The sequence below is a fragment of the Silvimonas sp. genome, assembly GCF_031291215.1.
GTDB lineage: Bacteria > Pseudomonadota > Gammaproteobacteria > Burkholderiales > Chitinibacteraceae > Silvimonas > Silvimonas soli.
Genome location: NZ_JARLJK010000142.1, coordinates 1 through 57,671, shown reverse-complemented (window position 1 = coordinate 57,671; position 57,671 = coordinate 1). Strand labels below are relative to the sequence as shown.

Annotated in this window: 42 protein-coding genes and 1 tRNA gene (1 of these 43 running past the window's edge); 34 read left to right on the top strand and 9 right to left on the bottom strand. The window is 57.3% G+C overall.

The genetic code is table 11. From position 1 onward, the window contains the following. Positions 1-765 carry the final stretch of a fatty acid--CoA ligase gene (locus P4L78_RS18380; RefSeq protein ID WP_309329704.1) on the top strand. 873 nt of this gene lie to the left of the window's left edge, so only the last 765 of its 1,638 coding nucleotides appear in the window; the start codon falls outside the window, past its left edge; it ends in the stop codon at positions 763-765. 136 nt (positions 766-901) lie between these two features. Here P4L78_RS18380 and P4L78_RS18375 read toward each other — a convergent pair whose 3' ends face one another. After that, positions 902-3,598, bottom strand: a complete 2,697-nt coding sequence (locus P4L78_RS18375; protein WP_309329702.1) for a LuxR C-terminal-related transcriptional regulator — start codon at positions 3,596-3,598, stop codon at positions 902-904. A 219-nt stretch (positions 3,599-3,817) separates the two neighbouring features. Here P4L78_RS18375 and P4L78_RS18370 point away from each other — a divergent pair, with 219 nt between their 5' ends. The 20 genes from P4L78_RS18370 (at position 3,818) to P4L78_RS18275 (ending at position 35,092) form a co-directional block, all read left to right on the top strand. Next, positions 3,818-4,123 (top strand): Rieske (2Fe-2S) protein, encoded by a 306-nt coding sequence (locus tag P4L78_RS18370; RefSeq protein ID WP_309329700.1) that lies wholly within the window; start codon positions 3,818-3,820, stop codon positions 4,121-4,123. Between the two features lie 13 nt (positions 4,124-4,136). Then, on the top strand, positions 4,137-5,144 hold the full coding sequence (locus P4L78_RS18365; RefSeq protein WP_283151003.1) for a universal stress protein: 1,008 nt from the start codon (positions 4,137-4,139) through the stop codon (positions 5,142-5,144). A gap of 125 nt (positions 5,145-5,269) precedes the next feature. Beyond that, on the top strand, positions 5,270-6,250 hold the full coding sequence (locus P4L78_RS18360) for a quinone oxidoreductase (RefSeq protein WP_283151002.1): 981 nt from the start codon (positions 5,270-5,272) through the stop codon (positions 6,248-6,250). Positions 6,251-6,272: 22 nt separating this feature from the next. After that, entirely contained in the window at positions 6,273-7,121 is an 849-nt protein-coding gene (locus P4L78_RS18355) for a TauD/TfdA family dioxygenase (RefSeq protein WP_309329697.1), read from the top strand. A 79-nt stretch (positions 7,122-7,200) separates the two neighbouring features. Then, on the top strand, positions 7,201-8,253 hold the full coding sequence (locus P4L78_RS18350) for a 3-keto-5-aminohexanoate cleavage protein (protein WP_309329695.1): 1,053 nt from the start codon (positions 7,201-7,203) through the stop codon (positions 8,251-8,253). Positions 8,254-8,339: 86 nt separating this feature from the next. Further along, complete coding sequence (locus P4L78_RS18345; RefSeq protein WP_309329693.1) at positions 8,340-9,656, top strand: MFS transporter; 1,317 nt, start codon at positions 8,340-8,342, stop codon at positions 9,654-9,656. 30 nt (positions 9,657-9,686) lie between these two features. Then, positions 9,687-10,286 (top strand): alpha/beta fold hydrolase, encoded by a 600-nt coding sequence (locus P4L78_RS18340; RefSeq protein ID WP_309329691.1) that lies wholly within the window; start codon positions 9,687-9,689, stop codon positions 10,284-10,286. A gap of 55 nt (positions 10,287-10,341) precedes the next feature. Further along, positions 10,342-11,019: a DsbA family oxidoreductase gene (locus tag P4L78_RS18335; protein WP_309329689.1), complete on the top strand. Its 678-nt coding sequence runs from the start codon at positions 10,342-10,344 to the stop codon at positions 11,017-11,019. A gap of 29 nt (positions 11,020-11,048) precedes the next feature. Further along, the gene (locus tag P4L78_RS18330) at positions 11,049-11,744 is read left to right on the top strand and encodes a CoA transferase subunit A (RefSeq protein ID WP_309329687.1); all 696 of its coding nucleotides are present in this window, start codon (positions 11,049-11,051) and stop codon (positions 11,742-11,744) included. 10 nt (positions 11,745-11,754) lie between these two features. Further along, a complete protein-coding gene (locus P4L78_RS18325) occupies positions 11,755-12,420 on the top strand; it encodes a CoA transferase subunit B (protein WP_283150995.1) in 666 nt (221 codons plus the stop codon). A gap of 52 nt (positions 12,421-12,472) precedes the next feature. Further along, positions 12,473-14,125: a DUF1302 family protein gene (locus tag P4L78_RS18320; protein WP_309329685.1), complete on the top strand. Its 1,653-nt coding sequence runs from the start codon at positions 12,473-12,475 to the stop codon at positions 14,123-14,125. A 545-nt stretch (positions 14,126-14,670) separates the two neighbouring features. Then, positions 14,671-15,558 (top strand): methylisocitrate lyase, encoded by an 888-nt coding sequence (gene prpB, locus P4L78_RS18315; protein ID WP_405051579.1) that lies wholly within the window; start codon positions 14,671-14,673, stop codon positions 15,556-15,558. A 112-nt stretch (positions 15,559-15,670) separates the two neighbouring features. Continuing rightward, complete coding sequence (gene prpC, locus P4L78_RS18310) at positions 15,671-16,825, top strand: 2-methylcitrate synthase (RefSeq protein ID WP_309329681.1); 1,155 nt, start codon at positions 15,671-15,673, stop codon at positions 16,823-16,825. A gap of 69 nt (positions 16,826-16,894) precedes the next feature. Next, positions 16,895-19,507 (top strand): Fe/S-dependent 2-methylisocitrate dehydratase AcnD, encoded by a 2,613-nt coding sequence (gene acnD / locus P4L78_RS18305; RefSeq protein WP_309329679.1) that lies wholly within the window; start codon positions 16,895-16,897, stop codon positions 19,505-19,507. A gap of 69 nt (positions 19,508-19,576) precedes the next feature. After that, the gene (prpF, locus tag P4L78_RS18300; RefSeq protein ID WP_309329677.1) at positions 19,577-20,767 is read left to right on the top strand and encodes a 2-methylaconitate cis-trans isomerase PrpF; all 1,191 of its coding nucleotides are present in this window, start codon (positions 19,577-19,579) and stop codon (positions 20,765-20,767) included. Between the two features lie 455 nt (positions 20,768-21,222). Then, positions 21,223-26,109 carry a PAS domain S-box protein gene (locus tag P4L78_RS18295; protein WP_309329675.1) on the top strand — a complete coding sequence of 1,629 codons (4,887 nt, stop codon included), beginning with the start codon at positions 21,223-21,225 and terminating at the stop codon, positions 26,107-26,109. Next, positions 26,088-26,354 carry a hypothetical protein gene (locus tag P4L78_RS18290; protein WP_309329673.1) on the top strand — a complete coding sequence of 89 codons (267 nt, stop codon included), beginning with the start codon at positions 26,088-26,090 and terminating at the stop codon, positions 26,352-26,354. Before P4L78_RS18295 ends, P4L78_RS18290 begins: the two co-directional genes overlap by 22 nt. A 361-nt stretch (positions 26,355-26,715) precedes the next feature. Then, entirely contained in the window at positions 26,716-32,289 is a 5,574-nt protein-coding gene (locus P4L78_RS18285) for a response regulator (protein WP_309329671.1), read from the top strand. Further along, complete coding sequence (locus P4L78_RS18280; RefSeq protein WP_309329669.1) at positions 32,286-33,461, top strand: two-component system response regulator; 1,176 nt, start codon at positions 32,286-32,288, stop codon at positions 33,459-33,461. Before P4L78_RS18285 ends, P4L78_RS18280 begins: the two co-directional genes overlap by 4 nt. After that, the gene (locus P4L78_RS18275; protein ID WP_309329667.1) at positions 33,461-35,092 is read left to right on the top strand and encodes a hybrid sensor histidine kinase/response regulator; all 1,632 of its coding nucleotides are present in this window, start codon (positions 33,461-33,463) and stop codon (positions 35,090-35,092) included. The genes P4L78_RS18280 and P4L78_RS18275 overlap by 1 nt, the downstream gene beginning before the upstream one ends. 49 nt (positions 35,093-35,141) lie before the next feature. On the opposite strand, the gene P4L78_RS18270 is transcribed toward P4L78_RS18275, so the two are convergent. After that, complete coding sequence (locus tag P4L78_RS18270; RefSeq protein WP_309329665.1) at positions 35,142-36,974, bottom strand: sensor histidine kinase; 1,833 nt, start codon at positions 36,972-36,974, stop codon at positions 35,142-35,144. Between the two features lie 100 nt (positions 36,975-37,074). Here P4L78_RS18270 and P4L78_RS18265 point away from each other — a divergent pair, with 100 nt between their 5' ends. The 3 genes from P4L78_RS18265 to P4L78_RS18255 all read left to right on the top strand — a co-directional run bounded on the left by P4L78_RS18265 (position 37,075) and on the right by P4L78_RS18255 (position 39,164). Beyond that, positions 37,075-37,746, top strand: a complete 672-nt coding sequence (locus P4L78_RS18265) for a response regulator transcription factor (protein WP_309329663.1) — start codon at positions 37,075-37,077, stop codon at positions 37,744-37,746. Positions 37,747-37,943: 197 nt separating this feature from the next. Then, on the top strand, positions 37,944-38,471 hold the full coding sequence (locus P4L78_RS18260; RefSeq protein WP_309329661.1) for a GGDEF domain-containing protein: 528 nt from the start codon (positions 37,944-37,946) through the stop codon (positions 38,469-38,471). Between the two features lie 294 nt (positions 38,472-38,765). Next, on the top strand, positions 38,766-39,164 hold the full coding sequence (locus tag P4L78_RS18255; RefSeq protein WP_309329659.1) for an Hpt domain-containing protein: 399 nt from the start codon (positions 38,766-38,768) through the stop codon (positions 39,162-39,164). 25 nt (positions 39,165-39,189) lie between these two features. Here the strand turns inward: P4L78_RS18255 and P4L78_RS18250 are convergent, their stop codons facing one another. The 7 genes from P4L78_RS18250 to ispB all read right to left on the bottom strand — a co-directional run bounded on the left by P4L78_RS18250 (position 39,190) and on the right by ispB (position 45,093). Then, positions 39,190-40,776, bottom strand: coding sequence for a diguanylate cyclase (locus P4L78_RS18250; RefSeq protein ID WP_309329657.1), 1,587 nt, complete (start codon positions 40,774-40,776; stop codon positions 39,190-39,192). A gap of 419 nt (positions 40,777-41,195) precedes the next feature. Next, positions 41,196-41,414: a POTRA domain-containing protein gene (locus tag P4L78_RS18245; protein ID WP_309329655.1), complete on the bottom strand. Its 219-nt coding sequence runs from the start codon at positions 41,412-41,414 to the stop codon at positions 41,196-41,198. 185 nt (positions 41,415-41,599) lie between these two features. Then, the gene (locus P4L78_RS18240; protein ID WP_309329653.1) at positions 41,600-41,917 is read right to left on the bottom strand and encodes a hypothetical protein; all 318 of its coding nucleotides are present in this window, start codon (positions 41,915-41,917) and stop codon (positions 41,600-41,602) included. 156 nt (positions 41,918-42,073) lie between these two features. Next, on the bottom strand, positions 42,074-42,805 hold the full coding sequence (locus P4L78_RS18235; protein ID WP_309329651.1) for a GGDEF domain-containing protein: 732 nt from the start codon (positions 42,803-42,805) through the stop codon (positions 42,074-42,076). Next, a complete protein-coding gene (locus P4L78_RS18230) occupies positions 42,802-43,686 on the bottom strand; it encodes a PDC sensor domain-containing protein (protein WP_309329649.1) in 885 nt (294 codons plus the stop codon). Before P4L78_RS18230 ends, P4L78_RS18235 begins: the two co-directional genes overlap by 4 nt. A gap of 300 nt (positions 43,687-43,986) precedes the next feature. Next, a tRNA-Pro gene (locus P4L78_RS18225) sits at positions 43,987-44,063 on the bottom strand. 67 nt (positions 44,064-44,130) lie between these two features. Continuing rightward, on the bottom strand, positions 44,131-45,093 hold the full coding sequence (gene ispB, locus P4L78_RS18220; RefSeq protein WP_283150980.1) for an octaprenyl diphosphate synthase: 963 nt from the start codon (positions 45,091-45,093) through the stop codon (positions 44,131-44,133). Between the two features lie 292 nt (positions 45,094-45,385). On the opposite strand from ispB, the gene rplU reads away from it, so the two are divergent. The 10 genes from rplU (at position 45,386) to P4L78_RS18170 (ending at position 57,328) form a co-directional block, all read left to right on the top strand. Further along, on the top strand, positions 45,386-45,697 hold the full coding sequence (gene rplU, locus P4L78_RS18215) for a 50S ribosomal protein L21 (protein ID WP_283150979.1): 312 nt from the start codon (positions 45,386-45,388) through the stop codon (positions 45,695-45,697). Positions 45,698-45,718: 21 nt separating this feature from the next. Next, positions 45,719-46,000, top strand: a complete 282-nt coding sequence (gene rpmA, locus P4L78_RS18210) for a 50S ribosomal protein L27 (protein ID WP_283150978.1) — start codon at positions 45,719-45,721, stop codon at positions 45,998-46,000. A 258-nt stretch (positions 46,001-46,258) separates the two neighbouring features. After that, positions 46,259-47,440: a GTPase ObgE gene (obgE, locus tag P4L78_RS18205; RefSeq protein ID WP_309329646.1), complete on the top strand. Its 1,182-nt coding sequence runs from the start codon at positions 46,259-46,261 to the stop codon at positions 47,438-47,440. A 17-nt stretch (positions 47,441-47,457) separates the two neighbouring features. After that, a complete protein-coding gene (locus P4L78_RS18200; RefSeq protein WP_309329644.1) occupies positions 47,458-48,348 on the top strand; it encodes a beta-1,6-N-acetylglucosaminyltransferase in 891 nt (296 codons plus the stop codon). A gap of 64 nt (positions 48,349-48,412) precedes the next feature. Next, positions 48,413-49,669, top strand: coding sequence for a hypothetical protein (locus P4L78_RS18195; RefSeq protein ID WP_309329642.1), 1,257 nt, complete (start codon positions 48,413-48,415; stop codon positions 49,667-49,669). A gap of 187 nt (positions 49,670-49,856) precedes the next feature. Further along, positions 49,857-50,579: a hypothetical protein gene (locus P4L78_RS18190; RefSeq protein ID WP_309329640.1), complete on the top strand. Its 723-nt coding sequence runs from the start codon at positions 49,857-49,859 to the stop codon at positions 50,577-50,579. A gap of 7 nt (positions 50,580-50,586) precedes the next feature. After that, positions 50,587-53,403 (top strand): ATP-binding protein, encoded by a 2,817-nt coding sequence (locus P4L78_RS18185; RefSeq protein ID WP_309329638.1) that lies wholly within the window; start codon positions 50,587-50,589, stop codon positions 53,401-53,403. A gap of 11 nt (positions 53,404-53,414) precedes the next feature. After that, positions 53,415-54,650 (top strand): hypothetical protein, encoded by a 1,236-nt coding sequence (locus tag P4L78_RS18180; protein WP_309329636.1) that lies wholly within the window; start codon positions 53,415-53,417, stop codon positions 54,648-54,650. Further along, entirely contained in the window at positions 54,647-54,982 is a 336-nt protein-coding gene (locus tag P4L78_RS18175; protein WP_309329634.1) for an MmcQ/YjbR family DNA-binding protein, read from the top strand. Before P4L78_RS18180 ends, P4L78_RS18175 begins: the two co-directional genes overlap by 4 nt. A gap of 27 nt (positions 54,983-55,009) precedes the next feature. After that, positions 55,010-57,328, top strand: a complete 2,319-nt coding sequence (locus P4L78_RS18170; protein ID WP_309329632.1) for a THUMP domain-containing protein — start codon at positions 55,010-55,012, stop codon at positions 57,326-57,328. The last annotated feature ends 343 nt before the right edge of the window (positions 57,329-57,671 follow it).

The window sequence follows — 57,671 nt, the reverse complement described above, 5'->3', positions numbered from 1 at the left end:
GCCGGGCGCGATATCGATTTGTCTGGCCTGACGGCGATCATTGGTGGCTCTGCGCTGACATCCAGTCTGGCCAAGGCGGCGCTGGAGCGTGGTATCGACGTATTTGCCGGCTACGGCATGTCGGAAACCTGTCCGGTGGTGGCTCTGGCGCAAGTCATGAGCGAAGACCTGGTCGAAGGTGAAGCAGACATTGCTACGCGACTCTGCGCGGGTCGCCCGGTGTCTTTGGTCGAACTGAGAACCGTCAACGAGCAGATGGATACCTGTCCACGGGATGGAAAAACCGCTGGCGAGGTCGTCATCCGCGCGCCGTGGCTCACGCAGGGTTATCTCAACAACCCGAATGCCTCAGAACTGCTGTGGGACGGCGGCTGGCTGCACACGCAGGATATCGGGCATATCGATGCGCGCGGCTATCTGCAGATTTCCGACCGGATGAAAGACGTCATCAAGACGGGCGGCGAGTGGGTGTCATCGCTGGAGGTGGAAGAGTTGATCTGCCGTCACCCGGCGGTGATGGAAGCTGCGGTGATCGGCGTTTCTGATGACAAATGGGGCGAACGCCCGCTGGCGCTGGTGGTGGTGCTGCCGGACTTCGTCAACAAACTGTCTGGTGAGGATATCCGCACGCATTTGCAGAACTTTGCATCGCAAGGGTTTATTTCCAGATATGCCATTCCGGAACGGATCGAGTTTGTTGAACAACTGACCAAAACCAGCGTTGGCAAGCTCAACAAGCTGGCTTTGCGAAATCAATATCGCTAGCACCGTTTTACCGCCGTGGCAAAGCTGGGTTGGCGTCACGGCGGGCTTTTAATCAGGATTGATCTGCCAGATTGAGTTGGCCAGTATGTGACGGGTATGCGATGTGTCGCTGCAGGGCAGGGGACAAGCCTGATGGCTAGGTAGCGCCGCCGCCTTCCAGGAAACCCAACAGTTGCGCCCGTCGCACAACCTGTCGGCGCGAACCGGCATCGAGTTTGCCAAACAGGTTTTTCAGATGCCATTTCACCGTTTCTTCGCTCACCGACATGGCAATGGCAATTTCTTTATTCGAAAGATTGCGTGCCAGTTGTTCAAGCAAGTCTCGCTCTCTGGGGGTCAAACCCATACTCGGTAGCGCGCGCGGGGCGGCGTTTTTGTTTTCGACCGGAGGGCGTGCCGCACGCGGAATTTGCCCGCCAGCGCCCACATCCTCACTCTCTTTCGCTACCCGCCGCGCCCAGTCTGCTAGCGATGGATGAGCATCGGCCAAGGTGCGGGCCAGGCCAAAAGTTTGCGCCAGATTCATCGCCTCACGAATCAAGGGCACGCCATCTTCACCGACGTTATCGAGCGCAAATGCTCGCAATGCCATGATTTCGATGCGATAGCGGCCAATCTTCATGGCGTCTGCCTGGGGGCCGGCGATGGCTAGATCTTCAAGCGCGCCGCGCCAGTTCTGCACGGAAAACGCCGCATAAGCATGTGACAAGGTCTGGAAGAAGATCACCAGTTTTTGCCACAACGGGCCACGATCCGCGTTGGCTTGCACGATTTCGTCGATCCGCTGCACCAGGGCACGGCAGGTTTCCGAACGGAAACGCCCGGCATGAATGCGGATTTGTTCGGCCAGGCTGACCACACACAGTCGCGGCAGATTGCGCGCGACGCCCGTGGAGTACATGGCCTCAAGCAGATCCAGAGCGCGATGTTCGCTGCCTTGGGCGGCGGCCACGCGGGCGGCGGCACGATAAGCGTACATCACTGTTTCCGGGGTGCCGGTCCGTTCCAGCACGTCCAGCCGGTTGGCCAGCAAAGCGGCAGCTTCATCGAGCTGATCGCGCTCGTAGACCGCCGTGGCGAGTAATGACGCCAGCATGCAAGACAAGGGGTTGCGTCGTCCGAGACCCAGTTCAGCGCCAGCCAGTGCAGGTCGCAAGACTTCTTCCGCCAGGCGGAATTGGCCCTCGACCAGATAGCTCAGGCCCACCATCAGCCCGCCCCAACGCGCTACATAGCCGGCGGGTCTGTCGCCGCCGAAGGCTGGAACGAGCTGCTGATGTCGTCGTGCCTGCGCCGGGTCACCATGCAGAATGGCGTTGCCAGCAAGCCGGTTGGCGTGAATTTGCAGCAGCCACGGGTCACGCGTGGGTGCCGAGCCAGCCCAGGGTTTGAACATGGCGACAAAAAGGTCGGGATCGTCGCCAAAATAAGCCGCTGCGCACATGATCAGCGCGCATTCATAGCGCAATTCGTCATCGATATCGGGGTTGGCCAGCAAGCGGTCGACTTGTCTTTCTGCTTCATCGTGGCGTTCGCTGCGGGCCAGTACCCATGCCGCAGCCAGTCGCAAACGGGGGCGCTGCTCCAGGTCACTTTCGGACAAGCGCTCGAACCAGTCGAGTACCGCCACCTGATGTCCCTGTCTTACCGCGTCGTAAAAGCAGCGCTCGGCGAAGGCGAAGGCCACGCTGTATTCGCCTGCCGCGTAGGCGTGTCTTGCCGCTTCTTCCACCATGCCGTGCTCGGCCAGCCAGTGCATGGCGCGGCCATGCAGTTGTGCCTGTTCTTTCTGCGGTAATTGCGCAAATCGCGCCCGCAATACGTCACGCGCCAGCATATGCAAACGGCACCAGGTACCGTTTTCGCTGGCGACAAAAATCGGCGTTTCCCGCATCAAACGGGCAAGTTGTTCTTCGGCGTGCTCATGGCTGCTCAAAGCTGCACAGAGGTCGGGATGCAGCTGATCGACCAGCGCAATGCTGGTGAGAAAGGTCAGGTCAGCGGCGGGCAGCTTTGATAACAAGCCATCAACGAAATAGTCACGCAATCCACCCGCGCTGCTGGATAAAGAACCAAGCACAGATAACGGGTCGCTCTCCCGTTCCATTGCCGAGAGTGTCAACTGCAGACCGAGTGACCAGCCTTCGGCCAGTTCGTGCAAACGCGCACAGGTATCGGCGTCGACGCGGGCGCCGAATCGGTTACGGATCAGCGCAATGGTTTCATCCAGCCGAAAACGCAGTGTCTCGGCACCAATTACCGCGCACTGACCATAGCCTTCCAGATCGGCGACGGCGGCGGTGATCCCGCTGCGCGCCGCAACAACGACCCGCAGGTTGCTGGGGGCGTTGTGCATCAGGTACGTCAATGCCGTCAGGCTGGCTTCCGGCAGGTGGTCGGCTTCATCAATAAACAACACCAGATCCAGTGCGGACATCGCCAGTTCGGCCAGCCAGGTGGTTACCCCCTCCAGCTCTCCCACCACTGCGGTTGCGCCTTCGACGAGCAAGCGGCCAAAGTTTGGCCGGGCCGCCCCCACTCTGACTGCATGCACCAGACCTTGCAGAAAACGATAGGGATCATCGCGGCCATCGGCCAGTAACCAGGCGACCACGGCGCCCTGGGTCAGATATTCGCGCCGCCATTGCGCCAGCAGAGAGGTTTTCCCGAACCCGGCGGGGGCCTGCACCACGATCAAACGATGTTCCCGAAAGCTGTCCTCAATGGCGCTCAGCCGGGGGCGGACCAGCAAATGGCGGGGTGCTTTGGGGGGGGTGGTCTTGAGAACAAATTCGGTTACGGCGCCGAATGCACCACTACTCTCTGACGACATCAGGCTGCGCCTTTAGGTAATGCAATGTCTGGCTGACAGCACGCTATCAACCCATCCACTCAACCACCGGGCCAGAAATAGCCATGCCCGTAATGAAGGATCAGTCGAATCCCCCCACCTGGTCAACCCCCCCTCTTCCCTCCCTTTTCTGAGTAGGGCGTCGGAACATTCCTAGATTTACTCTAGCTTCAGGGTTCACTCCATACGGGAAATAACCACATGAAATACGAAGACGTCTGTGCCCAGGAGCAGCTTGCCCCCGGGCGTTCGCTGGCAGTACGCCTCGGCGGCTATGACGTTGTTCTGTTCAACGTGGATGGCGCCATTCATGCGCTGGAAAATGCCTGTCCGCACATGGGCTCGGCGCTTTCTGGCGGTTGTTTCTCGGGGCGTACCGTGGTGTGCCCGGCTCATGGCCTGCGCTTTGACGTAACCACCGGCGCAAATAACGTTTCCCCGGCACTTTCTGTTCCTACCCTGCCGGTCAGGGTGGTCGAAGGAAAAGTGCAGGTCCTGATTGCCTGAGCCTGGAGCTGCCATGTACCGTCACCTGCTTGTCCCCATCGACGATACCGATCTTTCCATTGAAACGGTCAGTCGCGCTGTCGAACTGGCCCGCACCCTGGATGCCCGCATCAGCTTTTTCCACGCCCAGCCCGACCACGCGACCTTGCTGTTCGGGTCGGCAGAAGGCAATCGGCAATCTGTACCGACCGAGTTTACCTACGTCTACGAAAACCGCACGCGTGAGTTGCTGGCCAGAGCGGAATCCGCCGCCCGCGCTCAAAGCGTGCCGTGCAGTTCAAGCAGCTGCGTGAGCGATGATCCCTCGCAAGCCATTTTGAGCGCTGCGCGTGCCGGTGATTGCGATCTGATCTTCATGGCCTTGCATGGCAAGGGCGACCGCGCCGACACCATGCTCGATGCGCAAATGCTCAAAGTGCTGATGCACAGTGACATTCCGGTGCTGGTTTCCGCGGCCAGCAAGTCCACGTTGTCGTCCCAGGCCATTGCGATTATTCGTGACCAGCACCGTTCGCTCGCCGCGATTTTGCGCGCATGGCTTTATATGATCCAGACTGCACAAGAGCACGGTCATACACCAAATCATGCGCTCATGCAGTCCATGATTCGTTATATCCAGGCCTTTGCGCTGACCCTGCATCATCCTAAAGAAAGTGAATACCTTTTCCGCAAGTTGCGGGAGCGGACCGATCTGGTTTCTGCCGATCTGGACGAACTGGAACACCAGCATCAACGAGATGCCGAGCTCACTGCGGAGTTGGCTCTGGTTGTTGACCGATATGTGGCAGGCGAAGCCACGCTGAACGAGATGAAAACCGCCGTTACCCAATACGCCCGATTCGTATGGGAACACCTGGGGCGTGAAGAAGGGGTGATCATTCCTGCTGCGCTACGTCATTTGACTGAAGCAGATTGGGGTGAAATCAAATGCGTCTTTTCCAGCAACGATGATCCGCGCTTTGATGGCAGCACCGCAGCCGAATTCGAGCACTTGTTTACCCTGATCGCCGATCTGGTTTAGCCGTCACCCGGAACTATTTATATTAAAAATATATAACAAATGTGTTTTATATAACACGTTGTTTTAATCTGATGGATTTTTACCGTGTGAGCCCATAGCGCCCACATGGATAACAGGAGATCAACATGGCACATGCCATTCGTTTTTATGAAGCCGGCGGACCGGACGTTTTGAAGTATGAAGAAGTATCGGTCGGCGCCCCGGCGGCTGGCCAGGTACGCCTGCGGCACGAAGCGGTCGGGCTCAACTTTGCTGATACGTATTTCCGCTCCGGTCTGTATCCGGTGCCGATGCCCGCTGGCATGGGCGTGGAAGCGGCTGGCGTGGTGGAAGCCATCGGTGAAGGCGTGACCAATGTGGCCGTGGGTGACCGCGTTACCTACACCGGCTTCATCAACACCTTGGGTGCTTACAGCACCGAGCGATTGATTGCAGCCGCGCCGCTGATCAAGCTGCCGGAAGGAATCAGTTGCGAAACGGCCGCCGCCATGACCATGCGTGGCCTCACATCTGCTTATCTGATGCGCCGCATTTATCCGTTCAAACAAGGTGACAGCATTCTGTTGCATGCCGCTGCCGGTGGCGTTGGGCTGATTGTGGCGCAGTGGGCCAAGATCCTCGGCCTGACCGTGATTGGTACGGTGTCGAGCGAAGCCAAGGCAGAAATTGCCCGCGCTCATGGTTGCGACCACACCATCAATTACAGCCAGGAAGACGTCGCCAAACGCGTGCGTGAACTGACCAATGGCGTGGGCGTGAATGTGGTGTTCGACAGCGTGGGTAAAGATACCTTCGAAGCATCGCTGGATTCGCTCAAGCGCCGTGGCCTGATGGTTTGCGTTGGCACGGCCTCTGGCCCGATCCCGCCATTCAATCCGCAACTGCTGGCGATGAAGGGCTCGCTCTATCTGACCCGCCCGGCGCTGGCGGATTACATCGCTGATCCCGCAGAAAAAGACGAACTGGCCGCTGAACTGTTTGGCCACGTTGCGGCTGGCCGGATCAAGATCGAGATCAATCAACGCTACTCGCTCGAACATGCCGCGCAGGCGCATCACGATCTCGAAACACGCAAGACGACCGGTTCATCGGTGTTCGTCATCTGATCCGGGCCAAGGAGCCAATCTCATGCGTATCGAACAACTGACTTATGCACTGGGTGCCGAACTGACTGGCGTCAGCCTGGCGGATGCCGTTCACGATGACGGGCTGTTTGCCGAAATCCGCGCCGCGCTGCTGACGCACCGTGTGCTGTTCTTGCGTGACCAGGATATCTCACGCGCTGACCACGTCGCGTTTGCGCGCCGCTTCGGCGACCTGGAAGATCATCCGGTGGTCGGCAGCGACCCGGAATACCCTGGCCTGGTGCGTATCTACAAGAATCCGGAGCAGCCGAACGATCGCTACGAGAATGCCTGGCATTCCGATACCACCTGGCGCGAAACGCCGCAGTTTGGTGCCGTACTACGCTGCGTGGAATGCCCGCCAGTGGGTGGCGACACCATGTGGGCCAACATGGTGCTGGCCTACGAAAAGCTGCCCGACGAGATCAAAACCAGGATCGCCGGATTGCGCGCTCGCCATAGCATTGAAGCCAGTTTTGGCGCGGCCTTGCCAATCGAAAAACGCCTGGCGCTCAAAGATAGATTTCCCGATGCGGAGCACCCGGTGGTGCGCACGCATCCCGAAACCGGCGAAAAAATCCTGAATGTGAATGCGTTCACCACGCATATCACCAACTACCACACCGCAGCCAACGTGCGCTACGGCCAGGATGCCAATCCGGGTGCAAGCGACCTGCTGCGCTATCTGATTAGCCAGGCCTACATCCCCGAATACCAGGTGCGCTGGCGCTGGAAGCCCAACAGCATCGCCATTTGGGACAACCGGTCTACCCAGCATTACGCGGTGATGGACTACCCGCCGTGCCATCGCAAGATGGAGCGGGCAGGCATCGTCGGCGACAAACCGTTTTAGCCAGCTGCCTGACCGATGGGTCAGACACGTAATCCAGCCACTTGAAAACAAATAACCGACGCAAGAAGAGGGATACACCATGCAATTTCTAGACGATTCACTGCATCCAGAAAACCAGGACAAAGTCGTCATCACCGTGGCGCCGTACGGCCCGGAGTGGGCACCGGAAGACTTCCCCGAAGACATCCCGGTCACCATGGAAGAGCAGGTACAAAAGGCCGTCGACTGTTATAAAGCCGGTGCCACCGTGCTGCATTTGCATGTGCGTGAACTCGACGGCAAAGGCTCCAAGCGCCTGTCCAAATTCAATGAACTGATCGCCGGTGTGCGTGATGCCGTGCCCGACATGATCATCCAGGTGGGCGGTTCGATCTCGTTTGCGCCGGAAGATGACGGCCAGGCGGCCAAGTGGTTGTCTGATGACACCCGCCACATGCTGGCGGACCTGTTGCCCAAGCCAGACCAGGTGACCGTGGCGATCAACACCACGCAAATGAACATCATGGAGTTGCTCTATCCGGAATACCTGGAAGGCACCTCGCTGGCTAATCCGGGTTTGAAGGCGGCCTACAGCGAAATGACCGTACCCGCTGGCCCGGCATGGGTTGAAGAGCATCTGCGTCGACTGGCGGCATCTGGCATCCAGCCGCATTTTCAGCTGACCGGTATCCACGCGCTGGAAACGCTGGACCGTCTGGTGCGCAAAGGCGCGTACAAAGGTCCGCTGAACCTGACCTGGATTGGTATCGGTGGCGGCTTTGATGGCCCGAATCCGTTCAACTTCTTCAACTTCATCCATCGTGCGCCAGAAGGTTGCACGCTGACCGCCGAATCGCTGCTGAAGAATGTTCTGCCCTTCAACATGATGGCAATGGCGATGGGCCTGCACCCACGTTGCGGCATTGAAGACACCATCATCGACCAGCACGGCAAGCGCATGAGTTCGGTGCAGCAGATTCAGCAATGCGTGCGCGTTGCCCACGAACTTGGCCGTGAAGTGGCCAATGGCAAGGAAGCACGTGCCATTTACAAGATTGGTGTGCAGTACGACACCGTTGACCAGACGCTGGCCGAAAACGGCATGGCGCCAAATCGCAAGTCGGGCGAAAAGAACGTGCCGCTGCGTAAATAAGGGCGCTTGGGGCCAGAGCAGTTCGACGACGCTTTGGCCGGGCCCGATAACGATCCACAGACAAGCTGGAGGGCAGCATTTTGGGAATGAATATCGCTAATGCCATGGTCGCGGATTATCAGGAAGCACCATCGGTTTCTCGTACTTATGCCTGGGTCGTTTTCGCTCTGACCTTCGGCCTGTTGTTGTCTGACTACATGTCACGCCAGGTCTTGAATGCGGTTTTTCCATTGCTCAAAGCGGCATGGGGATTGTCCGATACGCAACTGGGTTCGCTCAGTGGCGTGGTAGCGCTGATGGTTGGCCTGCTGACTTTCCCCTTGTCTTTGCTGGCAGACCGCTGGGGCCGGGTCAAAAGCATTACGGTGATGGCTGCCGTCTGGGGACTCGCCACATTGGGCTGTGCGCTGGCCAACAACTACGGCGAAATGCTGGTTGCGCGCTTCTTTGTTGGTTTGGGTGAAGCCGCCTACGGCAGTGTTGGTATCGCGCTGATCCTGAGTATTTTTCCCGCCAACATGCGCTCGACCTTGACCGGTGCCTTTATGGCCGGTGGTGCCTTCGGTTCGGTGTTGGGCATGGGGATCGGCGGCGTTATCGCGGTGCATATGGGCTGGCGCTGGTCGTTTGGCATCATGGCTCTGTTCGGTCTGGTGCTGGTCAGCATTTACCGCCTGGTGGTGACCGAACAGCGTCTGACACTGCAAAAATCTGAAGTCACCACCGAGGCCAAAGAGGCCGCCGCAGCGCGCATCAGCTGGCGCGCCATGCTGCCCAGCTTGTTCTCCACCCGCACGGTCAAGTGTGTTTACGTGGGCAGCGGACTGCAGTTCTTCCTGATGGGCGCCATCCTGGCCTGGATGCCAAGTTACCTGAACCGCTATTACGCCATGCCGACCGACAAGGCCGGGGTGACTGCGGCGATGTTTTTGCTGATTGCAGGCGTGGGCATGGTGTTCTGTGGCGGCATTACCGATCGCTTCAGCCGCAATAACCCGTCGCGCAAACTGACCTTTGCCATCGCGTTTTGCCTGATCTCGTTCACGTTCTTGTCGCTGGCACTACAGATTCCGGCCGGTCCGCTGCAACTGGTGTTGCTTGGCCTGGGTATCTTTCTGGTGGCGGGTACATCTGGCCCAGCCGGTGCCATGGTGGCCGGGCTGACTCCAACCTCCATCCACGCCACGGCATTTGCCACGCTGACTCTGGCCAATAACCTGCTGGGCCTGGCGCCAGGGCCGTTTGTAACCGGGCTGATTGCCGACAAAGTGGGGCTGCTTGCTGCACTGCGCGTCATTCTCTTTATCGGCTTGCTGGCTACTGCGGTCTTCGTGATCGCCAAACGCAAATACTCACACGATCTGGCTTATCTGGACGCCATGCGCGCCAAAGCCCGGATTTAACCGAATCACGTGAGAAGTGAGAACCACACCATGAGCCACAGCACATCGCCCACCGTTTTGATTGTTCCGGGGCTGCGCGACCACGTGCCAGAACATTGGCAAACCCGGCTCGAAGAAAAGCTGCAACAAGCTGGTCACAAGGTTCGCTCGGTGCCGCCACTGGAACACGACAAACTGAGTTGCGCCGCCCGAGTAGCCGCGTTGCAGCAGGTTGTCAGTGAAATCGAAGGGCCGATTGTGCTGGTGGCACACAGTGCGGGTTGCATGATCACGGTTCAGTGGGCCAGCCAGCATCAGCGTCCCATTCTGGGCGCATTGCTGGCGGCTCCGGCCGATCTGGAATCTCCGATGCCAGCCGGTTACCCGGACAGTAATTCAATCGCCGCCAACGGCTGGTTGCCTATTCCGCGCAGCAAACTGCCTTTTGCCTCAATTGTGGCAGCCAGCAGTAACGATCCGCTGGGCAAGGTTGAACGCATTATTGCGATGGCTGAGGCTTGGGGTAGTCGCGTAGAGCTAGTCGGCCCAGTTGGGCATTTAAACCCGGCAGCGGGATTTGGCGAGTGGCCGCAGGCACAAACGTTGATTCGTGACCTTTGCCAGCTCGACAGTGCTGTTGCTCCGCAGTGAACCAATATCGACACCGCTCAATGGCTGTGCCCTTGCTCCTTATTGTGACCCGTGTATGAAGACGCCCTTGGTTATCGAATTCTTTTTTGACCTGATTTGCCCCTGGTGCCTGATCGGGAAGCGTCATTTGAGCACTGCCATTGCCCAATTGAACAAGCTGAATCCGGATGTCGAGGTCGAAATGATCTGGCGCTCGCACATGCTGCTGCCCGATGTACCGGACCAAGGGCTGCCCTATCTGCAATTTTATGTGCAGCGCCTGGGCAGCCATGAAGCAGTGGCGGCGCGGCGGGTTCAGGTGCAGCGCGCTGGCCGTCTGGCGGGGATCGACTTTGCGTTCGGGGAAATCACCGTTATGCCCAGTACGCAGGCCGCGCATCGCTTGATTCATTTCGTGGGCAAGCACGGCAGCGCACAACAGCAGGAAGCGCTGATTGAAAGGCTGCTGCAGGCCTACTTTGTGGATGCCGAGGATATTGGCGACCACGCGCTGCTGACCCGGCTGGGAATCAAATACGGTTTCGATGGCGCAGCGGTTGCAGATTGTCTTGGCGCGCCGATCAGTGAGGCTGCGTCAGAACCAGACGTGCAGTCTTCACCCCGCCGCAGTGTGGGCAGTGTGCCCAGTTTTGTGTTCAACCAGCAGTTCACCTTGTCCGGCGCACTGCCGCCGGAAACCTTGCTCGCAGCAATGCAGCACGCGCTCAGTTATCCCGCGCTCAACTCGATGTAGCAGCGACTACCACTCACTGGATTGATGCCATGAACAAACTCTATCCGAGCGCGCAAGCCGCTCTGATCGGAATCGTGCGCGACGGACAAACGCTCGCTGTCGGCGGATTTGGGCTTTGCGGTATTCCCGAAGCGCTGATTACCGCACTGCGCGACAGCGGCGCGCGTGATCTCACCTGTATCAGCAACAACGCTGGCGTCGATAACTTCGGGCTGGGTCAACTGCTGACCACACGCCAGATCAGCAAGATGATTTCGTCCTATGTCGGCGGCAATAAAGAGTTTGAACGCCAGTATCTGAGCGGCGAACTAAAGCTCGAATTCACCCCGCAAGGCACGCTGGCTGAGAAGCTGCGCGCTGGCGGCGCGGGGATTCCGGCCTTCTTCACCCGTACTGGCGTGGGCACGATGGTCGCCGAAGGCAAGGAAGTGCGCGAGTTCAATGGCGTGCCGCACATCCTCGAGCATTCATTGACTGCGGACGTGGCGCTGGTCAAGGCGTGGAAGGCCGACAAGGCTGGAAACCTGATGTTCAACAAGACCGCCCGCAACTTCAATCCGGTCTGTGCCATGGCTGGCCGCGTCACCGTGGTCGAAGTCGAGGAACTGGTCGAGATCGGCGCGCTGGCCGCGGACGAGATCCATCTGCCGGGCATTTACGTTGATCGCATCGTGATCAATGCGACGCCTGAAAAGCGCATCGAACAACGCACCGTACAAGGCTAGGAGCACAGACATGGCATGGACTCGCGATGAAATGGCGGCGCGCGCAGCACAGGAGCTGCAGGACGGTTTCTACGTAAACCTCGGGATTGGTCTGCCGACGCTGGTTGCCAACCACATTCCGCAAGGAATGGACGTATGGCTGCAATCCGAAAATGGCCTGTTGGGCATTGGCCCATTCCCGACTGACGATCAGGTGGATGCAGACCTGATCAACGCGGGCAAACAGACCGTCACGGCCTTGCCCGGGTCTTCGTATTTTTCCAGCGCGGACTCGTTTGCAATGATTCGCGGTGGCCATATCGACTTGGCCATTCTCGGGGCCATGCAAGTGAGCGAAACCGGCGATCTGGCCAACTGGATGATCCCCGGCAAGCTGGTCAAGGGCATGGGTGGGGCGATGGATCTGGTGGCTGGCGCCCGCCGCGTGGTGGTGCTGATGGAACACGTCGCCAAGGGCAACGAACACAAAATTCTGAAGCAATGCGCGCTGCCGCTGACTGGCTGCGCAGTAGTGAACCGGATTATCACGGACCTGGGGGTGATCGATGTGACCCCGAATGGTTTGCAACTGATCGAGCTCGCTCCGGGGGTAACGGCAACTGAAATTCAAATGCTGACAGGAGCTCGGCTGATGGCGGCTCTGCAGTCCCATCAAGATGTAGAAGTCCAGATATAACTTGAACATTAAAATGAGTGGGGGAGATATGTCGAAGAAATCTAGAGGGTTCGTGAGCAAATTGTCCGTACTGGCGGCTGCCACAACAGCCGCCCTGACTGCCATGCCGGCTTACGCCTACAAGTTTGATACCGGTAACAGCGATATCTCGGTGAATTGGGACAACACCGTCAAGGTGAACCTGGCGAACCGGGTGGCAGAACAAGATCCGCATATCACGAGTAGCCCGAACTACAACGATGGCGACTTGAACTTTGACAAAGGGCAGATGACGTCGGAACGTCTTGATCTGCTGAGTACCTTTGACTTTGCCTATCAGCACAAGGTGGGGTTCCGCGTCAGTGGTGCGGCCTGGTACGACGCCGCCTACAACAATCTGGATAATCCCAATCCGACACCCAATCACCTGGTGAATGGCAAGCCCGCCCTGGGCCTGAGCGACTATACCGATCGTTACGCCCATGGCCCTTCGGGAGAACTGCTCGAAGCCTACGCGTTTGGTAACTTTGATTTCGGCCCGCAGCAAGTGGTCGGCGTCACTGCCGGTAAAAGCCTGCAGGTCTGGGGTAGCGGCACCCAGACACTGCTGCATGGCATCGACTATGGCCAGTTCGCCATGGACCTTGGCAAGTTGTTTACCATCCCGCTCAACGAGGCCAAGGAGGTTTATCTTCCGCGTAACCAGTTGACCGCTGATTACACGGCCTCGCCTGAATGGAAGTTTGGCGCACAGTATTATCTGGACTGGGAGCATTCCCGCTTCCCGGAGGCAGGTTCTTACCTGGGCATGTACGATCTGGCGCTTAACGGGGGCGATTCAGCCTACTTGCCAGGCGGCAAAGTGGCCACACATGGCCCGGACATTACCCCGCACTCTGCTGGCGATTACGGTCTCTACGCCAAATGGAGTCCGCAGTGGCTGGATGGCACCCTCGGCCTGTTCTACCGCAATACCTCTGATACGCTGCCTGACAGCGTGATTCTCAACCCGGCCAAACTGCAATATCGGGTGGCATTTGCCCAAGGCATTGATATCTATGGCTTGAGCTTGAATAAAAATGTCGAGGGCACGAAGCTGGCAGTGGATTTGAGCTACCGTGAGAACATGCCGCTCAATAGCCAGCCTTTCCTGACCATCGCACCGCTCAGGGCCGGCACGCCGGGTTATATCGCGGCAATGCCGCAAGATGGCGAAACCGGCGGTGCCTACGGTAATACCCTGCACCTGGCGATCAACGACAGCAAGGTGTTTGGCAAGACCGCCTTGTTTGATCGCGCAACGCTGCAGGGTGAACTGACGTGGAACCGACTGGTATCCGTGACCAGTGGCTATGCCCAGTATCGTGGTAATCCGGCGTACACCGGGATTGATCAGTCGACCAAGGACTTCATCGGCATGAGCGTCTACTTCTCTCCGGCGTGGACCCAGGTTTTCCCAGGCGTGGATCTTTCTATGCCGACCAGCTTTTCGGATGGTCTCAAGGGTGAGTCAGCGGTGCCGTTGGGTGGTAACCAACACACCGGTAACTGGTCGACTGGCTTGATTGCCATGGTGAAGTCGAAATATCAGTTCGACCTGAAGTACACCTCGTTCTTCGGGCCTTACCGGACTGCAGCTAACGGAACCATCACCTCGTATGCCGGGCTGATGAGTCTGTTGAGCGATCGCGATACCGTGTCGCTGACCTTTAAAACCACGTTCTAAACCAGCCATACAGTCGCCCGATTCCGGGCGACTTTTTATACGTTCTTTGCATCAGTGCGGACATCGATTCAGCCGCTCTTTCATCGGCTGAATCGGTGTCCGGTGCTGCTGGTTGCGAACGCCAGCATGCCACTCCCGCTCCAATGTCCAAGGTCCGCCTGTGGCTGTCCTGGTCACGGATTTGCAGTACACCCGGTGAGGTGCAGGAGTGGGGGCGGATACGGCTCTGTCGCTACCAAAACCCCCTGTACTAGAGGGGGGCTTTGGCAACTTTTGTCAGCTACATTGATATCACTTGATTCCTCAGCCGCTTATCCGGGCTGCGCCATCAAATGGCCCGCTTATGAATGATCAATAGCAAGGGCGCACTGGAATCGGGATGGCGGGTTTTCAGTCCCGCAAGGATGCGATTTTCCTGCCCTGATTCTGCATGCAAACGCTTGTCTGTTTTGGTGCCAGGTATAGGGTTGCTTGTGTCGCATGGCAGTGAGATGCGGCCCAAATGCACATCATGTACAGGCGGTTATTAGATAAAGGAAATGCGAATGTCTTCACCAGGTTCCCGCTTTCGCGCGGCGGTCCAGACCGAACATCCACTGCAAGTGGTCGGTGCTATCAACGCCTACAGCGCCCGCCTTGCCGAACATAGCGGCTTCAAGGCGCTTTACTTGTCTGGCGGTGGTGTCGCTGCGGCCAGCTGCGGCATTCCCGATCTAGGCATCACCCAGCCGGAAGACGTATTGATCGACATCCGGCGCATCACTGACGTCACCGAGCTGCCATTGCTGGTGGATATTGATACCGGCTGGGGCGGCGCTTTCAATATCGCTCGTACCGTGCGGGCCGTGGAAAAAGCCGGTGCTGCAGCTGTGCATATTGAGGACCAGGTGCAAGCCAAGCGCTGCGGCCATCGCCCGAACAAGGCGATTGTGACGCAGGGCGAAATGGTCGATCGCATCAAGGCGGCAGTCGATGCCCGTCGTGACAACAGCTTTGTGATCATGGCGCGCACTGATGCGCTGGCGGTCGAAGGGCTGGATGCGGCAATCGAACGCGCCGTGGCGTGTGTTGAAGCCGGTGCCGACATGATCTTCCCCGAAGCGATGACCAGTCTGGATATGTACCGCCGTTTCGCCGCGGCGGTCAAAGTGCCGATTCTTGCCAATATCACTGAATTCGGCGCGACGCCGCTGTTCACCACTGCCGAACTGGCTTCGGCTAACGTTGGCCTGGTGCTGTATCCGCTCTCGGCGTTTCGTGCGATGAGCCAGGCCGCGCTGAATGTGTATCAGGCGATCCAGCGCGATGGCACTCAGGCCAATGTGCTCGACGTCATGCAGACGCGCGCCGACCTCTATCAGCACCTCGGTTACCACGCCTTCGAACAGAAGCTTGATGCACTGTTCGCCGGTGAAGCCGCCACACAGAAGTGATTGCACATGTAGGTGGGCCGGATTGTGAAAACCCCTCCGGTCAACCTCTCTGAACTTAACAATTTGTGTTTTTTCTTGATCTATCGAGACGACCTGCAAGGGAGCAACGGCAATGAATGACGTAGCAACTCCAACTCCGCTCAAACCGAAGAAATCGGTTGCTCTGTCCGGCGTGACCGCTGGCAATACCGCGCTGTGTACCGTCGGGCGCACCGGTAACGACTTGCATTACCGCGGCTACGATATCCTCGATATCGCCGAGCATTGCGAATTTGAAGAAGTCGCTTACTTGCTGGTGCACGGCAAGCTGCCCAACAAGGCCGAACTGGCCGGTTACAAGCAAAAACTCAAGGCCATGCGCGGCCTGCCTGCGTCGGTGAAAGCCGTGCTGGAAGCGCTGCCTGCGTCGGCTCACCCGATGGATGTGATGCGTACCGGCGTTTCGGCGCTGGGTTGCACCCTGCCAGAAAAAGACGACCACAACACGCCGGGCGCGCGCGAAATCGCTGACCGCCTGATGGCGTCCTTCGGCTCCATGCTGCTGTACTGGTATCACTTCAGCCACAACGGCAAGCGCATCGATGTGGAAACCGATGATGACACCATCGGCGGCCACTTCCTGCATCTGTTGCACGGCCAGAAGCCAAGCGAGTTGTGGGTGCGGGCGATGCACACCTCGCTCAACCTGTACGCCGAGCACGAGTTCAATGCCTCGACCTTTGCTGGCCGCGTTATCGCTGGCACGGGTTCGGACATGTATTCCTGCATCACGGGCGCGATTGGCGCACTGCGTGGTCCCAAGCATGGCGGCGCCAACGAAGTCGCGTTCGAGATCCAGCAGCGCTACGAAAGCCCGGACGAAGCAGAAGCCGACATCCGCGCCCGTGTTGAGCGCAAGGAAGTGGTGATTGGTTTTGGTCACCCGGTTTACACCATCGCCGATCCGCGCAACAAGGTGATCAAGGGTGTGGCGCGTGAGCTGTCCAAAGCCGTGGGGGACAGCAAGATGTTTGATATCGCCGAGCGCCTGGAATCGGTGATGTGGGACGTGAAGAAGATGTTCCCCAATCTCGACTGGTTCAGCGCGGTAAGCTACAACATGATGGGCGTGCCGACTGCAATGTTCACACCACTGTTCGTAATTTCGCGAACCTCCGGCTGGAGCGCACACGTCATCGAACAGCGTCAGGACGGCAAGATTATCCGTCCTTCGGCCAATTACACCGGGCCGGAAGATCTGGCCTACGTGCCGATCGAACAGCGTTGATTCTGAATGCAGAGGGGGCCGTTGCCCCCTTTCTTGCCCCTGGCCACAACTCTATAGTCTGCCTACGCCATGAATACTGCACACCGCAAACCTCTGCCGGGCACTTCGCTGGATTACTTCGATACGCGTGCTGCGGTTGAGGCGATCCAGCCTGGTGCCTATGACAAGCTCCCCTATACCTCACGCATACTGGCCGAAAATCTGGTCCGTCGCTGTTCGTCAGCCACGCTGACCGACTCACTCAAGCAGCTGATTGAACGTAAACGCGAGCTGGATTTTCCGTGGTTCCCGGCCCGAGTGGTCTGCCACGATATCCTCGGCCAGACCGCGCTGGTTGATCTGGCCGGTCTGCGCGACGCGATTGCCGACATGGGTGGCGACCCCGCACAAGTTAATCCGGTCGTGCCAGTGCAGTTGATCGTTGATCACTCGCTGGCGGTTGAATGCGGCGGTTACGATCCAGAAGCTTTTTCCAAGAACCGCGCGATTGAAGATCGCCGCAACGAAGATCGCTTCCATTTCATCGACTGGACCAAAAAGGCCTTCAAGAATGTCGAGGTGATCCCGCCGGGCAACGGCATCATGCACCAGATCAATCTGGAGCGGATGAGCCCGGTGATTCATGACAAAGACGGCGTGGCGTTCCCCGATACGCTGGTCGGCACCGACAGCCACACCCCGCACGTTGACGCATTGGGCGTGATCGCCATTGGCGTTGGCGGGCTGGAAGCCGAAAACGTAATGCTGGGCCGTGCCTCGTGGATGCGTTTGCCCGACATCATTGGCGTCGAACTGTCTGGCAAACCGCAGCCTGGCATTACCGCCACCGATGTGGTGCTGGCGCTGACCGAGTTCCTGCGCAAGGAAAAGGTCGTTGGCGCATATCTGGAATTCCACGGTGAGGGCGCTGCGGCACTGACGCTGGGCGACCGCGCCACCATCTCCAATATGGCCCCCGAATATGGGGCCACGGCAGCGATGTTCTTTATCGATCAACAAACCATCGACTATCTCAAGCTCACCGGGCGCGAGGAAGAACAGGTGCGGCTGGTCGAGCTGTACGCCCGGCATACTGGCCTGTGGGCCGATAGCCTGGAAAACGCTGAATACGAACGCGTGTTGCACTTTGATTTGTCGAGCGTGGTGCGCAATATGGCTGGCCCGTCCAACCCGCACAAGCGCCTGCCCACTTCGGCGCTGGCCGAACGCGGTATTGCCGTCGACCTCGACAAGGCCCGCGCCGAAGAGGCCGCTGGCCTGATGCCGGATGGCGCGGTGATCATCGCCGCCATTACCAGCTGTACCAACACCAGCAACCCGCGCAATGTGATCACTGCCGGTCTGCTGGCGCGTAATGCCAACCGCCTGGGCCTTACCCGCAAGCCGTGGGTCAAGTCATCGCTGGCACCGGGCTCCAGAACGGTACAACTTTATCTGGAAGAAGCCGGTTTGCTGCCAGAACTGGAACAGCTGGGTTTTGGCATTGTCGCTTTCGCCTGTACCACCTGCAACGGCATGTCCGGCGCACTCGAACCGAGCATCCAGCAGGAAATCATCGAGCGCGACCTGTACGCGACGGCGGTATTGTCTGGCAACCGCAACTTCGACGGGCGCATTCACCCGTACGCCAAGCAGGCGTTCCTGGCTTCACCGCCGCTGGTGGTGGCCTACGCCATTGCGGGCACCATGCGCTTTGATATCGAAAAAGATGTGCTCGGTGTGGTCGACGGCAAAGAAATTCGCCTGAAAGACATCTGGCCGGCCGATGAAGAAATCGACGCGGTCGTGAAAAGCGCCGTCAAGCCTGCGCAGTTCCGCCAGGTCTATGTGCCGATGTTTGCCCCGCAAGCCGACAGCGGCGAGCAGGTCACTCCACTGTATAACTGGCGCGCGAAGAGCACTTACATTCGCCGCCCGCCGTACTGGGAAGGCGCCTTGGCTGGCGAGCGTACGCTCAAAGGCATGCGCCCGCTGGCGGTGTTGCCGGACAACATCACCACCGATCACCTGTCGCCATCTAACGCCATTATGGCGAGCAGCGCGGCGGGCGAATATCTGACCAAAATGGGCTTGCCGGAGGAAGATTTCAATTCCTACGCCACCCACCGCGGCGATCATCTGACGGCACAACGCGCGACTTTTGCCAACCCGAAGCTGTTCAACGAAATGGTCCTGAACGCCGATGGCACGGTGAAACAAGGTTCGTTGGCGCGCGTGGAACCGGACGGCGAAGTGATGCGCATGTGGGAAGCCATCGAAACTTATATGGAACGCAAGCAGCCACTGATCATCGTGGCTGGCGCTGACTACGGCCAGGGTTCCTCGCGTGATTGGGCGGCCAAGGGCGTACGCCTTGCGGGTGTCGAAGTGATCGTCGCTGAAGGCTTCGAACGGATTCACCGTACCAACCTGGTCGGCATGGGCGTGCTACCGCTCGAGTTCAAACCCGGCGTTAACCGCAAGACGCTGGCGCTGGATGGCACCGAGACTTATGACGTGACCGGCGCACGTACGCCACGCGCCACGCTGACGCTGCTGATCCATCGCAAGAATGGCGAAACGGTCAAAGTGCCGGTGACCTGCCGCCTCGACAGTGATGAAGAAGTCGCAATCTACGAAGCGGGCGGTGTGCTGCAACGTTTTGCGCAGGACTTCCTTGAATCGGCGGCAGAGACCGTCTGATTGGCTGACTCAACCAGAAGCCGGGCGCCGCAGCGATGCGCCGTCCGGCTTTGGCAATAAGGCAATGCAATGGCATATCAACCTCAAATCAAGATTCCCGCCACCTATATGCGCGGCGGCACCAGCAAGGGCGTGTTCTTCCGTCTGCAAGACCTGCCCGAAGCCGCACAACAGCCAGGTGCTGCCCGCGACGCCTTGCTGATGCGCGTGATCGGTAGCCCCGACCCGTATGGCAAGCAGATTGACGGCATGGGTGGCGCGACTTCCAGCACCAGCAAGACTGTGATCGTCAGCAAGAGTAACCGCCCCAATCACGATGTCGACTATCTGTTTGGCCAGGTGTCTATCGATAAGGCCTTCGTCGACTGGAGCGGCAACTGCGGCAATTTGTCGGCGGCGGTGGGCTCGTTCGCTATCGGCGGTGGACTGGTCGACTCAGCGCGTATTCCGCATGACGGTATCGCCATCGTGCGGATCTGGCAGGCTAATATCGGCAAGACCATCATTGCGCACGTGCCGATTACCGGCGGCGCGGTGCAGGAAACGGGTGACTTCGAACTCGATGGCGTCACTTTTCCCGCCGCAGAAGTACAGCTGGAATTCCTCGACCCGGCAGCAGAAGAAGACGGCGCTGGCGGCTCGATGTTCCCCACCGGCAATCTGGTGGACGATCTGGAAGTGCCCGGTGTGGGTACGCTGAAAGCTACGCTAATCAACGCGGGCATCCCGACCATTTTTGTCGAGGCTGAAGCAATCGGCTACACCGGCACTGAACTGCAGGATGCCATTAACGGTGACGCCAAAGCGCTGCAGATGTTTGAAACCATCCGCGCTCACGGCGCGCTGCGCATGGGGTTGATCCAGAACCTGGACGAAATCGCCACGCGGCAGCACACACCAAAGGTCGCCTTTGTCGCGAAACCGCAGGCTTACCTGTCATCCAGCGGCAAGCCGGTCGCCGCTGCAGATATCGACGTGCTGGTGCGGGCGCTATCAATGGGCAAGTTGCACCACGCCATGATGGGCACTGCGGCCGTGGCCATCGGCACCGCCGCCGCCATTCCGGGCACGCTGGTCAACCTTGCCGCAGGTGGGGGCGAGCGCCAGGCCGTGCGCTTTGGTCATCCTTCCGGCACCTTGCGGGTTGGTGCACAGGCAAGCCAGCTCAACGGGGAGTGGACCGTGAACAAGGCCATCATGAGCCGCAGCGCTCGCGTGTTGATGGAAGGCTGGGTACGCGTGCCGGGTGATACGTTTTAGATAGCTTGAAGATCATTTGATGGCCGAAAAAGAACCGGCGGGTAGTCAGGTGCTGCTCGTTTGGTGAGCAGCAGCGCCGGACTCGGCTGCTTTTCTCATCTGCCAATCAAGTGAATCCATGGTCTTTACAAGGCTTCAGCGCGTGAGAATCGAGCGCGCTGAAGGGCAGTAACGCATCGATTTTCCTGTCTTGCTCAGATTTACTCAGCTTCGTGTCCTGGAAAACGGTTAAAAGGAACATGCGGGTGGGTGTTTGTTCACCAAAGATGTTCAAAAATACCAGTGTATTGCACCGCATTGCCCGGCCCGATCGGGGCCGGATTCGGTGCAGTTCAATACTCCCCGCAGCAAGGTGTATTCACCTTTTTACTTGTTCACTTGCAAATGACCGACGGGTTTATTCCCCGGTCCGCATTTGGCGGGATGGTTAGTCGTTCCGCCTCAAATGGTTCCTGATGCAAATCCAGAAAACAAACAAGCTGATCATAGCGCTTGCCGTTTTGTGCTCCGTTGCGAGTTTCGTCGCTTACCAATACGCCTGCCGTGCGCAGGCCGAGCGTCATGTTCTCGGCGAACAAGTCCTGGCCGCCAACATTTCGCTCAGAGAATTGAGTGCGGGCAGCGAGCAGCTGACCGCCGCAGTACGTGCCTATGCGGCGACCGGCGAGCAAAGCTATCGCGATATCTACGACCGTCAGATACAGGTTCTGCATATTCGCGACCACGCGGTACAGCAACTGGCGAAGCTCGGGCTGGACAGCAACGCAATGGGCCTGATCGCCCAAGCTCGCCAATTATCGACTGAGCTGGAACAGCAAGAGCGCCAGTCCTTCGAGGCTGTGGCACGTCATGACCGGCAACGCGCCGTCGCCCTGGTTTATGGCGACGAATATCAGCGGGCAGTCCGGAACATCAGCGAAAAAATCAATCTTGCTCAGCGAATGATTGTGACGCAGCTGGATGGCCGGATCGCTACATTGTCTGCGCGTGCCAGCAATGCGGGTTATTGGCTTGCGGGTACCTTGTTGCTGAATGTGCTGGTTATGTTTGCGGCGTTGTTGTTTTACCAGCGCCGGGTTGTTCGGCCACTTGGCCGGCTGATCGACAGCACCAGGCTTGTTCTCGCCGGTGATTATTCATTCCGCTTCCAGCATCACAACGTGGAAGACGAAATGACTGACCTCACTCGCTCACTGGAAGCTTTCCGCGTGCAAAGCGCCGTCATGGATCAGCAGCGTTGGGCACGGCAGCAATTGCTGGAGCTCTCCAGCGCACTGCAACAGCAAACGACACTGCGGGGATTTGCCGGGTGCCTCTTGGACCATCTTGGCGAACCATTAGGCTTGGCCGCAGCAGCCTGTTATTTGCAAACCGATAACAGACAAGGCTTTCAGTGTCTGGCGACATATGGTTTGCCTCGTGATACGGCGTTACCAGATACACATAAGCTGCTGTTGAATCAGGCGCTCGAGGCCAAACGCCCGTTGCAGCTGGATATGCCCGCACCGAGCGAGTGGGGCAGCAGTTTTGGGACAAACGTTGAAGCGCCAGGTCTCCTGCTACTGATTCCACTGACATTGCCGAGTGGGCTGGGCGGCGTATTGGAGCTTGCCACATTCAGCGATTACACAGAGCGACAAGGGTTGATGCTGGAGGCTTTGCCACAACTGATGTCGCTCAGACTTGGCGGCGTGCTGCGTGATCTGCACACCGTTACGTTGCTGGAACAGTCGCGAAACCAGGCCGAAGCGCTAAGCAGTTCGCAATGCCAATTGCAGGCACGTAAAGAGGAATTGGAGTATCTCAATCAAGAGCTTCGGGCCCATGTAGTGATGCAGGAGTCGCAGCAACAGGAATTGCGCGCCACCCAAGCCTGGTTCAGCAGCATTGTCGAGTGTGCCCCCGATGGCATGCTGGTCGTCGACGGGCAAGGCCGGATAACGCTGGCCAATAGCCGGCTGGAAACCAAGTTTGGTTACCAGCGCGGTGAAATGATTGGCATGTCAGTAGACGGCCTGGTTCCCGAGGGCTTTCGTCATTCGCATGCAGCCCAACGTGAAGAGTTCAAGCTTGGCCACGATATGGCACGCGACATGGGCGCAGGTCGCAGAGTTTTGGGACAACGTAAGGACGGCAGCGAATTCCCGCTCGAAATCCGCCTGTCGCGCTTGCCGGCGCGTAACGATGGCGAAATTCTGATTTGCGCAGCAGTACGAGATATCAGCCGGCGCCTGGAAGAAGAAGCAGCTCATCGGGCAATCGAAGAACGTATGCGACTGATTCTGGCCACGATCAGTGGCGGGGTATTAGGGGTCGATTCACAAGGCGATATTACTTTTGCCAATCCTGCCGCGGAGATTTTGCTGGGTTACGAGCAAGAAGAACTGGTGGGAATGTCTCTGCCGCGACTGGCCCGTTACGTGGCAGAAGATGGCAGCGAGTTGTTGCCACGGGAGTCGTGGGCGTTACTGCCGCTGAGCATGAACGGATCCAGGCGTGGCAGCGATGCCTGTTTATGGCATAGCAATGGCACCAGCTTTGCCACCGAATATGCGATTGCCCCCATGCAGGAGCATGAGCTTCAGACTGGCATGGTCATCATGTTCCGGGATGCGACCGAGCGGATCGAAGCGGAAAAAGCCCTGCTGGCTGAGCGGGAGCGACTGCAACAAATTCTCGATAGCAGCCCGGTCTGTATCGTTTTCTCCTCGACCGAGCAGGTGCATTTTGCCAATCCAAAGTTTGTGGAAACGTTCGGCATTGGCGCGGGCGACTCGTCGTCAGCACTCTATGTACGTCAGGAAGAACGCGTTGAGCTGTTTACTGTCATGGCTAACGACAAAGTCGCCAGCAACCTCGAGATCCAGTATTACGACCGCGATCAACGTGTGCGGGACATGCTGATCACTTGCGTGACAATGAAATTGAATGGCGTAGAGGGTGTACTGGGCTGGATGGTGGACATTACCGAGGTCAAGGCGGCAGAACAGGCTGGACGCGATCATGCCGCGATGCTGCAGTCGCTGATCAATGCCATCCCGTATCCGCTGTTTTACAAGGATGCAAATGCCCGTTGCCTCGGCATAAATGATGCTTTTAAAGAAACCTTTGCGGTCGACGAGCGGGATCTGATTGGCAAAACCGTGCTCGAACATAGCGATGCGCTGCCGACTACCGATCACCGCCGTTACTACGACGAAGATTTGGCATTGATTGCGTCCGGCGGCCATCTGCAACGCGAAGCATCCGTCTTTTTTGCCGATTACATTGCCCGTGACGTGATTTATTCCGCTTCGGCCTTTCGCCATAGCGACGGCAAGCCAGGTGGCATGGTCGGCACTTTTGTCGACGTTTCCGACCGTAAAAAAATAGATGAAATCGAGCGTTTCAACCGGCTTGCCCTCGGTCGCGAGAAACGTATCCTTGATCTGAAGAGCCAGATCAACGCCCTTAGTGTCGAATTGCAGCGGCAGCCAATATTCAACGTTCCCGATGAAATTGCCGGAGAAAACGGAGGCGGAGATTTTCCGGAAACCAGTCTCAACCGGCTTCCTGCTGACGAAATGGTCATCGAGCAGGAGTTGATCCGGCTGTTGGCGACCCATGAAATTCACCAGCTGTTCGCTACCCAGTGTCAGGAACATGGCGTGGATGCCGCCATTTTCGGTCTGGGAGGGAATACCCTGCTGTCCTTGGGCGCAGACTCGACGCGGCCTGCTCCCGCAGACAACTGGCTAACGGGGCTGCCGGTCAAGGACATACCGCTACACTTTGATCAGAACTATACGATTGTCCCGATCGATGCCGATTCAAGTTGTGCCGTTTCGCCGATCACCATTGGAGCGCGCCAGGTCGCCACGTTGTGGATAGGCCCATTCCGGCTTGAGTATGTCACTGCGTCTGCCGGCGAAATCATGAACTCTTCCCGTCTGACACCCAGCCAGCTCCAGCGCATGATGCAGTTGTTCTCTGGTGTTGGCGGGCTGCTTGCCACCCTTTCGCTGCGCCTTTGGCGCTCGCACCAGGCCGAGCAATATGTCCGCACGCAGTCTCCCGTCATGCGTAGCGAGCGTGCTGCCGCCATCAGCCTTGCCGAAGACGCAGAACAGGCCCGGCAGGATGTGCTGCAATATCAGGGGCAACTCGAGTCGCTGGTAGAGAAGCGCACGGCAGAACTGGTGGCCGCCAAGGAAATTGCCGAGGAGGCAACTCGCGCAAAAAGCGATTTCCTCGCCAATATGAGCCACGAAATCCGTACGCCAATGAACGCCATCATCGGCATGTCTTACCTGGCGCTGAAGACCGAATTGAATCCGCGACAGCAGGACTACCTGGGCAAGATTCAGCAATCGGCTCGCCATTTGCTGAGCATCCTCAATGAGATTCTCGATTTTTCCAAAATTGAGGCCGGAAAGCTGACCATGGAGCGGGTTAACTTCCGGTTGGCGGATGTGCTGGCGCAGGTTGTTGCGCTTGAGGGAGACAAAGCGACTGTCAGGTCGCTGGCTCTGAATGTCGAGGTGGCAGGTAATGTGCCCGACGATCTGGCTGGGGACCCAACCCGCCTGAGCCAGATTTTGCTCAACTATGTCAGCAACGCCATCAAGTTTACCGAGCGTGGCGGCATCAATATCGAGGTGAGACTTGCCGGGTACGTGGCTGGTGAGCCGTTGCTGCGTTTTGCGGTGAGCGATACCGGCATCGGACTGACCTCGGCGCAGCGTGGCCAATTGTTTACGGCCTTTCAGCAAGCAGATACCTCCACCACTCGCCAATATGGCGGCACCGGTCTTGGTCTGGTCATTGTCAAAATGCTGGCAGAACTGATGCATGGCGAGGTTGGCGTTGAAAGCGAATACGGACATGGCAGCACATTCTGGTTCACTGCCCGACTGGGCTTGGGTGCTGTGGCGAGCGATCCGCATCCTGACGCCTCGGAACAAAGCGCGCCGACCAGTGCTGAATTTCGCGGAAAGCGCATTCTGCTGGTGGAAGATAACGAGCTGAATCAGCAAGTTGCGGTGGAATTGCTGAAAGAGACCGGCGTCGAAGTGGATATTGCTGACAATGGCGCCATTGCCGTCAATCTGGCGGGTAAAACCCGTTATGACTTGATCCTGATGGACATGCAGATGCCCGTGCTGGACGGGCTGGATGCCACTCGCCAGATTCGCGAGCGCGGTCCATGCATGAGCGTGCCCATTGTGGCGATGACCGCCAACACCCAAGAACAGGACCGAAATCTTTGCCGGGAAACCGGAATGAACGACTACCTGGCCAAGCCGTTCGAGCCCGAAGCGCTGCAGGACATTCTGGCGAAGTGGATGCCGGTCGCCAGCTGACTTATGCCATAACGCCAATTTATTGCGGATTACTGCTTTCCGGGCGGATCGCTGTTTTTAGTGCGGCCTTGCACCTTCTCTTTTGTATTGCTCAGCTTTGCTCAGATTTGCAATTCTGGTTCATGTTATTTTCAGGATTGTGTTTTGGAAAAGATAACTGGGCTATTTATCTGACTAATGACTGCCCGCGTATTCTGGCCTGCCGGATGCGCAAATTTCCCGACAAACAAGACGACGATTATTAATGCCAATGATCGCTTGTCACGTATTTAAAACGGCTGGACTCATCGCCCCACGGCGAGGTGTCCCAGGGCGTGACATTTGTCATCCACGCTGTTGCATGGCCAATGCCGGCCAGTACCGCACAACCTGGTGCTCCCGACATGGGGGCAAGTCGCGCGTATGAGCAGCCAGGCCGCTCCGGACTTTTGCGATTCACCAATCATTGTGAATTGGCCGATTTGAAGGATTGCAAAACAATCTGGTGTTATTACCAAAGGGATATTGCGCGGTGCGCGATATCCCGAATTTATTTGTATTGAGCATGGGCTGGCCGAATCTCGAAATGAGGGGACTGAATTGAAACTGACAAAGATGAACTCAGAAATGACGATTCGGACCAAGCTTTTGCTGCTGGTATTGGGCGGCCTTTTTTTGATGCTGGTGCAGGGGGCCAATAATATTTTTCGCGTGGCTGCCATCCAGGCTGATTTTGAAACGACCTACAACGACCGGATAACCAGCCTTGCCGAACTCAAACGCATTGAAGATCTGTATGCCCACAATGTGCTGGAGGTGGTTCACAAACTGGGTGCCGGGCGGATCGATTGGGACGTCGCCCAGACGAGTCTTCACCAGGCAAAAATCTCGGTTCACGCCCGCTGGGACGCTTATCTCAAAACCGCGCTGACCGACGAAGAAAAAAAGCTGGCGGCACAGACCGCACGGAACATGAATATCGCCGATGCCACGCTGGCGCGGCTGGATTCGCAAATAACCGCCAAAAACAGTGCCGGATTGACCCAGCTGGAACATGGGGAGCTGGAGGACAATCTTGTGCAAGTTTTTTCCAGCATCGATCAGTTGATCAATTTGCAGTTGCGAGTGGCCAAGGCCAATTTCGAGAACGCCCATCGCAATCAAATGCGGGCCTATCTTGTGACCGGGGCCCTGCTTGGGCTAGCCGTGTTGCTTGGTACCGTTTGGGCTTATGGCATGCTGCGCCAGCTTAATCGCAAGATCGCCCGCGTGAACGAGGCAATGCGATGGGCTACGGTCGGGAATGATCTCTCCGCGCGTGTCAGCGTGACCGGAAAGGACGAGATCGATCTTATCGCCGTGGCGTACAACAATCTTGCGAGCCGGTTGCAGGACCAGCAGTGGACCACCCAAGGCTGGTTGTACATTGCAAACGTCATGCAAAAGCAGGAAAGCCTGGCTGGCTTTGCCGAGCAATTGCTGGCCGCAGTCGCACCAATGCTGCGCTGCCACTGGGCGGCGTTCTATATGGAGCGTGAGGCAGGTAGCGAGCTTTCTTATATTGGCGGGTTCGCCTTGTCCGAAGCGCAAGGTGCAGCGCGCGCCGTTGCGGCTAACGCCCAGTTGGCCCAGATACTGCGCGATAAAAAACCGGCCCAATTCAACGATGTGCCCTTTGACTCCTGGCCAGTGGTGCCTGACGAGTATGCCCATACCCCACTCAATCTGGTTCAAGTGCCCATACTCTTGAGCGACGGGCAGGGGGCGGTCATTGAATTTGCCTCATTCAACAGCTTCAGCGAGCGCGAACTTTACGCGCTTGATCGTTTGTCCTTGATTGTCGAACCACGACTGGACGTTTTACTGCGCTCATTGCGAACGCAAGAACTGCTTGAAAAAACGCAGATTCAGGCTGATGCGCTGGCTATTTCCGGGCAGCAATTAATGGAACATGGCGAGGAACTGGAACTGCTCAACCAGTCGCTTGCCGAGAAGACAAGCCTGCTGGAAGAACAACAGGAACAGCTGGCTGCAACCGAGGCCTGGTATCGCAGCATCATCGAATCTGCTCCAGACGGCATGGTCGTTGTGGATGAACGCGGTCTCATCGTGCTGAGCAATACGCAGCTTGAACGCATGTTTGGTTATTCGCGCGGTGGCTTGCTGGGGCAGTCGATTGAAATGCTGTTGCCCAACGAGGCACGAGAGCGGCATCCCGCTTTGCGCGAAGGCTACGCCGTGGAGGCGGTCGCACGGTCAATGTCGACCACCAATGCCAACGTACGCGGTTTACGCAGTGACGGCAGTGAGTTTCCGGTGGACGTGCGCTTGTCCGTTTTGCCCAAGCTCGCGTATGCGGGGTCTTATATTTGCGCGGCTGTGCGTGATATCACCCAGCGCAGGCTGGACGAAGCAAAGCAGGCAGAACTGGAGCAGCTCAATCGCATGATCCTGACCTCAGCACGGTATGGCGTGGTGGGATTGGGTGCCGATAACCGATTGACGTTTATCAACCCCTACGCAGCAGAAGTGCTCGGATATCACGAAGCGGACCTGCTCGGTCTGCCGATCGATGAACTGGCTTGTGAGTCTGTAGCAGTCACCGATCAGCACAGTAGCGATTCCGGTTTGAGCTCGGGAGTAAATGGCCCGGTTGGCAGCAGATTCAGAGGCATGATGCGCCGTCGTAATGGATCGCTTCTTCCGATCAACTACGGCATTTCGCCGCTTTATAAAAATGACGTTCAAGATGGCGCCGTCGTTTTCTTTCATGATGCGACGGAGCTGCGCCGGGCGGAGCAACAAGAGCGCGACCATACCGCACTGTTGCAGGCGTTGATCGACACCATTCCGTATCCGATTTTCTACAAAGGCGCCGATCTGCGCTATCTGGGCTTCAATCGCGCTTATGAACAGACCTTTGGTGTGCGCCGCGATGCGTTGATTGGCAAATATGTACTGGATCATGATTACCTGCCAGACGCAGAGCGTCAGGCCCATCAAGCAGAGCAAAAGGAACTCATTGCCAACGGCGCATCCGTACAGCGTGAGATGGCCGTGTCGTTTGCCGACGGGTTACGGCATGACACGCTTTACTACATATCCAGTTTTCGCAAAGCCGATGGCGCACCAGGCGGGATTATCGGGACCTTCGTTGACGTATCCGACCGTAAAAAAATTGGAGAAATTGAACGTTTCAACCGATTGGCGCTGGGCCGCGAAGTCCGGGTTATCGAGTTGAAGCGGCAGGTCAACGCGTTGGCGCTGGAGCTGGGTCGTTCATCGATCTATGCCTCGCCAGAGCAAGTGGACGACGCTGCGTCCGTGCAAGTGGCTGCCTTTCCGGAATCAATAACGACCATGGCAGCGACGGCAGTCGCAACCGACACGCCGATGTTGCCGGTGACCGTCGAAACGCAACGCATACTGGTTGATTACTGCGATCTACTGGGTATTAACGCGGCCATTTTTGATCAGGACGGGAAACAGGTGGTGGCCTCAGACTGGCAAGAGGATTTTTCTCTGGCCGGGCTGGCATGCATGGCCGGGAACGACAGGCAGTGCATCGGCAGCGAGTGCACTATCTATCATGACCAGGCGGGTTTATACGCCTGCGCTGCACCGATCTGGGTTGACGGTCGCCAGGTCGCAGTACTGCGCACCGCGCCTTTTCGCTTGACGGCAGCAGATGTCGGTAGCGTTGAAGAGGTCGTCCCGGCAATGGATGAGCCTCGACTGACACAGATACTCGGCTTCCTGAAACACTTCGCCAATCTGATCGCGGCCACGGCCGTGCAGCATTGGCGCAATCGTCGTGTGGAACAGCATTTGAGCCAAGGTGCCTCGGCCATGCAAGATGAACGGGCGGCAGCCATTAGTCTGGCAGAGGATGCCGAGCTGGCACGTGGCGAGCTTGAATCTTACAAGCAGCATCTTGAGGCACTGGTCGAGGAGCGCACCGCACAATTGGCGGCGGCCAAGGATGATGCCGAAATCGCCACGCGCGCCAAGAGTGATTTTCTGGCCAATATGAGCCATGAAATCCGCACGCCCATGAACGTGATTCTGGGCATGGCTCACCTGGCAACACGCACCGAGCTGTCCCCTAAACAACGCGATTATCTGAAAAAGATTCAGGACTCCAGCCAGCATTTGCTGGGCATCATTAATGACATCCTGGATTTTTCAAAAATTGAAGCAGGCAAGCTCGATATCGAGCAGGTGGACTTCTCGCTCGACAAGGTGCTGGACGAACTCGGTGCGATCAATAGTGAAAAAGCGTCGTTCAAATCGCTGGAACTGATCTTCGACGTGGCCAGTGATGTGCCGCGTCGCTTGAATGGTGACCCGGTACGGCTCCGGCAAATCCTCATTAATTATCTCAATAACGCGATCAAGTTTACCCCGCAGGGTGAGGTCAAACTCAGCGTGCGGCTGGTTGAACATCAGGACCAGTCGGCAACCCTGCATTTTGCCGTGCAGGACACCGGTATTGGCCTGAGCGAAGAACAACGCCGCCTGCTGTTCCTTTCTTTCCAGCAGGCAGATACATCCACTACCCGCAAATATGGCGGCACCGGGCTTGGATTGGCTATTTGCAAGATGCTGGCAGGCTTGATGCATGGCGAAGTCGGGGTGCAGAGTACCCAGGGCGTGGGCAGTACTTTCTGGTTTACCGCCCGTTTTGGCATTCCTGCATTGGCGAAGGATTCGTCGCGTCTACCCAAAAAACGGGTGAAATCACGGGTTCTGCTGGTGGACGACAACGAGAGCGCACGCAGTACGCAAGCGCGCATACTCGATGAGATGGGCCTGGATGTGGCCGTGGTCGAGTCGGGCGAAAGCGCCGTTATGCATGTTGCCGCCATGGACAAAAAAGGCCCCCCATGCGACATCCTGTTTATTGATTGCCATATGCCCGGAATGGATGGTTTTGCGACCACTCGACGTATCCGCGCGCTGGGGTTAGCCCATATCCCCCGTATTGTCATGATGAGTGCCTATGACAATGAGCAGATCCGGCTGCAGGCGGCCGCAGAAGGCATTGATGGTCTGTTAGCCAAGCCGGTGGGCGCCGTTCAATTGCGCGACTGCATGGAGAATGTTCTGACCGAGACTGCTGTGGTCCGCCGCAGTTATGCGTCTGAAAATCGCCCCTTTCATATTCCGGAATTACAAGCGGCGCACATCCTGCTGGTTGAAGACAATGAACTCAATCAGCAAGTCGCTATGGAATTACTCGCAGAAGGCGGTTTGAGCGTGACCCTGGCCGGAAACGGTGCCATCGCGCTGCAAAAAATTGCTGAAACCAACTTTGATCTGGTGCTGATGGATATGCAGATGCCAGTGATGGACGGGGTGGAAGCGACCCAAATGATACGGAGCAGTGGTTACACCATGCCGATCATTGCCATGACCGCCAATGCCATGACCGGAGATCGGCAACGCTGCCTTGAAATCGGCATGAACGACCATATCGCCAAGCCGGTTGAGCCAGAGGCGCTGTGGGGCACGCTGCGTCGTTGGCTCAAGCCTGCGACAAGCGTTAAATCCGAACCGGCTGGCGCAGCTGCTCCGGCTGAACTGGTCAGCGTGCCAGCAAACATTCCAGGCCTTGATTCCGTTGCCGGATTGCGGCGAATCCGTGGCAACACCGAGTTGTATCTTCGGCTTTTGCGTAGCTTCATGCAAAGCCATGGCAATACCGTGACCGAAGCTCGCGAAGCGCTGGCGCAGGGTGACGCCGCAACGGCGCGGCGCAGTTTTCATACGCTGCGCGGTGTGGCCGGCCAGATTGGCGCGGTGCATATACAGCAGTTGGCGGGGGAGGTTGAACAAGCCTTGCACGATCAAGCTGCCGCTAATGTGATTGATGTCGGTATGGCCGAGCTAGAGGCCGCGCTGCTGGCGCTACTGGCAGCGCTCAGCGCGGCTTTGCCCGACGCTGTCGAATTGTCGCGGGACGAGGCCGCCAATGTGGATGTTGATCAGGCCAGAAATCTCTGTGACCGACTCATCCAGTTTTTAACTAAAGACGACGCCGAGGCCGGCGAATTATTTGAAAGATCGGCCGCTGTGCTACGGCAAGTGCTACCGCAACACTATCGCGATATAGAGCGGGCAATGCGTTCGTATGATTTCGGGACTGCACTCAGCATTTTGCAAGCCGCGATCACTCATATTCACTGGAAAGAAGCATGATGAAGTCCGCAAATGGCCATTCGGTCAAACCCACCATCCTGATGGTCGACGATACGCCCAGCATGCTGGACGTGTTGGCGCATTTACTCGAACCCGAGTTCCGGGTGCAGGTAGCCCGCAGCGGCGAACAAGCACTGGCGAAAGTGGCGCACAGCGAACATCCGGATTTGATCTTGCTTGATGTCGAGATGGACGGCATGGATGGTTACGCGACATGCATGCGCTTGAAAAGCAATCCGGCAACGCGGGATATTCCGGTTATTTTTCTGACCTCGCACGCAAATGAGGAAAACGAGGCAAAAGGGTTCGATGCCGGGGCGGTCGACTTTATTCCCAAGCCAATTTCGCCGTCGACATTGCTGTCACGGGTGAACGCTCAGCTCGCTTTGAAACGGATGAGGGATCTGCTGCGCGACAAGAATGCGTATCTGGAACGGGAAATCACCCGACGCACGCGGGAAGTTGTGGCAGTACAAAGTGTGGCCATTGCTGCAATGGCATCGCTGGCGGAAACCCGCGATTCAGAGACCGGCAATCATATTTTGCGTACGCAACGCTACGTAAAGGCGCTGGCCGAGCATTTACGCAACCACTCCCGTTTTTCGGCCCAACTCGATGACGCCTATATCGATCTGCTGTTCAAATCTGCGCCGTTGCATGACATTGGCAAGGTCGGCATCCCTGATCGTATTTTGCTCAAGCCGGGAAGATTGACCGCCGACGAGATGGAAATCATGAAAACCCATGCCATGCGGGGACGTGTTGCCATCGCAAAAATGGAACAGATGCTGGGTTACCAGATCGACTTTCTGGTGCTGGCCAAGGAAATCGCTTTTTCACATCATGAAAAATGGGACGGCAGTGGCTATCCGCTTGGGTTGTCTGGTGACGGTATTCCGCTGAGCGCACGCCTTATGGCTTTGGCCGATGTTTACGACGCATTGATCAGTCGCCGCGCCTATAAGGAACCCATGTCTCATCAAGCCGCAGCCGACTTTATCCAGTCTGGCCGCGGCAAGCATTTCGACCCGGATGTAGTCGACGCGTTTGTAGAGTTACAGGAAGAATTCCAGGCCATTGCCAGGTTCTACGCGGATACCGCCGAGACCGAGCTTGAGCAGACAGCCATGATAAATACCCATTTGGGGTTGCAGGTGGTGGGGCAAGCCTGATGAAAAAATTCCGCGATCTGGCTGTGCTGGTGGTTGACGATTTCGAACCGATGCGCAAAGTCACTGTGACCCAATTACGCCAGTTGGGGCTGGAGCAAATCATGATGGCCAGCAACGGTGGAGAAGCGTTGCGGCTACTGCGCCGGCACCGGGTGGACATCATTTTGTCGGACTGGAACATGCCGGTAATGACCGGCCTCGAGTTGTTGTGCGAGGTGCGCAACGACGAGAGTCTATGTCGCCTGCCTTTTGTGATGATCACGGCCGAGTCAGACCGCAAGCATCTGGAACAGGCGATTGCAAATGGCGTGAGTGATTTGCTGGTCAAGCCGTATGCGCCGGATCGGCTGGAAGCCAGCCTCGAGAGGGCGATCAACTGGAAGCCGCGCCCGCCCAAGGCTGCGCAGGCTGCCAAAGCGCTGCCCCCCAACACAACACCTGATGGCGCTGCAGTCCAGTCTGCGACACCGGAAAAGCCGACCATCCTTGTGGTTGATGACACGCCGGACAATCTCAAGTTGCTGTCGGACCTGCTCAAGGACGAATACCGCGTGCGTATCGCCCTCAATGGCGAAAAGGCACTGGAAATATGCCATTCAGCCACGCCGCCTGACCTGGTTTTGCTGGATGTCATGATGCCGGAAATGGACGGCTTTGAAGTGGCCAGGCATATGCGCGAACATCCGGGTTCACAAAGCATTCCGGTGATTTTTGTGACCGCTCTGGCGCAAGACAAAGACCGGCATGCCGGTCTGGAACTAGGGGCGATTGATTTTGTTACCAAGCCCATAGACCCAGATCAACTGACGTTGCGGATCCGCAATTTCATGCGCTACGTGACGTTGCACAGGGAGGTTCAGGCCGGGTACGACAGCATGCTTGAGGCGGCAAAGCTGCGGGACGAAGTGGATAATATGATGCGCCACGACCTGCGGGGAAGTCTTGCCGGGGTGATTAGCCTGATACAAAACCTGATTGCCACTGATTCCATGAAGCAGATGAATCGTTATCAGGTCGATCAATTGCATGCCGCTGAAGAAATGACCTTGCAGGTGCTCGGCATGATCAATCTGTCGTCCGAGTTATACAAAATCGAGACCGGGCGCTTCAGACTGGAGGCGCAGCCGATTGAGGTTGAAGATATTTTGCAGCGCATTGTGCAACTGGCGCGTACGACCTTCAAACACAAGCAATTGACCATTTCGATGTCCACAGACGAAGTGGTTAGCGCTGAGCCCGCCCGCGCATTTGGCGATGCCATGCTGACCTGGTCGGTATTTCAGAATCTGATCAAGAACGCCTGTGAGGCCGCGCCGGAGAAAGGGATGGTGAGCATCAAGCTGCAAAAGCGCAGCATGATGTGTATTTCAATTACCAATGAGGGAATGATCCCGATTGAAATTCGCGATGCCTTTTTTTCCAAATTTGTGACCAAAGGCAAACCCGGTGGCAATGGCATTGGCACTTATTCGGCCAGATTGCTGACCGAAGCGCAAGGCGGCCAGATTGCTTTTGCCGTTTCCAATGAAACGGCCACCACCACGCTAAGTGTTCAGCTACCTTTGATTCCGGAAGGATTTGTTGAGCCGGATGCTGGCAAGAGAAATCCCCGCTTCGGACAATTGGTGTAGCGCGCATGTATGCCGAGCAAGGCATCCTCGTCCGACGAAGGCTTCGGGTCTAAGACTGGCTAGCAGTATGCGGTAGCCAGATCGAAAAGGTGCAACCTTCCCCGGCCGGGCAGGATACCGAGAGCTTGCCGCCATGTTGTTGCACGATGCGCTCGACCATGAACAAACCCAATCCGGCACCGGGTTTGCTGCTGACGTTGCGACCACGGAAGTATTTCTGGAATACGCGTGCAAGCTCATCGGGCGCAATGCCTTCGCCGTGGTCCACGACGCGTATCTGCAGCCCGCCCGCGTCGCTCGCGGCATGTAATTCAATGGTTTTATCTGGCGCAGAGTAACGATTGGCGTTGGCTAACAAATTACTCAGTGCGATGCGCAATAGCTGGCGATCGCAATAAAACTGCTCAGGCAATTGCCCGGTTATCAAATGCACTTGGCGATCCGGGAACTCGGCCTCCAGTTCTTCCAGTAATTCTTGCAGATTGCACCACGCGTAGCGCATTGGCTGTTCTGCATATTCCAGCCGATCCAGCGACAGATATTCATCTATCAGATTGCTCATGCGCTGGCAGGCATTGCGAATGTTGTTGCAGCGTTGCAAAAATCGCTCGCGTGGCCCGTCTGGATTGGCGGCCAGTTTCTGCGCCGACGTATTGATAATGGCCATGGGGGTCCGGAACTCATGCGACACCATGGATACAAAATCGCGTTGCTGCTGATTTGCGAGTTGTTCGATGGCTAGTGCGCGTTTCAGCGCGTTGTAGCGGTAGATGATGTACAGGCTCATCATGAGCATATGAATCAATGCGCCCAGCTGCAGGCTGTAATCAGTGAGCTCGGTGGGGTGAAGTGTTCCCAGATTGCGCAGGTAGCGCAAAGCAGCGCCCAGATCAAAGACGCTGAAGGCGGCGAGATAAAACAGCGCCTTGCGCATGCCACGGCGCCAAAGGAGCAGCGCAGCGATCTGGGTGGTCGTGGCCCACACCAAAGCGGCCACAGCTGCCAAACCTACGCCCAGCGCATAAAAGGTGCTACCGGTGAGCAGCGCGGCGACACCGGCTATTCCCGCGAGGCCATATGACATTGATCTGTCATAACGTGGCAGATGGGCACGCAAATCCAGCAGGCGGGAAGAAAATTTCGCCCCCACCAACGGCAAAATACACAGCGCAAGCCCACCCAGGGGGAGCGCCACAGAGCCCGGCAGATCGCGAGGCAATCCGGTTGCGAGCATCGCCACCAGCAGGATGGTCGCAGCGTACGCGCCATACCAGCCCATGAGCGCTTCGCGCGTCCACCACCAAAAAACCAGCTGCAGCAGGATCACCAGGAAAGAAATGCCGAAATACATGCCGTGCGCGAAAGCTTCGTGGGCGGTATGCACATAAAAGGCTTTGGCCGACCACGATTGCACACGGGTGGTCAGAGAGGTGCGCGACGCGACGCGCAGCAGCAAATGCGCATTTGCGGCGGATGGGGGCAAGACAAACGCGGCGCTGATGGTGTCCAGTGGCCAAAACGCATGAGGTACCGCCTTGCCAGCGCGTTGTTCCTGCCACGTACCGTCACCCAGTAACTGATAAAGCCGGACGTCTTCCAGTAACGGATTGGTCAACTCGAGAACCGTCTGGCCGCTGGCGGGAGCGAGGTCCACGCGAAGCCAGATCGCGGCCGCGGTAAAGCCATGATTCACGTAGGCCGCAGGTGGGTTCCAGGAGGTGGCACGCGCGACATCTGCTACCGCGAGCGTTGCGCTGTTATCCCTGAGCCAGGCTGCGGCAATCGGCTGAGGTTCTGCTTGCGCGCAAGATGCCGCGCAAAGTCCGCAAACTACCAGTGCGACACAAAATAAGTATCGTAATATTGAATAGAGCCATGACATATGGATTGGGGACGCACTGTTCTGCCCGAACATGCCTGGAAAGGCAGGGCAGTGGCGAACAATCCTGCACATGGGATTTCTGAATACATTCGGGATGGACATGAATCTGGTATTGCTCGAAGACGAACCGATTCTTTGTGAAGAACTGGCTGAATATTTAGGCGAGAACGGCCATAGCGTGACGGTGGCGAAAAGCATTGCCGAATTTCGGCAGGTGTTTATTGCAGATTTGCACCGTATTGTCATCGTCGACCTTGGTTTGCCGGATGGTGATGGCACGGACTTGATCAAGCAATTGCGCGCTGCCCGTCAACGGGTCGGGATTATCGTTCTAACCGCACGTAACACGACCCATGACAAAGTAAGTGGTCTGATCGACGGTGCGGATCATTACCTTTCAAAGCTGGCTGACCTGGACGAGTTGAACGCCACAGTAGCAGCGCTGGGCCGACGCCTCGTTGCAGATGCTTTGCCTTGCTGGGTACTGCAAGCCGCCCCGCGTCAGCTCATTCCGCCAGGTTTTCCACCCATTCCGTTGTCCGGGCAAGATTACGTGGTGCTGCATGCGCTCGCAAGCGGCGGCGACGTTACCCGCCAATCCATCGTAGGGGCGCTTGGCGAGCGATATCTGGATTACGATCAGCGCCGCATGGATACGCAAATGCGGCGCCTGCGTCGTAAAGTCGAGCAAGCCTGTGGTCTGCAATTACCGGTGACCACTCTGCGTAATATAGGCTACCGCTTTCATGACCCCATAGAGTTGCGCGATTAGCCTGGAATTCCGCTTCGCAAGCTAGCGCTCTGTCTCGCTTATGGGCGGCTTTCCAGGTCCACTCCCATGCGCTGAGAGGCCCTCTCTCACTTTAGCCGGTAATAGTTGTCGCTAAATGCAGAAAGAGGCATCTGCCAACGGCGATTTGCTCATATTTGCTCAGCTTATCCCTTGCTCCGGTTTGAGATGATTCCCCCATGGAAGATATCAACATCCCCGAGCATTGCTCTGCGCTCGACCCGGTCACCGGGTTGTATAGCCGACAGCAATTCTTCAATAGCGCAGAACTGCTGGCTTGTGGCGAATTGCCGTACGCCATTCTGGTTCTGAATCTTGATTACTTTAAGCAGATCAATGACACCGCAGGCTACGACGCTGGCGACCTCGTGTTGTTAGTCGTTGCTGATGTCCTGCGTGCCAGTCTGCGCGAGGGTGATATCGCGGCGCACGTTGGCAAAGACGAATTCGTGGTTGGCCTGTGGCAGGCAACGGAAGGGTATGCGTTGAGCGTGGCACAGCGTATACGGCGTACTTTGGCTGAACAGGCGATTTCATTTTTCGATCGCACGGTTCGCTGCACCGTCAGTATTGGTGTGGCGCAATCCCGGCCGGATTTGAATGCCGGTTTGGCCAGTGCCGCGAAACGAGCCAGCACTGCGCTCTCTCGAGCCAAGCAATCAGGCGGAAACCGGGTATTGCTGGCTGATGCCTGGGCTGTCGCGTAATCATCGGGCCAGCCAGGCAAATCACGCCATTTATCGCGTGCGGATAGGCGTGCCCACGCTCGCACCACGTTTACACGAAATCTGGCCTGCCCCGGCCAGATCATCTAGCGCCGAATTATCCCAAATACTTCGCCAGACGGACCGCCATTAACGGTTGCCGAATGCTTCGCGGGAGCTCACCGCGCCGCGATCTTGACGACTTTCAAGCGCGCTATCGCGTTGGCGTTTTTGGGGAAGAAATCGGCATAGGCAGATCCAGCAAATCAGGTCGTCAGATATGGCCATTGGAAAGATGTGGGACAAAAATTGGAAATAGCGGGATTGGAGACGACGACGAGCTGGTTCCACTCACGGGGTAGCGAACGCTACCTGAGGACTCTGCTAGCGTTTGTTAAAAATCAGTCGGATACGCCGCGGGAAATTCGTGATGCGCTCTCCCGTAATGATCAGCAAACGGCCGAGCGTTTTGCACACACTTTGAAAGGACTGGCGGCGTTGATTGGTGCCCGCGAAGTGCAGTTGCGAGCCGCCGCGCTAGAGGACAACCTGATCTTGAGACAGGGCGTTTCGTCCGTTCGGGATACTTTGGTTGCAGCGCTGGATTGCGCGCTGGCTCAGCAAATGCAAGCGATTGTCGAGGCGGTTGGCCCCACGCCAGTGATGGATAAAGCGCCAACCGGGGTGGATATCTAGACCAAGTGCTTCCTGGTGCTCTTGATTATGGCGCCAGGCAGACCTTGCCCATATCTTTGGCTGGCTTGCGGCAATTGCGGTCGATGGCGGATGCTGCCAGTTCCACCCGGTTCCGCCCCAACGCTTTGGCGCGATAAAGCGCTGCATCAGCTAGTTTCAATACCTCATCGATATCCATTGCCGAATGCGGCTGGTATTGGGCAACGCCGATGCTGATCGTGCAGCGGATTTCACGCCCGTTCACGGTAATGACTTTTTCGGCCAGCGCCAGACGGATACGCTCCGCAACGATCACTGCACCATGCAGTTCAGTCTGCGGCAGGGCAATGATGAATTCCTCGCCACCAAAGCGTGCGGCAATATCGCAATCACGCACATTGGCCCGCAGAATATCCGCAACCGTGCGTAACACCGCATCACCAGCGTCATGACCGTAGGTATCGTTGACCTTCTTGAAATGGTCGACATCCAGCGCCAGAACGCTCCATGGCTGTTCGAAGCGATCGGCCTGATGCCGAACGGTCTGCGCCCAGTTGAAAAACTTCCGCCGGTTCGCCAGACCCGTCATGAGGTCATGCTGGGCGTCGTGTTCGAGCGCTTTGCGCTGGACCTGGTTCTGGTGGAAGAAGCCCAACAAAAGCCATTGCATGATACACAGGCAGATAAACGCCAGCGTGGTGAAGGCAGCCTGAATGCGCCAGTTAAACAGATACACATCTTCGCTCGCAGCGACGAGCTGTAACCACCGGGTATCGTGCAGCGGGGCCAGGACGGCAAGTCGCTCGTGGCCGTCAAATGGGGATTGATAGAATTTCACGTCCGGGCCATAGCGGGAGTTCCGGAAAGAGGCGCCACTGATGGCTTGTCGCTCCCCTTTGTGTGCCGTGGCCGGGTCCCCGGCATGGGCGTAGCGATACAGTACGTCATGCGAGAGCTGATCAAGAATGACCAACACCCCATCTTTGCCCAGGTCAAAACCTCGTGTTGCATCTGTATTGAGCAAAACAGACAAGCTGCGCAAGCTGGTAAACCCGACCACACTGCCTAGCGGCTGGCCTTCTGCCGACTTGATCATCCGGTACGAAACCAGTCCGCCGCCACCCAAGTCGGCCGCAGACGGGCGTGAAACAAAAAATACGGCAGACTCGACCCCGTGATCAAGAATACGCCGGTGTTGGGGCGCATCCTTGAAGGAGTGCTGAGCCAAAACGGCGGGAGGCAGGACTGATGTCACACGTGGGCCCGAGTCCATTGCGATGATGTTGCCAGTTGGGTCCAGGACAGCGATGGTATCCAGCCACTGATGGTTTGTTTCTTTGCTTAGCAATTGTTTCTTTTCCCCCAGGCTATACCCGGAGAAGCCCTCGGCTCGTACCACATTGCCGACCGACGCCAGCTGGTAATCCAGAGTTGTCTCTAGCTGTTCAAAGCTGCGCAGATGCATCGACGACACGTTTTTCAGGCTTTGCACCACGCCGGCTTCAATCCAGTCACGTTCCAGGAACAGATACGCCGCCATCATGCTTCCTTGCGCAAGCAGGGCAAGTATCAGCAGGCAGCGTTTGCCGGGCAGGCCAGAAAATAACGAAAGCAGGGCGGATCGTAGACGCACGGAAAGAAACACTCATATAAACGGACCGTTAAATGCCGGGCCGGAGAATGAACACCTCCGTCAGCGACAATGAACGGGTGACCGCAGTCTGCGCGCAGAGCATTTCTGCAGGCCTGACGGCACCCGGATTCCAGTGCGCGTTATGACCATGCAATTTCTGGATCACACCAAGGCATTAACAAAACCGAACGGCACATCTATATGTTTTACAGAATTTCAGGAAAACGTATCTGAGCGCCTCTGAGCAAAAAGAGGGAAACGCGGGGAATCCGGGGGCAAATATTCCCATCACGGCTCAACCAGGAAGGGGCTGTAACCCAATCCGTGGGGTGGTTCTCGTTGTGCCGGATCTGGCTAGAGGAGTGCAGAGAAACCATTGGGCAATCAGGTGGATAGCCTCAAGCGGGAACCCGGTGGGATTATCCCTCGAAGACGCCAACGATCAGATTTCCGGCCGTGTCGGCATCTTCAAGCGCAAAGAAGCGGGCCAGTGGATAGCCCTGAGTCAGGTAATGAGTGGCAATCGCCTGGGCGACGATTGCAATGGCGGATAGCGTGACTGGGCGTTTGATCAGATAGCCCCGCCGTGGGCCAATAAAGCGCTGCAGAAAGCGTGTGACACCTGTCAGCAGGGACATTGGGGAACAGGGTGCCATTGCGGACCGATGCCAGCCGTTCCAGAGCACGCTTGAGCGCCTGATGGCATTACAACGCCTACTTTGGCTAAAGTTGTGCGCTTGCAAAACAACAAAGCGTGGGCGGCCTGGATATGGCCGACGCAGCTTGCCAATAGCCAGCGTGGCAGCATGCCCGGCTGCAGCGCTTATCGGTTACGACCTTGTCGCCGTGGCCGAGGGGCCTCGCGACTGGTATTGACCGATGTATTGCGATCGTAGTGCTGCACGTGGTCACGCTGGATGTTGGTGGAGCGGTTGACGTTTACATTGACTTCATCGTTGTTATTGTTCGCAATGGCTGCGCCAACCGCCATGCCCATAAACACGCCACCTGCGGGTAGAACAGGAGCGGGCGCAGGTGCATAAACCGGTACGGGTTGCTGAATCACGACTGTTTCGTTGGCCAAGGCCATCGGCAAAGCAAATACTGAGGATACGGCAAGAATAAAGACAGGCTTTTTCACGGTTATCTCCTGCATCTCGAAATGAGATTGGGCGAATTTTGACACCCGCAGGAAAATACTTGCTGCGAACAACTACCACAAAAAATGGGTGGTTTTACAGATGAGCAATGTCTGCATGGCGGGTCAAACCTGCTCGCCAGGCAACTGGTGCTCCAGTCAGATGGTAGCCAGTTCCACCCGATTCCGCCCTGAGGCTTTGGCACGGTAGAGTGCGCCATCCGCCTGTTTCAATATCTCGTCAATATCCAGATCAGATTGCGGCTGGTACTCGGCAATGCCTATGCTGACGGTGCAGCGGATTTCCCGCTCGGTGGCTGTGATGGCTTTTTCCGCCAGCGCCAGGCGGATACGCTCAGCCACGATCGCGGCACCGGCTAGCGCGGTCTGGGGCAGGCATACGATGAATTCTTCTCCACCAAAACGCGCGGCAATATCGCAATCGCGCACGTTGGCCCGCAAAATGGCGGCCAGCGCACACAGCACCACATCTCCCGCATCGTGGCCGTAGGTGTCGTTGACCTTTTTGAAGTGGTCGACATCCAGAGCGAGCACGCTCCATGGTTGCTGATAGCGATCAGCTTGCTGGCGCACCGTTGCCACCCAACTGAAGAAATGGCGCCGGTTGGCCAGACCCGTCATGACGTCATGCATGGCATCGTATTCAAGGGCTTTTCGCTGGAGTTGATTCTGATGGAAAACACCTACCAGGAGCCATTGCAGAACTGCCAGGCACGCAAATACCGCGACCGAGATAACCATCTGGATTCGCCAGTTGAACAGGTATTCGTCCTTGCTCTGGGAGACCAATTGCAGCCACTGCCCATGATGCAGCGGTGCCAATACGGCGAGCCGCTCAAGCCCGTCAAACGGGGAGAGGTAGAATTTCACATCCGGGCCATACGTGGTGTCTTGAAAAAAGGCGCTTCCAATCGTTTGCCAGCGTGAGCTTTCGCTTGGTTGCTGGCCCGTTTGCCCTTCGGCCCACCTGCAAACGAATAGCGACGCGAGGCTTCGCTTGCCTGGTGATCAACAATCGCCAGACTGCTCATTGTCTTCAAGAGCGACTTTCCGATGTCCTCTAACCCCGTTTTATGCCCCTCGCCGGGGTCTTCCGCATACGTATAGCGGTACAACACTTCGCGCGTGTTGTGATCAAGAATGGCCAGGACACCATCTTTGCCCAGTTCAAAACCGCGTGCGGCATCCGTATTGAGCAAAACCGACAGGGTGCGCCGGCTGGTAAAGCCCACCACGCTGCCCAACGGCTCGCCATCGGGGGACTTGATCATCCGGTACGTCACCATTCCCCCTTCACCCAATCCGTCAGCGAACGGGCGGGAAATAAAAAAAGAGGTAGATTCGATCCAGCGATCATAGATAAACCGGTATTGGGGCGAATCCTTAAAGGAGTAACTTGCCAATACGGCAGGCGGTAGTACCCATGCCACCGGTACTTGAGAGTCCAGGGCAATGATCTTGCCTGTCGGGTCCAGAACAATGATGGTATCCAGCCATTGGCGTTTCGTTTCATTGCTCAGCAAGACTTCTTTGGTCCGCAGGCTATCGCTGTTGACCCCGGCAATTCGCACCGCTTCAGCGACCGACGCGAGCTGATAATTCAACGTCGTCTCAAGTTGCTCAAAGCTGCGCAGATGCAGCGACGACACGTTTTTCAGACTCTGTACTACGCCTGCTTCAATCCAGTTGTGCTCGACAAACAAATAGGTAGCGGCTACGCCTGCCTGGACCAGCAGGGCTGCGCCCAGCAACCAGCGCTTGGTGGCCAGTTGGGAAACGTGTGGGAACCTGAAAAATGATCGTAGACGCACAACTGGTTACGCCCCTGTCGCATATTGAAAAAACCGAACCGGTATTGCATCCGCCGCTCATATTCAATATAGGTAAAGGGAGCAAATCTGCCGTCAAGCCTCAAACGGGAAGGAGTCTTATGTGGCCAGGACGGTAGCCCGATTTCTGGATTTGAAGCAGATTGGATGCAAAGGCCATAAAACAAAAAACCGCACAGTGGACTGTGCGGTTTTTTATGCCTGTATGAACAGGTGAATTTCTGGTCGGGGTGAGAGGATTCGAACCTCCGGCCTCTACGTCCCGAACGTAGCGCTCCACCGGGCTGAGCTACACCCCGACTTGGGTGTCTGCGCAGGCTTGTAAGCTGCGAAGAAACGGGATTATCTCCGCCGACTTGGGGGCTGTCAACTGTTTCGGGAGATAGCCAGATCTGCCAGCGCCAGCAAGGCCTGGCGGGCTGGACTATCTGGTATTCCAGTCAATTGGGCCTTGGCGCGGGCGGCTTCTTCGGTGGCAATTTTGCGGGCGTATTCGAGTGCGCCGGTGGCGTGAATTGCGCGGCTGACATCATCAAAACGGTCACGGCTGGCATGGGTCAGTGCTTCGCGTACGGCGGTGGCATGTTCCTCATCACCGTTACGCATGACATAGATCAATGGCAGTGTTGGTTTGCCTTCAGCCAGATCGTCACCCAGGTTCTTGCCGATCTCTTCGGTGTGGCCGGAGTAATCCAGTACGTCGTCGATAATCTGGAACGCAGTACCCAGGTGCATGCCGTAACGGGCAAAGGCGGCTTCGGTATCGGCATCGACGCCAGCCAGGATCGCACCAAGGCGGGATGCGGCTTCAAACAACTTGGCGGTTTTGTATTGAATAACTTGCAAATAGCCGGCTTCATCGATATCGACGTTACCGATATTCATCAATTGCAGCACTTCGCCTTCGGCAATGATGTTGGTGGCTTCAGCCAGCACTTCCATGACGCGCATGGAGCCAACGGAAACCATCATCTGGAACGAGCGGGTATAAACGAAATCGCCTACCAGGACGCTGGCGGCATTGCCGAACAGGGCGTTGGCGGTTTCGCGGCCACGGCGCAACGATGATTCATCGACCACATCGTCGTGCAGCAAAGTGGCGGTGTGGATGAACTCGATTACCGCAGCGAGAGTGTGGTGATGTTCGCCTTGATAGCCCAGCGCTTTGGCGGTGAGCAGCACCAGGATGGGCCGCAGGCGCTTGCCGCCGGAAGAAACAATGTATTCACCGACCTGGCGCACCAGCACGACATCTGAATAGAGCTGTTTGCGAATCAAGGCGTCAACCGCCGTCATATCCTGGTCGACGACCGATTTGACCAACTCCATTGCCACGAGCGCCTCGCTTGAACTGGGTATTAAGTAAACGCGAAATCTTAGCATGGTTCAGGTACATGCTTCGACCACGATTGTGTTGCAACAAGGCGGGCGGCCATTTTTTGTTTTGATTTCAGTTTTTGGCAAGGCGTTGCCGACCCCCTGAACGGTAGCCGGAAAATGCGATAAGTGTTTGACGGGTAAAGGAGTCCAGCGTATAGTCGCCGATTCTTCCGCAAGGGCGGAGGGCTGTATTGCGCAAGTAGTGCAGTTTTTTGGGTGCAAACTCTTTGGAGCTTGTTAAATGTATGCAGTCGTAAAAACCGGTGGCAAGCAGTACAAAGTTGTCGTCGGCGAAAAACTTAAAGTAGAACAGATTGCTGCAGACATCGACAGCCAGATCGTACTGAATGAAGTATTGATGGTGGCAAACGGTGATGCAGTGACGATCGGGACCCCTGTGGTCGCCGGCGCTGCCATCAAGGCAACGGTCGTGTCTCATGGTCGTGGCGCGAAGGTCAGCATCTTCAAGATGCGCCGTCGTAAGCACTACCAGAAACATCAAGGCCATCGCCAGAACTACACCGAAATTCGCATCGATTCTATCGACGCGTAATTCAGACAGGAGCTAACAACCATGGCACACAAAAAAGCTGGCGGTAGTTCCCGTAACGGCCGCGATTCGCACGCCAAACGTCTGGGCGTAAAAGCCTACGGTGGCGAACTGATCAACGCCGGTTCGATTATCGTGCGTCAACGTGGCACCGAGTTCCATCCTGGTGACAACGTTGGTATGGGCAAGGATCACACCTTGTTCGCGCTGGTCGACGGTTACGTGAAATTTGTGATCAAGGGCGCGCAACAACGTCGCACTGTGACCATTCAGCCGTACGAAGGCGAAGTGATCGAAGTAGCTTAATCGCTACGGGGTCATTTCCTGAAAAAGCCCTATCCCTGTGATAGGGCTTTTTGTTTGTAAGGGGTGGGGTCTTGATAAGGCGTCAAGTGAGAACCACTTTGAAACTTATTGCCCGTCACTTTGTATAATGTCGAGGACCGGTGGCACCAGACGAAGGCGCCAGGTCCGGTTTTTCCGGGGGCTGTTCGCGCATGATGCGATCAGCCAGGTGTTTACTCCTCGCACCGCGCCCCTCATGCCTCACACTCAGAGTTCATCATGAAATTCATTGACGAAGCCAGAATCGAAGTTATCGCCGGTAAGGGTGGTAAAGGGTCGGCCAGTATGCGCCGCGAAAAATTCATCCCACGTGGTGGCCCGGATGGCGGCGATGGCGGACGTGGCGGCAGCTTGTGGGCCGTGGCGGATGAAGACATCAACACCTTGGTCGATTATCGCTTCGTCAAAAAATACAAAGCGCAGGATGGTGAGTCCGGTCGCGGTGCCGATTGCTACGGTGCGGCGGGCGACGATATCGAACTGCGCATGCCGGTGGGCACGGTGATTACCGATGCCGAAACCGATGAAATCATTGCCGATTTGACCCACGACGGTCAGCGCATCTGCATTGCCAAGGGCGGCAAGGGCGGTTGGGGCAACATCCACTTCAAGTCATCCGTGAACCGTGCGCCACGCCAGACCACATCCGGCGAGCCAGGCGAAACCCGTGAACTGAAACTGGAACTGAAAGTGTTGGCTGACGTTGGCCTGCTGGGCATGCCCAATGCCGGTAAATCCACGTTCATTCGCGCCGTTTCTGCCGCCAAGCCCAAAGTGGCCGATTACCCGTTTACCACGCTGCACCCGAATCTGGGCGTAGTACGTATCGATGACAACCGCAGCTTTGTGGTTGCCGATATCCCCGGTTTGATTGAAGGCGCGGCAGAAGGCGCTGGTCTGGGTCATCGCTTCCTCAAGCATCTGACCCGCACCGGTGTGTTGCTGCACATCGTTGATTTGGCGCCGTTTGATGAAGGCACCGATCCGGTGGCTGAAGCCAAGGCCATCGTTGAAGAACTACGCAAGTACGATGAAGAACTGCACGACAAGCCGCGCTGGCTGGTGCTGAACAAGCTGGACATGATCCCGGAAGAAGAGCGCGATCAACGCGTGAAAGACTTCCTCGAAGCCTATGGCTGGGATGGTGGCGAGCCTGATCCGTACAAGCCGTTTGATCCGCAACAGCGTCGCCTGTTTACCATTTCCGGTCTGACCGGCGAAGGTTGCCGTGGCCTGACCTGGGCGATCATGGATTATCTGGACGCCGCCCGTGCGCTCAAGAAAGAACAAATGGCGCACGCCGCTGAAGCCGCACCGGCTCCGGCACCCAATGTTTGCGAAGGGCTGACGCCAGAAGAATGCGCGGCTGCCCTGCTGCATGTTGATGGCGACGAGGCCTGAGCGGGTTGGTTGAGCGCTTGGTTGAGCAACAACAGGCACCGCTGCAGATTGCTTACCTGATCCTCGCGCACGACCATCCGGCCCAGTTGGGTCGGTTGGTTGCGCGTCTGCAGGGGCCCGGTGTGCGGTGCTATCTGCATATCGATGCCAAAACCAGCGATGCCACATTCGCGGCAATGCAAGCCGCGATGCCCGCCAACGCGGATGTGCAATTCATTGCACGGCGAGCGTGTGGCTGGGGTGGTTTTTCGCTGGTCGTCGCAACGCTGGATTTGCTTGCTGCGGCGCAGGCCGTAGGCTTTGATTGGGCGATACTGCTGTCTGGCGCCGACTACCCCGTCAAAACTCATGCGCAGATCGCTGCCCGGCTAGGTGCGTCGGACGCCTTGGGTTATCTGGACGTGCGCTCGCAAGCGCAGTTCGACGTGCGCCATCGCTGGCAAGCATTTCATCCCGAAAGTCTTAATGGCAAGCCGCTGGGCAAAGCCCTCCAAAAGTTGCAGCGTGGCGCAAGACGCCTGGGTTTGCATCGCCGTCTGCCCACGCCACTCGCCCAAGTATGGGCAGGCTCTCAATGGTGGTGTTTGTCCGCCGATGCCTGCAAAGCACTGACCGATTTTGTTGATCGTAATCCGTCAGTTGTCCGGTTCTTTCAGACCACCAGCGTGCCCGACGAAATGTTTGTGCAAACCGTGTTGATGGCCACTTGTGTGGCGCCGCATCTGGTCAAACACAACCATCACGCCATCCGTTGGCAAGCTGATGCCTGGTCACCCGCTACCTTTGAAACTGAAGATGTCGCCGAGCTGGTGTCCGGTCCGACGCTGTTTGCGCGCAAGTTTACGGCCGACGGCAATGTGACCGCGCTCATCGACCAGACGTTGGCAACACGTCAATCGGTCGCATAACCACCCATCGCACGCGGCTTCCCGCGTAAAATACCCCATCTTTGAAAACGGCCCGCTGCCCCGCATGATCAATACGGAATCACCGCTCGCCGAGTTTTTCCAGCCCGGATTTGACCCGGCTGACTTAGGGCCACTGGCCAGCCTGTTGCGCGCTCGCGAATACCTCAATGCCCTCATCACGCTATTTCGTGGTGGTGACGATGAAGTGATGGTGCGGCTATTGATTTTGCGGGTGATTGGCTCGCGCGCTGACGCGCCGCGCTGGAGCCCGCAAGAACTCGAAACGCATTTCTCGTATATCAACCCGGTCAAGCGCGACACTGTGCTCAAGCGCCTGCGTGAAAACGGCTTGCTGGTGTGGGATAGCGACGAGAGCCTGTATTCGCTCAGTGAATCGGCCCGTATTGCCTTGGCCGCCATCGCCACGCTCACCCAGTTTGCCGATAGCGATGCCGAACTCGGTTATCTCACCGCTCAGGTAGCGGCTGGTCAAGCGCTGGGTAATGTCTCGCCTGAAGCCCTGCAGCATTTGCATGCGCGGCTGAACGAACTACACCGCAATTTTGAAGAAGCGCTCGAATCCCAATCGGAATACCAGATTCGCAATGCCCGCGCCAAGCTCGAAAGCGTATGGAAGTGGGTGGAGAAGGGCACAGACGTGGTCCGCTCCGTGTTGGAAGATGAATCGGGTGATCGCCAGGTGCAGCAAGTGGCGCAGGCGATTGCTTTGGCGCAAGGCCGCATGCTGCGTATGACTGGCGTGTTCCAGCGCCGTCTGGCCGAACTCGCCGCCCAGCGCGTTCACCTTGGCCAATCGGGTTTGACCTCGACCAACGTGGCTGACTGGCTGCGCGAACGCACGCAAGAACAACTGGCCACGCTGGGTCGTGACCTGCTCACCTTCCACCCCGAACCGTCGTTTGCCATGTCCGATATTCTGCTGGACGTGACCGAGTTTGAATTGCTGGAACGCGAGCGTGATGAAATCGTCGCCAGTGATCTGCCTTCATCCGAGATTTCCCCGGCGATGACCGCTGTTGAAGCCGAACGCTTGATCCACGCCGAAGAGTTGTTTGCCCTGCTGCAAGGCATAGATGTGGAAACCACATTGGCTCAGGCCGTGTTGGCAGATACATACCCTGAAACCGCGTATCGCTTGTCGTTATTGTCCCTGCTGGGCGACCAGGAAGCTGCGCTGGAACAAAGCATTGTGGCCGATCTGGTGAAGTTGCCATTGGCGTTTGTGACTGAAGACATCGTGGACGAAGTGGATCACCCCCAGGTGGCGACGCTGACACGCGGTTGGGTAAGGCCGCTTTAGTTTGGCCCCGTAGCCCGGATGGAGCGTAAGCGGGAATTCGGGGTAGCAATACAAGAAAGTATGCAGGCTTGGGAATATGAATGTTGCGCAGAGTCCGCCGCGGCAAGCATTGCCACCCCGGATTCTCACTACGTTTCATCCGGGCTACGAAATGACAGAACAACTGGCTGAATTGAACTAGAGAACTATGGATCAAGCCCTCAATATCCTGCTGGCGCGCTTGTTGGCGCATCGCTTTATTCCGCGCAAAGACCCGTTGGCGCGGCGCGCGCTGATCGACGAGGTTTTCCGCGAAAGCCTGGAGCGGCGGCTGGAAGAATGCGGCCTGCAGTTGCTGGAAAACCCGTACGCCGAATACATCGCCGTGGGCCTGAAGCCCGAGATGGAAGACTGGGTGTTTGGCGAGGGCGAGAACTGGCTGTCCAATAATATGGGTCTGCCGCGTGACGCCATCGCTTTGCTGGTGGTGGTGTGGGCGCTGATCATTCTGCCCAAACGCGAGCGGCAGATTGCCCGGGCGAGCGAGGCTGGCGACACTCAGACCGATATGTTCGTCACCGAGAAACCCATTGTTCGTGGTGACGAAATTGCGCCGGGCATTCCGGAAGACGCGGTCTACGCTGACTTTGGCAAAAAACTCGGCGGTAAATCGCGGTTCTCGATGAATCTGGGGCAACTGGCCAAGCTGGGTTTTGTCATCCGCCGCAACAAGATGATCCACGAAGGCCCGTTGCTGGATTTGATGATCGACTACGCCAAACTGGCGCCACGCATTATTGAAGGTGCGCTGGCCGAAGTGCTCAAGCTGACCGGCACCCGCATCGCGGTTGATGACGATAACGCGGATGAGCCAGAGGCTGATCTGGCCACCGATAACCTGCCGCAGTCCGAGTCTGAAGAAGAGGCGTAATTAGAATATGTTCCAGATTCGCGAACTCGAAATGATCCATTGGGATTTCTGGCGCGCCATTCGCGTGCCGCTGGATGCTCAGATTGTCACCATCGTTGGCCCGAACGGCTCCGGCAAAACCACGCTACTGGATGCCTTGCGTACGCTGCTGGCGCTCAAGTGTTCCGGCCGGCGCGATTACAAACGCTATGTGCGTAACAACCGCGAAAACTACGCCTGGCTGCGCGGCGTGGTGTCCAATCCGCGCAAGCAAGCGGGTGGTTTGTTTCCGTATCTGTTTTTTCCGGCCACCTCAGATGAGGTGACGCTGTTTTGCCGCATCAAGAAACAAGGCGGCGATTGGGTACGCCAGTACGCCATTGCCGAAGGCGATGTCCCGATGAACGCCGATACCGAATCCGCCGTGCAGTGGCTGGGTGTCGGTGAATACAAACGTCGGCTGGAGCAAGCCGGGCTGACCCCGGCCATTGCCGAAGTACTGGCACTGGAGCAGGGCGATACCGACAAGCTGTGCGAGTACTCGCCTAAAGCGTTGCTGGACCTGGTGTTCCAGGTGTTTGGCGACAAGCAGGTGCTGGATCATTACGCCGAAGCCAAGCTGCGTCTGAAAGAAGCCGAGGGTGAGCTGGGCAAGATGGAACAGCAGCTCAGCCAGGTCGGGCTGGATGTTGAACGCCTGCGCCTGCGCGCCAATAACCATCTGGAATGGCGCTCGCTGCAACTGGATATCGAAAAGCTGGAACAACAAGCCGTACCGGCACTCAAGTACGTGGAGCAGTGGGAAAGCTTGCGCGGCTATATCAACCAGTTCCGTGGCGCACGTAAAGGCTTGCGCCAGAAGCAGGATGAACTGGACGCGCTGGACGCCCAGTATCGGCAGATCGCCACCGGCCAGGAAAATGCCCAGTCCGGCGAAGAAACCGCCCGTAAAGAACACGACGAAGCCTACGCCGCTTTCCAGGTAGCGCGTGACGCTGCCCGCGATAGCGAAAAAACCATGAAAGAAGCCGAGCGTTTACGCAATCTGGCCGAGGCGGAACATGGTGCCGATGGCGTGGCACTGAATGACCGGCTGGGCGAGCGGCGGGAAGCGGCGGCCCAGCTCAAGCAGTCCATCAAACTGATGAAGGATGAGCGCCAGCAACTGGCCGAAGCGCAGTATTCGTTGCAGCAAGGTCGTCAGCCGCATCCAGACTTCGTCAACCGCATGCGCGCGGCGCTGGATGAAGCCGGTATCCCGCATCAACTGCTAACTGAAATTGTTGAGGTCAGCGACAACAGCTGGCAAGACGCGGTGGAGGCGTTGCTGGCGCCGTATCGTCATATCATTCTGCTGAATCGCTACGCGGACCGGCAGCGCGCATTCGAGATTGGTCAGCAACTCAAATATCGCCATTTCATTGTGCCCGAGCGTGAAAGCATCGGCACGGCCAATCGCAACTCGATTCTGGAGGTGGTCGATTTCAAAGCCGATGCGCCGGGCTGGCTGGTGGGTTTGCTCAATCGCACCCAACGCGCCAAATCGGTGGCAGACGGTAAAGATCTGGATGGCGACTGGATTACTCGCGAGGGTTATCACAAAGAACGCCGTGGCGCGCGCGATATCTCGGCGCGGCCGGGCGATTACGCTTTCGGCGAAGCGGCTCGCCAGTCACGTTTGACCGAAGCCAGCCGCCGCTTGCGTGATCTGAACGACCAACTGCTGCAGGACGAAGGCAAGCTGGTGGAACTGGAGCGCGATATTTCCGCCATTCAGCAATCTTTGATGGGTATGCAAGCCGTGGTGCAACTGGCTGCGCGCCAGGATGAATTTGCTGCCGTGGCCGAGCGATGGCCGGAAGAACAACGTCGGGTGCAAGAAGCCGGCGCCGCCATGGCCGCCGCCCAAGCCAGCTGGGAAGAAGCGCGTACCTCGCGTGAAGATGGTCGCGTGGCGTTTGAAAAACTCAAAGATCGCCGTGATCGCCTGAACGGCCTGGTTGAGGTGGAACTGCAACAACTGGCCCGCCAGCGCGATGAACAAAGCCGCCGTATCCGCGATTTGCGTCAGGCCAAGGCCGAGATGCCAGAACGCGTGCGCGTGGGTGAGCATATGCGCGCGCTGAAAGACAAATACGGCAGCTCGCGTGAAGTGCTGCATATGGTTGAGCGCGAACGTGAACGGCTGGCACAGATCGATTGGGAAACTGATCCGACCATCATCGCCCGCCGTGACAAGGTGACTGACGATTACAACGCGCTGGCGAACGATACGCTGGTACATCGTAATGAAGTCCAGCGCACCGCACTGCTGACTGATGAAGCTCGCGGTGCCTATATCAACAAGCTCAAAGCTACCGTTCGCGCCTATGGCCGCAATCTGAAACGCTTGGGCGAGTTGTCGGGCATTGAGGTCGAGACTGATCTACCTCATCTGGATAACGATGATCTGGTACTGTCGCAGGCCGGTCTCACCGTGCGCTTCAACTTTGACCAGAAAGGCATGATGGGTCTGAATGATGGTGAGGCATCGGGCGGGCAGCAGGTGATGAAGTCGCTGATCATGCTGATCAGCCTGATGATGGATGAAGCCAATCCGTCTGGCTTTGTGTTTATTGATGAGCCATTTGCCCACCTGGATATCTTCAACATCGACCGGGTTGGCGGCTTCCTCAAAGCCACGCAAGCGCAGTACCTGATCACCACGCCGCTGACGCATAACACCAATGTTTATGGCCCAAGCGAACTGACGCTGACCACCCGCAAGAAACAGCCAGGTGAAACCTGGGCGCCGATCATCGCGCAAACGCGGCGGCGCGTGCGTGCGCCGCTGACGTCGGAGTAGCCCGCAGCGCGATGGATGAGGGGACGCAAGACTGGCGTGCACATGAGTCGCAGCCCGGTATTGAAATACTAAGCCTTGGTGAGCCGGGGCGTGATGCCGCGCCAGAGAAGCGCCGACTGCGTGCTGCTTTGAACGCCCCGCAATCATTGGCTGATTGGCCGCGCGAACGACGCGCCTTGTTGCTGGAGTGGCTCAAACAAACGCGGTCCGAGCATCCCAAATGGATGGTCTTGCTGGATTGGGCTGGTCCCAAGCGTCAACATCTGGCCGTTGAAGCTCTGCTGGGTTTGTTACTGCGCGGCTGGATCGAGATCGAAGAAGTCAGCAGTCGGATTGCGCCGGGTTCCTGGCAACCAAAATCGCTCACATGGCGTGATTTATCTGCGCTGCGTGAAGAGATGGGCCTGGCTGACCCGGCGGCAGAAAAAGCCAAACGCGAAAACCAGCGTTGGATGAGTGTTACGGATGAGCGCTTGCTGGCGCTGTCTTTAGCGCTGGCTGGCAGCACCAGCCAGTTCGTGCCGTCGCGCCGGCAGTTGTGCGACGGCCTGGCGCAATGGTTGGCTCAGGGCCGCAGTGGCACACGTAGTCAGTTTGCGCAGTTTGTTCGCTCGCGGACCCGGCTCATCCACGACGCCGAGTGGCAGTGGCTCAATGAGCATGTTGATCTGGCCGCTTGCGGTATTTCGGCGCATGCACCGCTGTTGACGCTGGGTGGCAATTGCACGCTGGTCGCAAACGGCTGGGTAATGCTGGATTTGTCGCTCCTGCCGCAGCATGTGGCCATGACGCCTGCCAATGTCGCAACGTGCGATCAGATCATCGGCATACAGCAAATCACTATTGTGGAGAACCTCTCCGCCTTTGCCAGTGTCTGTCAGCAAGCGGGCGCGAGTGAGTTGGTGATCTGGCTGCCCGGTTATGTAGCGCCTTGGTGGCTGGATAGCGTGCGGCATTTGCTGGCGCTGGCAAAAGTGCCGGTGCGCATCAGCTGTGATTGCGATCCATGGGGAATCGAATTGGCACTCAAGGCTGGTGCTTTGGCCAGCCAGACGGGCGGTATATGGCAACCCTGGCAGATGGATGAGGCTACACTGATGCAATGTGATCATCGCCTGCCGTTAACCGATGCGGATCGCCGCAAGCTCGAAACGCTGTTGGCAGGTAAGTTGCCTTCCTCGTTGGCGGGGCTGGCCCAAAGCATGGACCAACTCAGTCAAAAGGCCGGGCAGGAACAATATCTATGAATACTGCGCAGTTTCAGGCACTGTGCGCGGCTTTGCCTGGCGTGACCTTCGACGTGAAATGGCAAACCAGCCAGGTTTATTCCATCGGCGGCAAGATGTTTGCCATGGTGCGCGAGGCCGGCGGAGTGGCGTTCAAGGTAGAAGCCGAACGCTTTCTGGAACTGACTGATTATCCCGGTGTATGCCCGGCGCCTTACTTGGCGCGGCATCGCTGGATTGCGCTTGATGCGCCCACGGTTTTGCCAGACACATTGCTGGCCGAACTAATACAAACGTCGTACCGCCTGGTGCGGGCTAAACTGCCTGCCGCGTTGCGCCGTTCGCTGCCCTGATCGGGCGGTTTGAACTGGATACAAAACATGAGTGATAAAAAGACCCTGAAATTGCCGCCCACAGAAGCCCAAACCGCGGGGGGCAATGCCCGGCGCCCGGCGCGTCCGGCTGGTCGTGCTGCGGCATTTTCCGGCGGCCAGGCGAGTAAACCTTATGCGCAAGACCCGACTTTTCGCGATAAAACTGCCGCGGCAGGTGGTCGTGACGAACGCCGCCCTTCCGGTCCCAAGCGTGATGAGCGTAGCGGTGGCGGCAAGCCTTATGCCAAAGTGACTGCGACGGGTGATGATGGCCGTCCGCGCTCACCCAAACCGTACGGCGACAGACCGGCCGGTGATCGCAGTGGCGGTTTCAATCGTGACGAACGCCGACCAGACCAGCGCCGTGATGATCGCCCAGCCGGGGATCGCCCGCCGCGTCAGTTCAGCCGTGATGAGCGGAACCCGGATACGCGTCGCAGCGAGCAAGGTGGCGGCGATAAACCCCACGCCCGGCCGGCATCGCAAGAACGCTCATTCAGCGGCCAGGCGCCGAAGTCATACGGTGCCAAGCCTGCTCCGGATCGGACTGGTGGTTTCAATCGGGACGAACGTCGCCCAGAACCACGGCGAGATGAACGTACGCAAGGTGATCGACCAGCATATGGTGACCGTTCCCCGTCGCAAGATCGTTCGGCAGAAGGCCGCCCGGCCAAGCCGTATGGCACCAAATCGTTTGGCGACCGGAGCGGCGGGTTCAATCGTGACGAGCGTCGACCAGAGCAACGCCGGGATGAGCGTGCGCCAACTGATCGACCTGCCTATGGTGATCGGTCTCCACAACAAGATCGTTCGGCAGAAGGCCGTCCAGCCAAGCCGTACGGCGCCAAGTCGTTTGGCGATCGTAGCGGTGGCTTCAATCGTGATGAGCGTCGACCGGAGCAACGTCGGGATGAACGTGCGCCAAGTGACCGACCGGCATACGGTGATCGTTCCCCGTCACAAGATCGCCCGGCCGACCGCAATGCGCCAAAACCGTATGGTGCGAAATCGTTTGGTGAACGCGACCGCAGTGGTGGCTTCAACCGTGACGAACGCCAGTCAGAACCACGGCGCGATGAACGCCCGGCCAGCGCGCGTTCTTTCAGTAAACCTGCGCAGGGTGGCGGCACTGCGCGCCATGCCGCACCAGCGGTGGCCCCGGATGCGTTTGACTGGACTGCCATTCAACACTTCTATGCCCCCTGCCCGCGTGGCCTGGAGCAACTGTTGGCGGATGAACTGACTCGATTGGGTGCGGATGCGGTTCTGGCCGGTGAGGGCGGAGTGGCCTTCGAAGGCAAAGCTGAATTGATGTATGTAGTGAATCTGCATTCACGTTTTGCCAGCCGCATCATGCTGCGTCTTGATGAGCGCGCTTATCGTAACGAGGCTGATCTGTACCGGTTGGGTTCGCGCACCGATTGGCCAGCCTTGTTTGATGTGTCGCGCACCATCAAGGTGAATGTCACCGCCCAGCGCAGTGGCTTGCGCAGTATTGATTTCATTGCGCTGAAAATGAAAGATGCGGTTTGCGATATTTTCCGCGCCGCCACCGATGAGCGCCCGAGTGTGGATACCCATAACCCGGATATCCGCATCAACGTGTTCCTGACTGATCGTCTGGCCACGCTATATATAGATACGTCGGGCGAGCCGCTGTTCAAACGCGGCTATCGCCAGGAAAGCGTGGAAGCACCGCTGCGCGAAAACCTGGCGGCCGGTTTGCTGGCGTTGGCAGGCTGGAACGCCAATGAGCCGTTGCTTGATCCTATGTGCGGAAGCGGCACCTTCCTGATCGAAGCCGCGATGATGGCCTTGAATATGGCGCCAGGCCGACTGCGTGAATTTGGCTTCCAGAAGCTCTCCAGCTATGACCGCGCGTTCTGGCAACAGTGCAAGCAGGAAAGCGAAGCGGCGCGACGCCATGAGCTGACGTTCCCGATTGTGGGTAGTGATCGGGATATCCATGCCATTGATAGCGCAATGCGCAATATCGAAGCGGCTGGCGTGCAGGATTACATCAAGGTGCAAGTGGGCGACGTCTTGCTGGCGCAACCACCGGCGGACGAAGGCGTGCTGATCTCAAATCCACCTTATGGCGTGCGGCTGGACGAACTGGAAAAACTTGCCGGCTTTTATCCGCAACTGGGTGACTCGCTCAAGCAACGTTTCTCTGGCTGGCGCGCTTATTTGTTAACAGCAGATATGCGTTTGCCGAAACTGATCCGCCTGAACGCCACCAAACGCACACCAATCTATAACGGCGCGCTGGATTGCCGCTTGTATGAGTTCAAGGTGGTGGCTGGGTCCAACCGGGAGGTTTGATCGCAGTACCTTGAGAACCCGCTATATATACGGACTACCCAGATATATATGTGAGGTTCACGCAACAAAGAGCCGCTCGCCAGAGCGGCTTTTGCTTTGGTGCTGTGGTTTTTGGGCGCTTTGCTGTGGTTTTGGGGTGTTTTACGGTGCGGGAAGAGGTGCTGAAGCAGGGGAGAAGGCCGTGTTTTGCGGGGTGGCGCGGGGGGTCTGTCACGGGACTGCAATGATCGCTGAAAGAAATATTCTTACGGATCAGGGGTTTGTGCAGGCGGGGTGAAGAATGTTGCAGGAAGGTGTTGACGGGTGCCGGTCTGGTCCGTATAGTTCGGTTTCTCCGCTGCAG

Excerpts from the sequence above, each read along its gene's own strand:
- P4L78_RS18375 (WP_309329702.1), bottom strand. The coding sequence starts at position 3,598 with ATGTCGTCAGAGAGTAGTGGTGCATTCGGCGCCGTAACCGAATTTGTT.
- P4L78_RS18370 (WP_309329700.1), top strand. The coding sequence starts at position 3,818 with ATGAAATACGAAGACGTCTGTGCCCAGGAGCAGCTTGCCCCCGGGCGT.
- P4L78_RS18365 (WP_283151003.1), top strand. The coding sequence starts at position 4,137 with ATGTACCGTCACCTGCTTGTCCCCATCGACGATACCGATCTTTCCATT.
- P4L78_RS18360 (WP_283151002.1), top strand. The coding sequence starts at position 5,270 with ATGGCACATGCCATTCGTTTTTATGAAGCCGGCGGACCGGACGTTTTG.
- P4L78_RS18355 (WP_309329697.1), top strand. The coding sequence starts at position 6,273 with ATGCGTATCGAACAACTGACTTATGCACTGGGTGCCGAACTGACTGGC.
- P4L78_RS18350 (WP_309329695.1), top strand. The coding sequence starts at position 7,201 with ATGCAATTTCTAGACGATTCACTGCATCCAGAAAACCAGGACAAAGTC.
- P4L78_RS18345 (WP_309329693.1), top strand. The coding sequence starts at position 8,340 with ATGAATATCGCTAATGCCATGGTCGCGGATTATCAGGAAGCACCATCG.
- P4L78_RS18340 (WP_309329691.1), top strand. The coding sequence starts at position 9,687 with ATGAGCCACAGCACATCGCCCACCGTTTTGATTGTTCCGGGGCTGCGC.
- P4L78_RS18335 (WP_309329689.1), top strand. The coding sequence starts at position 10,342 with ATGAAGACGCCCTTGGTTATCGAATTCTTTTTTGACCTGATTTGCCCC.
- P4L78_RS18330 (WP_309329687.1), top strand. The coding sequence starts at position 11,049 with ATGAACAAACTCTATCCGAGCGCGCAAGCCGCTCTGATCGGAATCGTG.
- P4L78_RS18325 (WP_283150995.1), top strand. The coding sequence starts at position 11,755 with ATGGCATGGACTCGCGATGAAATGGCGGCGCGCGCAGCACAGGAGCTG.
- prpB (WP_405051579.1), top strand. The coding sequence starts at position 14,671 with ATGTCTTCACCAGGTTCCCGCTTTCGCGCGGCGGTCCAGACCGAACAT.
- prpC (WP_309329681.1), top strand. The coding sequence starts at position 15,671 with ATGAATGACGTAGCAACTCCAACTCCGCTCAAACCGAAGAAATCGGTT.
- acnD (WP_309329679.1), top strand. The coding sequence starts at position 16,895 with ATGAATACTGCACACCGCAAACCTCTGCCGGGCACTTCGCTGGATTAC.
- prpF (WP_309329677.1), top strand. The coding sequence starts at position 19,577 with ATGGCATATCAACCTCAAATCAAGATTCCCGCCACCTATATGCGCGGC.
- P4L78_RS18295 (WP_309329675.1), top strand. The coding sequence starts at position 21,223 with ATGCAAATCCAGAAAACAAACAAGCTGATCATAGCGCTTGCCGTTTTG.
- P4L78_RS18285 (WP_309329671.1), top strand. The coding sequence starts at position 26,716 with ATGACGATTCGGACCAAGCTTTTGCTGCTGGTATTGGGCGGCCTTTTT.
- P4L78_RS18280 (WP_309329669.1), top strand. The coding sequence starts at position 32,286 with ATGATGAAGTCCGCAAATGGCCATTCGGTCAAACCCACCATCCTGATG.
- P4L78_RS18275 (WP_309329667.1), top strand. The coding sequence starts at position 33,461 with ATGAAAAAATTCCGCGATCTGGCTGTGCTGGTGGTTGACGATTTCGAA.
- P4L78_RS18270 (WP_309329665.1), bottom strand. The coding sequence starts at position 36,974 with ATGTCATGGCTCTATTCAATATTACGATACTTATTTTGTGTCGCACTG.
- P4L78_RS18265 (WP_309329663.1), top strand. The coding sequence starts at position 37,075 with ATGAATCTGGTATTGCTCGAAGACGAACCGATTCTTTGTGAAGAACTG.
- P4L78_RS18260 (WP_309329661.1), top strand. The coding sequence starts at position 37,944 with ATGGAAGATATCAACATCCCCGAGCATTGCTCTGCGCTCGACCCGGTC.
- P4L78_RS18245 (WP_309329655.1), bottom strand. The coding sequence starts at position 41,414 with ATGTCCCTGCTGACAGGTGTCACACGCTTTCTGCAGCGCTTTATTGGC.
- ispB (WP_283150980.1), bottom strand. The coding sequence starts at position 45,093 with ATGGAGTTGGTCAAATCGGTCGTCGACCAGGATATGACGGCGGTTGAC.
- rplU (WP_283150979.1), top strand. The coding sequence starts at position 45,386 with ATGTATGCAGTCGTAAAAACCGGTGGCAAGCAGTACAAAGTTGTCGTC.
- rpmA (WP_283150978.1), top strand. The coding sequence starts at position 45,719 with ATGGCACACAAAAAAGCTGGCGGTAGTTCCCGTAACGGCCGCGATTCG.
- obgE (WP_309329646.1), top strand. The coding sequence starts at position 46,259 with ATGAAATTCATTGACGAAGCCAGAATCGAAGTTATCGCCGGTAAGGGT.
- P4L78_RS18195 (WP_309329642.1), top strand. The coding sequence starts at position 48,413 with ATGATCAATACGGAATCACCGCTCGCCGAGTTTTTCCAGCCCGGATTT.
- P4L78_RS18190 (WP_309329640.1), top strand. The coding sequence starts at position 49,857 with ATGGATCAAGCCCTCAATATCCTGCTGGCGCGCTTGTTGGCGCATCGC.
- P4L78_RS18185 (WP_309329638.1), top strand. The coding sequence starts at position 50,587 with ATGTTCCAGATTCGCGAACTCGAAATGATCCATTGGGATTTCTGGCGC.
- P4L78_RS18180 (WP_309329636.1), top strand. The coding sequence starts at position 53,415 with ATGGATGAGGGGACGCAAGACTGGCGTGCACATGAGTCGCAGCCCGGT.
- P4L78_RS18175 (WP_309329634.1), top strand. The coding sequence starts at position 54,647 with ATGAATACTGCGCAGTTTCAGGCACTGTGCGCGGCTTTGCCTGGCGTG.
- P4L78_RS18170 (WP_309329632.1), top strand. The coding sequence starts at position 55,010 with ATGAGTGATAAAAAGACCCTGAAATTGCCGCCCACAGAAGCCCAAACC.